The sequence below is a fragment of the Anaerovorax odorimutans DSM 5092 genome (assembly GCF_000426305.1).
GTDB lineage: Bacteria > Bacillota > Clostridia > Peptostreptococcales > Anaerovoracaceae > Anaerovorax > Anaerovorax odorimutans.
On sequence record NZ_KE384519.1, the window covers coordinates 57,672 to 102,445 of the forward strand.

The window sequence follows — 44,774 nt, forward strand, 5'->3', positions numbered from 1 at the left end:
AATGGACGTTTAGCATGTGATAAAGATGGTATGATTATTGCTGGAGAATTTGATTCAGGTCTTGATCACGGTTTTGACCCAGCACTAGGTGATGATAAATTAAGTAAAATTGTTCGTTTCATGTTCTTCCCATACTATGTACCAAATGCAGCTGGTCTAGCAAGAGCAGCAGTTACAAACCATGCTTTCGGTACAGCATATAGAGGTTACGGAGCTCCTCAGGCTTATACTTGCGGTGAAGCTTTAATCGATATGATGGCAGAAAAGATTGGAATGGATCCATTTGAATTTAGATACAAGAATATTGCAAGAAAAGGTCAGACTAACTTAAACAGCGCTGAATTCCTTCAATATCCAATGGAAGAAATGATGGATAAGATGAAACCTTTATATGAAAAAGCTGTTGCTGAAGCTAAGGCAAAAGATACACCAGAAGTTCGCAGAGGTGTAGGACTAGCTTGGGGTGGATATAATGTAGGTCTTGGTTCAGATGACTTTGCTGGTGTTGCCCTTGAACTTGTAGGCGATAGAAAGTTCATTAAATATGATACTTGGCAGGATCAAGGTCAAGGTGGTGACCAAGGTTCATTAATCTGTACGCTTGAAGCATTAAAACCTTATTTCCCTGATGTTCTTCCTGAAGATGTTAAATTAATACAGGATGACAGTAAATACTGTCCAAACACAGGTGAATCTGCAGGTTCAAGATCTCACTTTGCAAACGGAAAAGCTAGTATTCTTGCTGCTAAAAATCTTGCAGATGCTATGCGTAAGGAAGATGGTACTTACCGCACATATGATGAAATGATTGCGGAAGGTATTCCAACAAGATATGAAGGAAACTGGGAAGCTAAGAATGAATGGGAAGAATTCCAATTCTTAGATCCTAATACTGGAGTAGGAAGTCCAACTTATGCATATACTTATGCTTTATTTATGTCAGAAGTAGAAGTAGAAGTTGCTACAGGTAAAACAACAGTAATCGGAATGACATGTGTTGACTGGGTAGGAAAGATTGGTAACATTCAGGCAGTAGATGGTCAAGCTTATGGTGGTATTTCACATGCTATAGGTTTCGCATTAAGTGAAAATTACGAAGACGTTAAAAAGCATACTAATATGTATACTGCAGGGGTTCCTTATATTAAGGATGTTCCTGATGACATGACATTGATTCACCTTGACGGATATGATGAACGTGGACCTTTCGGTTCATCCGGAGCTTCTGAAGCATTCCAATCATCTGACCACGTTGCAGTAATCAATGCTATTAATAATGCTTGCGGAGTAAGAATTTATGAAATTCCAGCTACTCCTGCAAAAGTTAAGGCTGGTATCGATCTTCTAGCTGCCGGCGGTAAAATTGAGCCTCCTAAAAAGTATTTCTTAGGTTCAGATTTATATGATGAATTGGATAAGATTAAAGCAAATCCAGTTAGTTATTAGTAGATAAATATTCCGGCATATAATTATTATTTATATGCCGGATTACGGCATTAAACTTTATAATTTCTATGTAGACCACTATAGGCAGGTTCAACTACAAACGATTGAGTATTTCAATTATGAAGTGTAAAAAGGACGATGCTTATAGTGGTTTACATGTTTTAAAAGAAAAGATAAATTTTGATAATTTAGTAAATAATTAAAAAATTTAATAAAACGATAAAATAAGGATAAGAATATTTGTGACAATATAATTTTGAATATTCAATATCTTTTGATATAATATATTAGACTAGTATAGTTTTATAAATTAAGGATAGGAGTTCCGTATGGAAAAATATATAAAACAATTTGAAAATTGCCTGCAAGGAGAAAAGCCTTTCTGTACAAATATATGCCCTTTCCATGTGGATATTTTGGATTTTCAAGCAAAAATGAGCAGAAATAACTATAACTCTGCATATAAGACTTTTAGAAATGCGGTAGCTTTTCCAGATATTGTATCAGCCCTGTGTCCAGAATATTGCGCAGCTGCATGTCCAAGAGGAAAGATGGATAAGTCTGTGCAGATAAATCTTTTGGAAAAAACTTGTGTAGCTAAAGCAACAAAAAAAGACCCTACGGATTATAACCTGCCAATAAAAAATAAAAAAGTGGCAATTATAGGCGCTGGAATAAGTGGCCTTGCTTGTGCTCTACGTTTATCTTCAAAAAAATATGAGGTAACTATTTTTGAAAAAACAGATAGAATAGGTGGACAGCTATGGGATTTATTACCTTCAGAAGTGTTTTTAGAAGATATTCGCAGGCAATTTCAATTTGAAAATTATACTCTGAATTTAAATGCAGAGATTAAAAGTATAGAAGAAATAAGTAATCAAGGTTTTGATGCTGTTTATGTGGCTACTGGTAAAAATGGCCACGATTTTGGAGCTCTAAATCAAGAAAAAGGACATTGCGTTATTAAAAACAATATAGCTATTTTTGCAGGAGGCAGTTTAGCAGGAAAAGATCCTATGTATGCTCTGGCTGATGGACTTAACATGTCATGGTCCCTTGAGGTTTATTTTAAAACAGGGAAGTTAGAATATCCTGAAAAATGGGAACCTTGTAAAATTGTAGAAGATCCGGACAAATTAAAGAAAACAGAACCTGTAATACCTACAGACAATGGTATTTTTACAGATGAAGAAGTAGTAAAAGAGGCTAATCGATGTATTAGATGTCAATGTGATTTCTGCAAAAAATATTTTGACTTATCTGCATTTACAAATAAATGGCCATTAAAGATGAGAGATGAGATATTCGCTACTGTTACAGCATCTGAATCCATGCTTCATAAAAGTCCTGCGAAAAAGCTTATAAATTCATGTACACAGAGTACTCTTTTCGATGATGTATGTCCCGGAGGAATTAAACTTTCAGAAATGATACAGGAAGCACGATATATGCTTCATAAACAGGGAAAAATGCCGGGAGCGTATCATCAATTTTGGTTAAATGATATGAATTTTTCTAACAGTAAATTTGCGGCCTTAAGGAAAAATGCACCAGGTCAGGAAGAAAGTGAATATGCCTTTTTCCCTGGGTGTAATTTAGGTGCTGCTGATCCTCGTTATGTAAGCGAGCCTTATAAATGGCTTCTGTCCAAGAATCCTAAAACAGGTATTTTACTTCGCTGTTGCAGTATTCCAGTTCAATGGGCTGGAGATAAGGAACTCCATAAAAATGAATTAGATAACCTCGTTAAAGAATGGGAAATTTTGGGTAAACCAACTCTAATTATGGCATGTCCTTATTGCCAGAAACATTTAACAGAATTTCTGCCGGAAATAAAAACTATTTCATTATATGAAATTTTAGACAAATGGGGATCTGATTGGGATTCAGTTAAATTAGATCAAGTTTATTCAGTATTTGATCCTTGTTCTGCCAGAGATGTAAAACCAGTTCAAACGGCCGTAAGAAATCTGGCAGAGAATGTTGGTGTATCATTAGAAGAATTTCCAAAAGGTGATAAACACGGTTGCTGCGGTTTTGGAGGTCATGGATCAATAGCTAATCCGGAATTTGCAGAATATGTAGCCAAACAGAGAAGTGAGTTAAACGAAAACCCATATATTGCTTATTGTATCAATTGCAGAGATGTATTTTTAGGAGAAGAAAAGCCTGTTCTGCATATTTTAGATTTACTCTTTGATATAAATATGGAGAATAATAGCGGCCTTCCTACTGTAACAGAGCGTAGAGTGAACAGAGTAGATTTAAAAGAAACACTGTTAAAAGAAATTTGGGGTGAAAAAATGACAGATAAGCCGGAAGAATGTAAATTTGATCTTATTATAGGACCTGAAATAAAAGAAAAAATGAACGAACTAAAGATCCTTGAAGAAGACATATGTGAAGTACTTGAATTTGCTGAAAAATCAAAACGCCGAACTTATAAACCTGAAAAAGGTACGTATACCTGTTATAGAGAAATAGGCTACATTACTTATTGGCTGGAATATCGTATAAAGGGTGAAGCCTATGAAATTGTGAATGTTTATACTCACAGAATGAAAATTGAATTGGAGGGTATTTGGAATGGAAGAAAAACAGACGCTGATCTGCGATAAATGTAATGTTGGTATGGAAGATAAAGAAGTTCAGTTCAAATACTTAAATCGTTCTTTTCGGCATAAGGTAAAGCGATGTCCTAAATGCGGACAAGTATATATACCAGAAGATCTTGCTGAAGGTAGAATGAAAGAAGTTGAAGGCATATTAGAAGAAAAATAGATATTTTATTGACCTATAACTATAAAATGCAAAATATAAAATCCAATAATTTTAAACTTGAGGAGAAAATGAATGAGTATTTATAAACCGGGAGAATTTAGAATAACGGATCAAGCTATGGAAGTATGGAATCTTCCAAAGGGAGCAAAGGTATTAGATATAGGCTGCGGAGAAGGAGAAACCGTTGAATATCTTGAGAAAAAATATGAATTTAAGGCTAGTGGAATCGATCTTTCGATGAAAATGATAAAAGAAGGACGTGACAGAAATCCAAATTTAGATATACAATACGGAGATGGAGAATTTTTAGATGCTTTTTCTTCTTATTCATTCGACGGAGTTATGATGGAATGTGCTCTGTCCCTTATTAATCTGCCGGATGAGGCATTGCATGAAGCATTTTGTGTACTTAAAAAGGGTGGAAGACTTTTTCTCAGTGATTTATATATAAAAAATCCCGACAAAAAATTTGTAAAGGCTTTACAGCTTGAAGCAGACAAACAAGATAAGAAACCTAATATTGAAGATGTTTTTGGTTCTGAAAATAAAGGGGAAGAATGTCAAGACTGCGGAGAACATGAAGAAGAATGTGCAGAACATGATGATCACGATCATGATTTGCTTTCAGCTGATTTCGGAGATGCTCATAATAATAAAGTATTTAATTTTAGAAGCAGTGGAAGATTTCTTAAAGAGCCTTTTATAGCACAACTTAAAGAAATAGGATATACCAATATTGAATGGAAAGATTGTTCTATAGAACTTGACAACTATGTTGCAGAAAAAATTTTAAACGAAGGTAGTTTAGAAAGTTGTTTTTGTAAAGAAGGACTTAATCCAAAAGATAAATATAAAACCGGATATTTTATGCTAACAGCGGAAAAACCAATAAAATAATTAAAAGGTTATTTGATTGAGATGAATTGTTTGTCTCGTCAGCAGAAGGGAGCAAAGAAATGAAAGAAGATATTTTTGATCTAAAGCTGAAGGGTTACTGTTGCAGTCAAATTATTATGGAGCTGGGACTAAGAAAGTTAGATAAAGAAAATGCTGATTTAGTTGCAGCTATGGCAGGACTTTGTAATGGCATTTGGAATGGAAAAACTTGCGGTGTACTTTCTGCAGCTGTATGTTTGCTATATTTAGCAGATCCTTATAATGCAAGTCAAAACTATGTACAAGATATAAATGAGTGGTTTGAAGATACTTTTGAAGCTACAGATTGCCAAGTCCTATTAGAAGGAAATGAATTAAATAAAACTCAAAAGTGTCCTATGATGATAGAAGCAACTTTTACAAAGGTTTGTGAGATTTTAGAATGGGATTAAAGTATAAATATTTATTCTAAAGCTAATATTGAATATACGGGATATGATGCTATATTAAATAACAGTTAAAAAAATTATATCTAAGGAGAACAACTATATGAGAGAAGTAAATGTCAATGACGCAGTAGGTATGGTATTAGCCCATGACTTGACACAGATTATCCCCGGGAAATATAAAGGAAGCAGATTTAAAAAAGGTCATGTTATTGCAAAAGAAGATATAGAAGTATTGCTCAGTATGGGTAAACAGCACATTTATGCAGTTGATAAAAATGAAACAGACATACATGAGGATGAGGCTGCAATGAGAATTGCTTCGGCAGCAGCAGGTAAAGGAATAAAGCTTGTTGCACCTGGAGAAGGAAAAATAGAATTAATTGCTGAATATGATGGTTTATTAAAAATAAATACAGCTATGCTTAATCAGCTTATTGATCAAGATGAAATTATGTTTGCTACAATACACGAAAATCAAATTATAAAAGCAGGCAAGAAAGTAGCAGGTACAAGAGTAATTCCTCTATATGTAAATGAAAATATTGTATTGGGTGCGGAACATGTTTTAGAAAGCGGCCCTATGATAGAGGTTTTACCTTTAAAATCATTAAAAATAGGAGTTGTTACAACGGGAAGTGAAGTTTACTCCGGAAGAATAAAAGATGAATTTGGTCCTGTTTTACAGAGAAAATTCAGTGAATTAGGAAGTGTAGTCGTAAAGCAGCTTTTTGCTGACGATGATGAAAATATGATTGCAGACTGTATTAAACAGCTTATTGATGAAGGTGTGGATATGGTTGGAGTAACAGGAGGCATGTCTGTAGATCCTGATGATAAAACTCCTACAGGTATTAGAGTTGCAGGAGGACATATAATAACTTATGGCGCCCCTGTACTTCCGGGAGCCATGTTTATGCTTGCATATATAGGTAAAATACCGGTTGTTGGACTTCCGGGATGTGTTATGTACAGTGGTATAAGCATATTTGATTTGATTGTACCAAGAATATTGGCAGGGGAAGTACCTACAAGAACAGATATTAAAAAATTAGCACATGGAGGATTGTGCCAAAGCTGTGAAGTTTGTACTTATCCAAATTGTGAGTTTGGTAAGACGTATTAAAAATAGAATATAAAAAATAAAAAGAATAGAAGTCGAAATTTTGATTTTCGCTTCTATTCTTTTTTATATATTGAACTCCTTTTTTCAACTGTATAAGTTGGAAGGGTTGGAGGTGTTGTCACTTAAAAAATTATAACATGACACAAGCTTCCAAGAATGATTCAATGATCTCCATCTCTCAGCAAAGCTGTCTCAATTATAGAAATCATTATTTAATATTTTGTATCTTATAGATTAAATTTATTATAATAGAAAATAATGATAATAAGATGTTAAATACTTGTCATTATTGTGAAGGATGAACGAAAATAGAAAGTTTGTATGTTGTATATAAATAGTCAATATTTCATAGTCCTAGACCTTTCAAAGGATTAAATGTATAATAAAATAAAAAATAATAAATAAGGAGTCTTTGTATGGAAAGAAATATATACCTATCAAATACTGATATTGATGATGCCATAAAAATATATTTAAAAAAAATTAGTAGAAGCATTGATAATATAAAAACAGAATTAGTAGATATTAGAGAGGCTAATGGAAGGATAACAAGCAAACCTGTCTTTGCAAAAATCTCCTCACCAAATCATAATGCTGCTGCTATGGATGGTATTATGGTAATTGCTGAAAGAACTTATTCTGCAAATGAAGCCAATCCAATAGTATTAAAAAGAGGCAAAGATTTCGAATATATAAATACAGGGCATTTGATATTAGAACCTTATAATAGTGTTATTATGATTGAAGATGTAGTTCCTGTTGGAGATGAAAAAGGAAATGACGGACAATCTAATCAATTGAAAATCAGAGTACAGTCATCTCCTTGGCAGCATATAAGACCAATAGGTGAAGATATTGTTTCCGGGGAAATGATTTTACCTGAAAATCATCAAATAAGGGCTATGGATATAGGTGCTGTATTAAGTGGAGGACAGACAGAAGTAGAGGTATATGAAAAAATTCGCGTTGGAATTATGCCCACAGGGAATGAAATCACTGATTCCTATGAAAACTTAGAGAAAGGCATGTTGTTTGATACAAATTCCTGGACTTTTAAAGCAATAGTAGAAGATTTAGGTGGTGTTGCAGAGAGAATAAGTCCGGTAGAAGATGATTATGAAAATCTAAAGACAGCAATTTTAAATTTAATTGAAAAAAATCATATGGTCATTGTAAATGCAGGCTCGTCTGCAGGAAGTAAGGATTTCACTTCTGCAATTATTGAAGACTTAGGGGAACTTATTCTTCATGGTATTGCAATAAAACCGGGTAAACCTACTATTTTAGGTATTATAAACGATAAACCTGTAATAGGTGTTCCAGGATATCCAGGATCAGCCTTTTTAGTATTTGAAGAGGTTGTGACACCGGTGATTAGAAGGCTTCAAAGAACAAAGGCTGAAAGAAGCTCAAAAGTAACGGCTACAATTTCAAAACGTGTTGTATCTTCATTAAAATACAGAGAATATGTAAGGGTCAAGTTAGGTAAAGTAGGAGAAAAACTTATTGCTACTCCGTTAAAGCGGGGAGCAGGAGTGACAATGGCACTTGTAGAGGGTGATGGAATTATGATTATTCCAAAAAACAGTGAAGGATTTGAAGCAGGTGAAGAGGTTTCTGTGGAATTAATTAACGATATGAGTATAATTGAGAATACAATAGTTTCCATAGGAAGTCATGATTTAATAATGGACTATATAGGAAGTATCTTATCAAAGGATAATATACAAGAAGATGATGATATGGAACGACAAATACATCTTTCTTCTGCTCATGTTGGCAGCATGGGTGGTATATTAGCTTTAAAACGGGGAGAAGCACATTTAGCACCAATACATCTTTTAGATGAAAAAACGGGAGAATATAATACATCATATATTGCTAAATATCTAGGGTCAGACGTAGAATTAGTTAAAGGAGTAAAGCGGGTACAAGGATTTATGGTATCTAAAGGGAATCCTAAGAATATAAGAAATGTTGAAGACTTAATAAGAGAAGATGTTTCTTTTGTGAACAGACAAAAGGGATCTGGAACTCGTATTCTAACTGATTATTTGTTAAAGCAAAAAAATCTTCAAAGTGAGGAAATAAATGGATATGATAGAGATATGACAACACATATGGCAGTTGCGGCAGCTGTGGAAAGTGGTACTGCAGATGTTGGCGTTGGTGTTTATTCCGCTGCAAAAGCTATGAATCTTGATTTTATTCCTATTGGTAATGAAGAATATGATTTTGCAGTACCAAAAAAATATATGGAAACATATATGATAAAAAGCTTTATAAAAGTTTTACGAAGTGAAGAATTTAAAAAAATTCTTGTACAACTGGGAGGTTATGAAATTTAATATAAATGTCTCTAACTTTTCATAAGAACAGCAGTGCCATGTAAGTCACATAAAGGAACGATAAAAAGGTTATTTTCATTACAATAGGTTGAAACCGCTTCTTTGACCCCATTAAATCTAGTATTGTTATAATCGTGTATAATAATCATACCGCCCTGTGACATTCTAGGATAGAAAAATTTTAGACCTTCATATGTGGGTAAATATAAATCGGGATCAAGACTGACTAAGGCGAATTTTTCATCTAAATCTTTTGCGGTTTCAGGGAAATAACCCTTTCGTATAATTGCTTTATTAGGGAAAGGCAAAATTGATAAAACTAAATCAACTCCAGTTTGAGAGAAGTCTGAAATAGAGGCTTTAGAAAAATTATTTAAAGCTTCAGCAGTAATATCTCTTTCGTCAAAACCTTCAAAAGTATCATATAAGTACAAATTTCTATCAGGGAATAATCTATTTAGCTGAGAAGCAAAAGCTCCTTGGAATACACCTAATTCAGCAATTGCACCGGAAATTTTACGTTTTATAATTTCTTCGGATATAAGTTTGGTTGTTGCCAAACGAATGTCAAAATGAGTTCTATAGTCAGCAATAAGGATTTTTTCTTCCTCAACTTCCAAATCAATAAGTTGTTGTTTTATGTTTTTGCTTGCATCTAAATTATTAAGAGCAATAAAAAATAAATCTGGATTCATTTCCTTGGCATCTGATGCGGATAATATTTCTAAATCGTATAATTTTTTTGTATGTAATAATGGATTATTATCAGCAAATGCTAATATTTTATAACTAGCAGGATTCAGCAAACGAAAATACATCTGCCCAGCTTGACCTGATCCGAATATTATAGTATTTTTCATAAAATAAAACTTATCCTTTCATTTAAAATAGGTATGATTAATCATAGCATATTATATAAATTGATTAAAGTAAAAGTTATAAGAACAAAAAGGTTATAAACCTTAATATATAAAAAATAATGGAGATAGAGAAATGGAATTAAAAGATAGATATAACAGAAATTTAATGACTTTAAGTCCGGAAGAAAATTTACAGCTGAAAAATTTTAAAATTTGTGTAGTAGGATGCGGTGGACTTGGAGGATATATTATTGAACTGCTTGGGAGATTAGGTATTGGAAGTATTACAGCAATTGATGGCGATGTATTCGATGTTACAAATTTAAACAGACAGCTTTTATCAACGGAAAATTCCATTGGAAAAAGTAAAGCATATTCAGCTAGAGAAAGGATGAAAACTGTAAATTCAGAAGTGAAAGTAATAGCAGTAGACGAATTTTTGACAGATGAAAATTGCAATAATCTTATAAAAGGACATGATGTTGTGGTAGATGCTTTAGACAATATGCCTGCCAGAAAGATCTTAGAAAAGTATTGTGAAGAACTAAATATTCCTATGGTTCACGGAGCTATTGCCGGTTGGTATGGTCAAGTATGTACAATTATGCCGGGAGATAAAACCTTAGAGAAAATTTATTTAAGTGATGATGAAAAAGGGGATGAAGCAGAGTTGGGGAACCCATCTTTTATCCCTTCTTTAGTTGCGTCACTGCAAGTGGCAGAAGTCGTAAAATTACTTTTTAAAAAAGGAGAAGTTTTACAAGGTAAATTAATGACAATTGATTTACTGAACAATGAATATGAAATTTTCACAATATAATTAAAAAAATGTAGCAATATTGTTATAAATCTGATATAATAATAATTTTTATTGACAAACCATAATGAATACTGATAATATAATTATAAGATTCAGAAAATTAATATTTTTTCCAATTTTCTATTACATAAGGTAATAGTATTATGGGTTTATGCATAGAGGCATAAACTCACGTGCTTGAAAAGAAAACCTCAATTAGATTGATAAAGTTATTATCAGAGGCTTTTCACGTACGTTGAAAAGGCTGTATTATTTTAAGTTGTATTCATGATGGAGGTTATTTATGAAACTTAAAAAAATGACACTGAACATTAATGGTGCAGATCGAATGTTTATTTGTGATCCTGAGAAAGATACTCTGGCTACCGTTATAAGACGCTTAGGGTTGACAGGAACTAAGGTTGGCTGTGATAGAGGTGTATGCGGATCATGTTCTGTAATACTTAACGGTAAAGTGATACGTTCTTGTACAAAGAAAATTAAGAGCGTACAAGAGTATAGTGAAATTACTACAATTGAAGGTATTGGCACGCCAAATCACTTACATCCGCTGCAAGTAGCATTTATGAATTGCGGAGCTGTACAGTGCGGTTTTTGTTCACCTGGATTTATAGTATCTGCTTACGGTTTGCTTAAGGAAAATTTAAATCCTACAAGAGAAGATGTGCGTGATTGGTTCCAAAAGCATAGAAATATATGCCGATGTACAGGATATAAACAAATTGTAGATGCTGTTATGGCTGCTGCAAAGGTTATGCGTGGTGAATGTGATATAGAAGATATAAAAGTTAAACTTCCTGAAAATAAAGAATATTATGGATTGCCTTTGGTACGTCCTGCTGCCCTTGCAAAGGTCTGCGGTGTATGCGATTACGGAGATGATATTGAACTTAAAATGCCTGAGAATGTGCTTCATGTTGTAATGGTGCAGCCTAAAGTTGCACATCATGCGAAAATATTAAAGATAAATACAGAAGAAGCAGAACAGATGCCTGGAGTTTATAAAATTATAACTCACAAGGATGTAAAAGGATCAAACAGATTATGTTTCTTCTCATTTACGCCAAGAACATTGGCTACTGAACAGACACATATTCTTCTTGCCGAAGATAAGATTTTTAACTATGGAGATATTGTTGCCTTAGTTGCAGCTGATACGAAAGATCATGCAAGAGTAGCCGCAGCAAAGGTTACAATTGATTTTGAACAACTCCCTGAATATACAAATTATCTTGAAGCTGCAATGCCTGATGCTATGCGTATTCATGATGACCACCCGAATGTATGGTCTGAGCAGCCGACGATAAAAGGTGCAGGACATGATGTGCCAAAATTGTTTGAAGAAGCCTCTCATGTAGTAGAAGGAAGCTTTTATTCACAAAGAGAACCGCATATGCCTATTGAAGGAGATACAGTACAGGCTTATTGGGGTGATGATGGTATGCTTACAGTTCATTGTAAGGCAATGGCCATTTATGCAAATATAGGTGATATAGCAGAAGCTACAGGTGTCCCTGCGGAAAATGTCAGAGTTATTGAAAATCCCACAGGTGGAACTTTTGGTTGGGGAATTGCAGGTGCTACATATTCTCTTGCAGCTATTGCATGTATTGCGTGTGATGATATGCCTGTTGCATTTTCCATGACATATGAAGAATTTATGGCATTTTCCGGAAAGAGAGCACCGGCTTATACAAATGCACGGCTAGCTTGTGACGATGATGGTAAAATTATAGCAGCGGAATGGGATTGCGGACTTGACCATGGAGCATATAATGAGCTGGGAGATGACTTGACATGGAGACCGGCAAGGTTTATGTTTTTCCCGTATAATATACCAAATGTAATGGGACTGACAAGAGTAGCATGTACAAACCATTCTTATGGAACAGCTTACAGAGGATATGGCTCACCGCAGGCATATACTGCAGCTGAAGCTATAATGGATATGATGGCAGAAAAAATAGGAATAGATCCATTTGAAATTAGATGGAGAAATATTGCAAGACCGGGAGACCTAAATGTTAATAGTTATCCGTTTGTAAACTATCCAATGGAAAAAATAATGGAAACCATGAGACCGTACTATGAAAAAGCAGTGGAAAGAGCTAAAGCAGAAGATACTCCTGAGAAGAGAAGAGGAGTGGGAATTGTATGGGGTGGATATAATGTAACAGAAGGTACAGCAGATCAGTGTACTATAGCTATAGAGCTCAGAGAAGATGGCAAATTTGTAAAATATGATACATGGCAGGATCAGGGGCAGGGAGGAGACGTAGGATCTCTCCAATGTACTTTAGAAGCATTGAAACCTCTTGGTGTAAGCATTGACGATGTAGTTTTGATTCAGAACGACAGTAAATATTGTCCGGATTCCGGAGCAACGGCATCATCTCGTCAGCACTATATGAACGCAAAGACATCAAAAATGGCAGCAGATCAGCTTATTGAGGCAATGACAAAGCCGGATGGCACTTATAGGACATATGCTGAAATGACAGCAGAGGGAATACCAACCAAATATGAAGTACAATACCTCAATCCTAGTGACCCGGATTTATGCGACCTTGATCCAAATACTGGTGTTGGAAATCCTACACCTGATTATACTTATGCTATGTTTCTATCAGAAGTAGAAGTAGATACCAAAACAGGGAAAGCTACAGTAATAGGTTATACATGTGTAGATGATGTAGGTGTAATAGGAAATATTGCATCTGTAAATGGTCAGGCATATGGAGGACTTTCTCATTGTATTGGCTTTGCTCTTAGTGAAGACTATGATGATGTTAAGAAGCACAATAATGTATTTGGTGCAGGGATTCCTTCTATCAAGGATATCCCAGATGATTTTAACCTGATTCATTTGATAACACCAAGAGAAAAGAATCCGTTTGGATCTTCAGGGGCATCAGAAGCATTCCAGTCTGCAGGTCATATGGCAGTTATTAATGCTATTTATAATGCCTGCGGCGTAAGAGTCTATGAATTGCCCGCAACTCCTGATAAAATTAAAGCAGGGTTAGAGAAAGTTGCAAAAGGAGAAAAAACCATGCCACCTGAAAAATATTTCCTAGGATCTGATTTCTACGAAGAAATGGAATATATAAAGAATAATCCCGTATAAATAAATTAAATGTCAATCGGTCTGCTAAATTCATAGCAGACCGAAAATTTTATAGTTATGAAATTTGGTGAATTAATATGGAACAGTATATAAAAGATTTTAAAAGATGTATGCAGAATGAAATCCCTTTTTGCAGCGCAGAATGTCCTTTTCATATAGATATTTTGGATTTTATCGAGAAGATGAAAAGAGGAGACTTTAAAGCTGCATATAAAACATATAGAAATGCTGTAGGTTTTCCTCTTATTGCATCAACTTTATGCCATGAACCTTGCAGGCAAGTATGTCCAAAAAGAAATATTGATAGTGCTATAGACCTTTTGAAACTTGAAAAAGCCAGTATTTTATTTGCTAAAGATAAATCGGCCACGGTATATAATCTGCCTATGAAAAAAAAGAAAATTGCTGTTATAGGAGCGGGTATAAGCGGCCTTGCATGTGCTCTTCGTCTTTGTATGAAAAAATATGAAGTTGAGATTTTTGAGTCTAAGGACAGAGTTGGCGGAAGCTTATGGGATTTAATGCCATCAGATATTTTTTTAAAAGATATAAATGAGCAATTTAAACATGAAAAATATACTCTGCATTTGAATAAATATATTAAATCAGCGAAAGAATTGGAAGATAGAAATTTTGATGCTGTCTATGCAGCAACAGGTAAAAACGGAGAAGGTTTTGGCTTGCTTAATATTGATTCTGAAAATGGTGATAAATATTGCCGGCAGTTTGGAAAGACAGGATGGTTTGCAGGGGGAGAATTAATCGGAGAAAAACCAATTTATGCTTTAGCAGGTGGATTATTTATGGGGACGGTTATTGATAATTTTCTTAAGACAGGAAATTTATTATATCCAAGTAATGAACAAAGTACAGAGATGTATTTAAACCCTGCTAAACTAAAATATGAAGAACCTGTAATCGCAGAAAATGGTATAAATTTTAATGAAGCAGAGGCAAAACAAGAGGCAGAACGCTGTATTGAATGTCAGTGTGATTCTTGCAGAATATATTGCGATTTAACTGATTTTTACAATAAATGGCCTCTTAGAATAAAAGATGAAATAATTGCCACTACTTTACCGGGATCCGCAGAAGTAAAAGCAACACCGGCAAAAAGACTTCTCAGTACTTGTAATCAGTGCGGTCTTTGCAAAGAAGTTTGCCCTGAGAATATTGATTTAGGAGGACTTATTTTAGAAGGACGAAAAAGTATGCATGCACAAAAAAAAGCCGCATGGGTTTTTCATGACTTTTGGCTTAGGGATATGGAATTTTCCAATAGCGGTGTAGCCTCATTATCTAAAGCTCCAAAGAATGCCATGATAGATGAAAAAGAGGGTATTGCGAAGTGTTCATATGCTTTTTTCCCGGGATGCCAATTAGGAGCTAGTGATCCGCAGCTTGTGGAAAAATCTTATTCATATTTATTAAGTAAGAAGTCAGACACAGGGCTTATATTGCGATGCTGCGGTGTGCCTGCTGAATGGTCAGGTGATGAAAAAAAATATAAAGGGGAATTACTTGAAATTCGTAGATTATGGGAAAAGTTTGGAAAACCAACTTTAATTTTAGCATGTCCCACTTGTGAAAAGAAATTTAAAACATATATGAAAGATATACCGGTGATATCATTATATGAAATTATAGAGGATTGGGGGTTAGATAGCAATAATTCAGTAGATATGGTAGAATTAACAGATAAAAAATATTCCGTATTTGACGCATGTGCGGCAAGACATGAAGATGGAATGAAAGGGGCAGTTAGAAAGCTGGCAGATACCGCAGGATATAAATTAGAGTCTCTACCTGAAAATGAAGCTTTGCCCCGTTGCTGCAGTTATGGAGGACAACCGGCAATCGCTAATCCAAAATACTCTGAGTTTGTAGTACAAAAAAGGATTTCAGAAAGTGATAATACATATATTACTTATTGTATAAATTGCCGTGATGTTTTTATAGATGCAGGAAAAGATGCTATTCATATACTTGACATTATATTTGGTGAAGGCAGGATAATAAAAAATTTGCCAACAGTTAGTGAGAGAAGAGATAATCGAATAAATTTAAAGAAAACTTTATTAAAAAATCATTGGGATGAGGAGATGAAGGAATCAAAGAAGAAGTATAATTTTAAATTGCAGATTTCTTCTATCCTATTAAAAAAATTAAGTAATAATAGAATTTTAGAAGAAGATATAATGAATGTAATTGAATTTTGTGAACATACAGGAAGAAAAATATATAATACTGATAATAAGACTTATATTGGATATCATCAGGAAGGATATATGACATATTGGGTTGAATATAAGAAAATCTCTGAGATAGAATTTGAACTTATAAACTCATATTCTCATAGAATGAGTATTGAACTGGAGAATGTTTGGAACGGAAAGAAGATTGACACATTGTAATTTTCTCAATTTTCATATAATTTTAATTTATGTTGACAAAATATAATAATTGCTGATAATATGAAATTCGAAATGTAGAAAATTGTAGAAAATTGAATATTTTCTCCGATTTCTATTTCCTGTGGCATAATAATAAGCTATGGAAATAGAAACAATGGGTTTGTATGGAAACGTTCAAGCCTCCCACGTTTGGAAAGGAGAAGGCACTAAATGAATAGCGCATTTTTTGACCTATCCTTTTATATTGGGATAGGTTATTTTATTTTAGAGATACTTGCACAATTAGTGATGTAGTAAAAATGCTGGGAGAATAAATAATGATTAAAGATTTACATAGTGAAGCAATAAACAATATGGAAAAAATCTCATTCGATATAAATTGCAATTTAGGAGGGACTTTTACAGATTTTTTTGGTGCATGGGTGGAACTTCTTCCAGATGATTGTGTAGCTGTTCATAATAGTTGTAAGGATAAAGATAGAAATTTAAGCTTTTATTCTTTAAAATTAGCTCATGAATTATTAAAGCCCCTTGATATTCCTATTAATAAGATTAAATTAATTATAAATGATAATATATTTTTTAAGAAAAGTGATACTTCTGATGAAATAGATCAAGTTGTTTATAGTAATGCTATGAGGAGTGTTTGTGAAAAGCTGATAGAATCAATGAAAAAGCAAGATGGAAATTATATGACATATGATGAAATGGTAGCAGCTGATAAAGAAATTAGATATGTTGAGAGTATTAAAGCTGACTAGTTTTAATTATAAGAGAGATCAAATAAAATTTATTTCATATAAATGCAACCTTAAAAGCACAGTAAAAGCTACACTAAGTGTAGCTTTTACTATATAATTTAATTAAAATAATAAATTTGAATTAAATAAATCAGAAAGTATAATCAAGATATTAGTTAGTGATAATAAAACAGAAAGGAAGGGTATTATTTAAATGAAAATCTTAAACAAAACACAGAGCATCTGCAATTATTGTCATAAACCTGTGGATGCATATTATGTGGAAATAGATAAAAGAGTATATTTTCAGAAAGAATGTGAAGAACATGGAAAAACTAAAGCATTAGTTGCCGAAAATGTACAAGATTATCTTAAGTGGACAAGCAATCCTGTAATAAATATCCCCCCTAAAGAGGCTATTACAAAGGGAAAAGAAGGAGAATGTCCATTGCACTGTGGAGTTTGTGATAAACATTTACAAACGGCCTGTTGTGTTCTTCTTGATATAACTGAAAGATGTAATCAAAACTGTCCTTACTGTTTTGCTAAAGCAAACGAAGATGCAGATAAAGACCCATCTTTAGAAGAAATAGAAAGATGGTATGATAAGCTTGTGGAATTAGGAGAAGAAAGACCTTTTAACATACAACTTTCCGGAGGTGAACCAACGGTAAGAGATGATCTATTAGAGATTATAAAGATAGGTAGGGATAAAGGTTTTGAATATATTCAGATAAATACAAATGGAAGAAGAATTGCTCTTGAAGAAGGGTATGCAAAAAAATTAAAAGAAGCGGGAGCATCAGTAATTTTTCTGCAATTTGACGGAACAAAAGATGAAATTTATAAGGAATTAAGGGGAGAACCTCTTTTAAATCTTAAAAAGAAAGCAATAAAAAATTGCAGAAAGGCAGGCCTTCCAGTTACTTTAGTACCAATGGTTGTAAAACATGTAAATTTAGATAATATAGGCGAAATGTTGGAATTTTTACTTGAAAATGTTGATGTGGTAAAGGGAATTCACTTTCAGCCTGTCAGCTTTTTTGGCAGACATCCTGATGATGAAGATAATGGTGATTTTGAAAATCGAGTTACAATGTTTGAAACTATGCATGAAATTGAGAAGCAGACAGACGGCAGATTTAAATATAGTGATATTTATCCAATTTCCACAGGACATAGTTTATGTTGTTTCTGCGGAAGTTATTTAAAAGAAGATAAAGGGAATATAAAGAGCCTTATTGGTGAGAAAGCGGCCATTGACGGAATTGGATGCTGTGATGCAATGGATCCTCTGGAAATTATAAAGAAAGACAGAGATTATGTGTTGAATAAATGGGACATGCCACAGCAAAATGAGCCTGATCCTTATCCATGTTGTGGTTGGGAAACTGATTTAGATAATGATAAAGAATATCCTGGATGGGAAACTCAATCAGAAGTCTGCTGCTGCTTAGATGATGCTCAAAGTTTTGATGATGTATTGGCATATTTAAAACGAAATATGTTTACCATATCTGGTATGGCTTTTCAAGACGTAACTAATTTAGACGCTGAACGTGTTAAACGCTGCAGAGTACAGGTGCTTACCAAAGATGAAAGACTTATTCCATTTTGTGGATATAACAGTATCTACAGGGGTAATGTTTAATTAGATAAGGAGATTTTATGGGAACTAAAAATACAGAATGTTTAATTTGTGGTGATAAGATAATTTATAGTGATGAGGTACAGGATGTTGTCTGTCATATATGCGGAAATAAATTTAAATCTAATGCGATTTGTGAAAACGGGCATTTTGTTTGTGATAAATGTCATTCCAATGCAGCCTTAGATAAGATAATAGAATTTTGTTTAGAAACTAAAGAGAAAGATGCTACTATTATAGTACAAGATTTAATGAGATTAGAATTTGTACATATGCATGGACCGGAGCATCATTACTTAGTTGCGGCAGCATTGTTGACTGCGTATAATAATAATGGTTACGGTGATAAATTTTGGAATTTAAATAAAGCTTTAAAAGAAGCAAAAGTAAGAGCTTCAGTTGTACCGGGAGGAGTTTGTGCTTTTTGGGGTTGTTGTGGTGCTGCTATTAGCGCAGGTATTTTTGCAGCTATAATAGCTAAAGTAAACCCATTATCCAAGGAAGAAAGAGGTAATGTAAATTTGCTTACTTCTATTATTTTAGAACGAATTTCAAAAGATGAAGGACCTCGCTGCTGTAAACGTGAATGTTTTTCATCAGTTCTTATTACAATGGAATTTGCAAGTAAAACCTGGGATATAAATTTAGGAGATACACAGTCGATTAAATGTACTTTTTATCCTAATAATAATCAATGTAAAGGTAAAGCCTGCCAATACAGAAAATAATTAATTAGAGGAAAGGATATTCAATATATGATTAAAAGAATCTTAGATCCATGGTTTATAAAGAAAATAGGATTGAATGAAGATGTTCTTCTTACAAGAGAATTGATAGAAGAGTATCAATTAAAAAAATTAAGAGAAACTTTACTATGGGCAAAGAAAAATAGCAAATTTTACAAAGAAAGATTAAAAGACAGTAATATTGAATTACTTGAATTAAAAGATATGCAAAAACTTCCCTTCGTTACTTCTGACAATTTAAGAGAAGAAGGGACAAATATGCTCTGTGTTAAGCAAAATGATATCAGCCGTATTGTAACCTTAGATACAAGTGGAACCACAGATAAACCTAAACGAGTTTATTATACGGAAGAAGATCAAGAACTGACAGTTGATTTTTTTAATCATGGTATGAGAACAATGATAGATGAGAATGATGTATTTCTTATTTTACTTCCACATGAAAGACCTGGATCAGTTGGAGATTTACTTTCAAGAGGAATAGAAAAATTTGGAGCAAGAACAGTTCGTTATGGCTTAATTAAAGATTTTAAAGAAGTTGCAGATTTAGCATTAAAAGAAGACGTCACAGCTATGGTTGGAGCCCCATCTCAAATAGAAAAATTAGCCCAAAATTATAAACTTACAGGCATTAATACAGTCTTGCTGAGCGTTGAATATGTTTCAAAAAAAACAAGAGAAACTATAAAAAACTCATGGGACAGTAATATTTATGAACATTATGGAATGACAGAGATGGGTCTTGGAGGTGCAGTATCATGCTGGGCTTTAGAAGGTTATCACGTCAGAGAATGTGATTTATTTTTTGAAATAATAAATCCTGAAACAGGAGAAGTTCTGCCTGATGGAGAGTATGGAGAAGTTGTGTTTACCACACTTACGAGAAAAGCTATGCCGTTTATAAGATATCGTACAGGAGATATTAGCTGCTTTATTAAAGAACCATGTAAATGCGGAAGTGTTATAAAAAGACTGGCAAGAGTGGGAGATAGGGGAATGGAAAAAGGAATTTTTTAAAAACATATAATTTGTAACAATAAGTTCAAAAACAAGTAAAAGGTACCATATAATATTTTTAGATAAGTAAATTAAGTAATTACATAAAATAAATATTATATGGACCTTTTTATTTTGGTTAACTGATTTATTTTAATACCTTTACTGACATAGTTTTAAATATTGCATAAAGATAATCATCTTTCTTTATATCCATTTCAATCATAGATTGACGAGTAATGAGTGCAAGCAGAGGAATACCTATATCTAAAAGAATCTTGGCACTGTTGTTGTCATATATAATATCTGCTACCTTTCCTTTATGCATATTCCTTGCACTACAGTTTAAAATTCCTGTACTTAAGATAACATCTTCAGGTCTTACTGAGACTTTTACTGTTCCTTCTAAATCTGTAGAGACATTAATTTTTACCCCGTTAATTAGTGCATATTTAATATCATTCTCTTTTATGATTTCTCCTTGATACACGTTTTCTGCTTTTTTTGTAAGCATAAAATAAAGTTCAAGTTGAGTTTGAGATATTCTAATACTTCTTCCAATATGGTGAGCTTGAATATCACCACGTTTAATCATTTCGTAAATAGTATATTTTGAAAGCTTCAGTTTTGCAGCTAGCTCCTCTGGAGTATATAATATTTCTTCGGTCATGGATGCTCCTTCCTAATCATAAGCATACTTAGATTAATTATATTTCATTTAGTTAAATTATATTTGACATTTTATAAAATGTCAAATATAATAGTTCTAATAGCAATGAGTTTGTTTTAGTTTGCAACTAACGTATTTCATTTAAATTTAGCTAGAAATTCTCATTAAAAATAGCAAAAAAAGAAAAATCAAGACATAATTGGAGGAAACAAATTATGAAAAAATTAAGTTTAATTTTAATAATGCTTTTAGTATTTTCTTTTGGCTTGGCAGGATGTGGGCAACAAAATACAGATGATACAAATGAAGGCACTAAAAATGAGTCTAAGGCTGTAGAGGTTAATGTGTCAGCGGCAGCGAGTTTGACAGATGCTTTAAATGAAATTAAAGCAGAGTATGAAAAAGACAGCAATAATACTATAGTATTGAACTTTGCTTCATCAGGAACCCTTAGAAAGCAGATAGAAGAAGGCGCTCCATGTGATTTGTTTATTTCTGCATCAAAGGAACATATGGATACATTAGAAAACAGTAACCTTATAGATGCTGAGACAAGAAGCGATCTATTAAACAATTCTTTAACTTTAATTGCAGCAAAAGAAAAGAAAGATGTTGTTGTGGATGAAAATAGTATTTTGAATGCAGATGTAAAAAGTGTTTCTATTGGTACTCCGGAATCTGTTCCTGCAGGAAAATATGCACAGGAAGCCCTAGAAAATTTGGGTATGTGGGATGATGTGCAATCTAAATTAGTACTTGCAAAAGATGTAAGACAAGTACTTGAATATGTAGATACTGGTAATGTAGACTGTGGTCTTGTTTATAAATCTGATGCATTGCTTTTGACAAGTGGTGTAGTTGTATGTGATATGCCAGAGGACAGCCACTCAAAAATAGTATATCCTGCAGCAATAACTGCTGGTGCAACTCAAGCTGAAGCTGCAAAAGATTTTTACAAATTCCTGCAGTCTGATTATTCAAAAGGTGTTTTTGAGAAATATGGATTTACAGTTATATAATATATGTAGTTTAGTTTAATCTATTCAATCTAGTTAAAATAACCATATCAGGAGAACACAATGCTGACACCTATTATTCTATCTTTAAAAATTGCATTAATTGCCACCATGTTTTCATTTATATTGGGAATTACCTTCGCGTACTTTATAAATAAGAAAAAGGTTAGGGGCAAAAATATATGGGAGACTATTCTCATTCTGCCCATGATATTACCTCCATCAGTCATGGGTTACATATTATTAATTGCATTTGGTAAAAGAGGAATAATAGGTGGTTTTTTATTGGAACAATTTGGTATACAGATTGTATTTACATGGGTTGGTGCTGTAGTAGCGGCATGCATTGTATCACTGCCACTTATGTATCAAAATGTAAAAGCTGCCTTTGTAAGTGTACAACCTATATATGAACAAGCAGCCAGGACTTTAGGAAGTAGTGAATTAAAAATTTTCTTTACTGTAACAATACCACTTGCCTGGCCTGGAATTATAAGCGGCATTGCTTTAGCTTTTGCAAGAGCAATTGGAGAATTTGGAGCAACCTTGATGATTGCAGGTAATATTCCTGGGAAAACTCAGACAATACCTACAGCAATCTATTTTGCTGTAGAATCAGGAAACACAAAACTTGCTAATAATTTAGTTTTAATTATGACGGTCTTTAGTTTTATTTTAATCTTTCTACTAAATACCTGGTTAAAGAGAAAAAATTATTTAGGAAATTAAATCTGGGAAGGCAGCCATATGAGTATATATTTTAAAATCAAGAAAAAACTAGATCATTTTTCAATAGACATAGAATATGAGTTTGAAAAAGGTGTTTTGGTAATACAAGGAGAATCAGGCGCAGGAAAAACAACTGTGCTTAATTGTATTTCTGGACTTTTACAGCCAGATGATGGTAAAATGGTTATAGGTGAAAACACTATATTTCAAAGGGAAAATGGAAGAGCACAAGTTAACATACCTACTAGGAAAAGAAATATTGCATATTTATTTCAAAATTATGCCCTGTTTCCCAATCTAACTGTTGAAAAGAACATCTTATATGGCATTAAAAATAAAGCGGAATATAAAGATAAGAAGACACGCTTTCAGTTAATGGAGTATGCAGAATACATTATGCAAACCTTCTGTATTTCACATTTAAAGAAAAAATATCCTAAAAATATTTCCGGGGGTGAAAAACAAAGAGTTGCTCTCTCAAGGGCTATTGTTACTAAGCCTAGTCTATTGCTTTTAGATGAACCTTTTTCTGCATTAGATGCAGAAACAAAGAAAATAGTGTATAATGAATTTCTATTATTTAAGGAAAATTTTAATATTCCAACAATTTTAATAACACATAGCGCAAAAGAAGCTGAAATGTTTGCAGACAAGAGAATATTAATAAAAGAGGGAAAATTAAAAACCAGCTGAAATAGGAGGAGTTTATGAGTAAAATATCATATATAGGAAAAGATTTGATTGAAAAAGGTGAAGATTTTGTCCTTGCGAAAGTAGTTGATACTATTGGTTCTACTCCAAGAAAAAAAGGTGCATGCTTATTAATGAAAAAAGATGGCACCAGATTTGGAACTGTTGGAGGAGGAACTTTAGAAGCAGAAACAGAACGCATAGCTTTGGAGACTTTTAATACAAAAGAGTCAAAAATTTATCATTTCAGATTAAAACCTGAAGAGCAGCAGGGTCTTGATATGAGGTGCGGAGGAGATGCAGATGTTAGTATTGAATATATTGATGCTGGCAACCCTCAAAATTTTATTTTAGACTTTAATCTAGAGAGTAAGGTGTATATTTTCGGAGCAGGACACGTGGGACAAGCATTGGAACCTGTACTTCGTTATGTAGATTTTTCTACAGTTATAATTGATGACAGACCTGATTTTGCAAATAGGGAGAGGTTTAAAGATGCAGATAAAGTAATGGTAATAGATAGCTTTTTAGATGCATATAAAGGTATTGAAACTGATGAAAACAGTTATATTATTATTGTTACAAGAGGACATGAGGCTGATTATGATGTTTTAAAACAGACTTTAGATAGGAAAACAGCATATATTGGCATGATTGGAAGTAAGGGAAAAGTTGCAGACATTTATAAGAGATTAAAAGAGGATGGATTTACACAAGAACAACTAGACAGAGTATATTCTCCTATTGGTTTAAGCATTTATGCAGAAACACCAGAAGAGATCGCTATCAGTATAGTTGGTGAGATGATTAAGGTAAGGTCAGGACATGGAAAATAGCAGTACGGTTATATGTAAAAATAAAGATAATGAATATTATAATGATATTTCAGCAATTATTTTATCTGCAGGCTATTCCTCCAGAATGGGAGAATTCAAGCCACTTCTTAAAATTGGAGGTAAAACGGCCATTGAGCGAGAAATAATAACCTTAAAAGAAGTAGGTATTGAGCAAATTACCACAGTTATAGGTTATAAAAAGGAATTATTATATAGACTTCTTATTGATAATAGAGTAAGAGCAGTATTTAATCCCCGCTTTGAAGGGGGAATGTTTACGTCTATTCAAGCAGGGATAAGAGCAGCATTAGATACACATATTAAAGGATTTTTATTAATGCTTGTAGATTGTCCGCTAATTCCTGCTGAAGTGATTTATAAAATAATTGCTGAACATCGAAAACATCCTGATTCTTTTATTGTACCATGTTATAGAGGTAAAAAAGGTCATCCCTTGTTAATCCCTTCTATTTATGCAAAAGAAATCCTTGAATATGATGGACCAGGAGGTCTTAAAGCTGTAATAAGTAAATATGATGATAAAATGATAAAACTTGAAGTAAATAATGAAGCTGTTGTTTTAGATATGGATACACAGGAAGGTTATGAAGAAATTTTAGAATATTATAAAGAGAATAATCTTTCAATAGAAAATAACAAAAAGCATTTACCATTGGAAAGTGTTGCAGATTCATATTTACAAATTATTAAAGAAAAAGGAATTAAACGCCTATTTCTTATTCGTCATGGGCAAATAATGCAGCATAAAGATAAAATCTTTTTAGGACAAACTGACATAACTCTTAGTGAGCAGGGAAAGCGGGAAGCAAGTAACGCTGGAAAACAATTGCATCTTTTAGATGCCGCAGTAGATTTTATTTATACAAGTGATTTGTCGAGAACAAGAGAAACCGCTCAAATTATTTTAAATGAATTAAATGAAAGAGCAAAAAGTGAAGGAATTGAAAAAAATATAAAAATAATTGAAGATCCGTCTCTTAGAGAAATGAATTTAGGTCCGTGGGATGGTAAATATATTCATGAAATAAAACAACAATTTCCTAATGAATATGAAAAAAGAGGACAGGATATTTTAGCTTATAAATATGGTAATGATAGTGAAAATTTTTATGATTTGCAGTATAGAGTTGTAAAAGGATTTAAAAAGATTTTAAAAAATCATGAATCAGGTGATTTGGTTATAGTAACACATTCAGGCGTAATTAAAGTTATTTTAGCCAATCTGCATGACTATACTTTAGCAGAAGTGGTAAAGAAAAAATTATTTACAGGACAAATTATAAAGGTAAATTTTGCATAGATTTATATAATATAAAATATGATGAAAAAGTTCTCAACGCACAGTAAAAAATGTATGCCTTATCTGATAATTAAAATATTGTATCAGGTGAGGCATTTATACTATTAAGTTAAAAATTTTTGATTTCTAAAATCAGTGATTAACATATCTTTTATATTTAACCTTAATTTTTCCATTTTTTTACTAAGGATTTAATCACATTGTCAATCTCATTAAGAGGAATTTGATTATAATAAAATACCAAAGTTCTAAAAGAATCGGAAAGTTCCTCTGTATAAATTGTTATAGGTACGGTTATTATACCAAGTTCTTTAGCTTCTTTACATAGAATTTCAGATGTCTTTATACTTTTTACATTGATAAGCATATTAATGCCGGAAGAACTGTTTATTGGATTTATAAAATCTTTAGCATATTTACTTAAAGCTGTAATAACAGATTGTAGTTTTTGTGAATAAAGCGTTCTTAATTTTTTTATATTTGTCTGATACAAGCCTTTTTCCATGTAGATCGCAAGGGTTAATTGCTCAGTCTTTGAACATGTTTGAGAATAGCCACCGCTTACACTTTGAAATAAACCTGCCATTGTAGGAGGTAGTACCATATAACTTATTTTTATAGATGGAAATAAAGTTGAAGAAAAAGAGCCTAAATAAACAACACGTTCAGTATTATCAAGACCTTGAAGAGAGGGCACAGGTTTGCCGAAATATCTCAATTCGCTGTCATAATCATCTTCAATGATAATACTATCATTATCAGCTGCCCATTTTAAAATTTCATAACGTTTTCCAATGGGCATAACATAACCTGTGGGAAATTGATTTGATGGATTAACGTACACAGCAGATCTGATATTAGAAGGTAACTTGGAAATATTAATTCCTTTTTTAGTTACCGAAACAGGAGTAACTGCAAATTCTCTGTCTCTGAAAATATTTAGAACAGGTAAATACCCGGGGGCTTCCACAGCCACATGTTTTATCCCCATTTTTGTTAGTATAATTGTAAGCTGACTGGTAATTTGTTGTGTTCCAGCTCCAATTACTATTTGCTCAGGAGTACAAATAACACCTCGAGATTGATATACATATTTTGAAATTTCATGTCTAAGAGCAAGTTCTCCTTGTGGATCACTTTCATAAAGAAGTAAATCGGAATATTCAGTTAAAACTTTATTCATACATTTTTTCCACTTTATAAAATCAAAGCAAGAAGAGTCATGGTATGGTTTAATTTTATTTAAACTTTCGGTTTCACTGTTATTCGAGTATATATCGTCTAATGTAGATAGACTTTTTATTTGAATGTTTGCCATATTTGCTGGAACTGTACCCATGCCGGAGGAGATTTTATTTACGTAGTAACCGGACTGCGGCTTGCTGTATATGTAGCCTTCAACAAGAAGTTGATTATAGGCTAGTTCAATGGTTGTTACACTAAGACTTAAACTTTTTGAAAGTAATCGAAGAGAGGGAAGCTTTTCTCCCGCTTGAATATCCCCATCAAGGATTGACATTTTGATATAATCATACAATTCAAGGTAAAGAGCTCTTTTTGAGTTGTAATTAAAATTAGGAATAATGGGCTTCATTAAATATATCCCCCTTACAAATAAATAGTGTCACATTTAACTGTATATAGAAAATATATAAAAAAATTAAATACAATTAAATAAATCATATAAAAAATTATTAAAAATACTAAACTGTATATAAAAATATAAATAAAATTGCATATTCATTTATATACACGTTAATAGTATTATATTATATGTTAAATTATAGGTCAATGGTATCTATCTTATTTAACATATAAAAGGAGGAAATATAATGCATACAGAAAATAGAACACAAAAAATTATTTTAACAGGATTAATGACAGCTTTAGTTACTGTAGCTACAATGGTTATTGCAGTACCTGTTCCTTTTACAAGCGGATATGTTCATTTAGGAGATAGTATGATTTTTCTATCTGTATTTATATTAGGATGGAAATATGGAGCTTTTGCAGCAGGTATAGGTTCAGCCTTAGCAGATTTATTTTTAGGGTATGTCCATTGGGCACCTTGGACTTTATGTATAAAGGGTATTATGGCAATAATAATGGGTCTTATTATACAAAAATGTTTAAATAGTAAGAGAAATACTGTTATTGCTAGTTTAATAACGGCAGGAGTTTGGGTAATTTTTAATTTCGCAGTTAAACAGATCGTTATATATGAAGCGGCACATAATGCAGAAGCTTTACTTGAAGATGCAGGAGTAAACAGTGTATCTGATTTAGGATTATTTTTAAATGGAGTACAAAATAAATTAATGTTAGTTGCGTTAATAATTCCTATTATATTAATTATAATCTCTGTCTATATTCGTAAGAGAGAACATATGCTGATTCCGGTTTATCAGATTTTATCAATGACAATGGCAGGTCTTTGGATGGTATTTGGATATTATATTGCAGGGGGCTTAATTTATGGAAATTTTGCTGTTTCAGCATTCAGTATTCCCATGAATATGATTCAATTTGTTTGTGGATTCTTTATTGCTTCTATTATTTCCGCAGCGCTTTGCAAAACTCCGGCAAGAAAATTCTTTGCATATAGAACAATAACTTCTTTAAAATAAAATTTGAATTTTTATGGGAAAAAGGTTTTTTGACTAAGTCAGAAGGCCTTTTTTGAATTATAAAGACTTATATCGCAATTTTCCCCTATATAAAAAGTATTATTGCAAAATGCATTTACATATATGGTTATTTAGAGTATAATCTATTCCAAATATATTTATGCTTTTGAAAAGGAAGGGCACAACAAATGAAAAAGTTTAAAAGAATTTTAGTTGCGAATAGAGGAGAAATTGCAATTAGAGTATTCAGAGCTTGTAAAGAGCTGGGGATCAGATCTGTTGCGATTTATTCTGAAGAAGATAAGAATTCTTTGTTTAGAACTAAAGCAGATGAATCTTATCAGATAGGAAAAGGGAAATCCCCTGTAGATGCATATCTAGGGATGACAGAAATTATCGAATTGGCTAAATCCAAAGGTGTTGATGCCATCCATCCGGGATATGGGTTTTTATCGGAAAATGCAGAATTTGCAAGGCTTTGTAAAGAAGCTGGAATTGAGTTTATTGGACCAACAAGTGAAATGATGGACAGATTGGGAGATAAAATAAAATCTAAAATTGTTGCATCAGAAGTTGGTGTTCCTACAATACCGGGAGTAGAAGAAGCAATTCGCTCTGAAGAGGATGCAATAAAATTTGCTGATTTTTGCGGATATCCGGTTATGTTAAAAGCTTCTGCCGGCGGTGGAGGTAGAGGAATGAGAATTGTAAGAGAGAAAAAAGAGCTCATTCCTGAATTTAAAAATGCTCAAAATGAAGCGAGAAAGGCTTTTGGTATTGATGATATTTTTATTGAAAAATATTTAGAAAAACCAAAACATATAGAAATACAGGTTTTGGGTGATAAAAACGGTAACGTTATTCATCTGTTTGAAAGAGACTGTTCTATTCAAAGAAGACACCAGAAGGTAGTAGAATTTACACCTGCTATTTCCATTACACAACAACAGAGAGAAGCAATGTGTCAAGATGCTCTTAAAATTGCTAGAGCAGTATCTTATCAAAGTGCAGGAACAGTGGAATTTCTAGTAGATAAAGATGGAAAACATTATTTCATTGAAATGAACCCAAGAATACAAGTAGAACATACTGTAACAGAAATGGTTACAGGCATTGATATTGTGCAATCTCAAATATTTATTGCACAGGGTTATAGCTTAGACTCAGAAAAAATAGGAATAAAAAGTCAAGGAGATATAATTCCAAGAGGTTATTCTATTCAATGTCGTGTTACTACTGAGGATCCTAGCAATAGTTTTGCACCGGATACAGGGACTATTGATGTTTACAGAACAGGATCTGGTTTTGGTATTAGATTAGATGGCGGAAACGGTTTTACTGGATCTAAAATTACGCCGTACTATGACAGCTTACTGGTAAAGGTAACTTCATGGTCAAGAAAATTTGAAGATGCTATTCATAAATCTATAAGGGCACTTGATGAATTAAAAATAAAAGGTGTAAAGACAAATGTATCATTCTTAGTAAACGTATTAAATCATGAAACCTTTAAGGAGGGTAATTGTGATACAGGATTTATTGCAGAAAATCCTGAACTTTTAAATATTAAAGTTGGGGCAGATAAAGAATTAAAATTAATGACATTCTTAGGAAACAAGGTGGTTAATGAGATCAAGGGTAATAAGCCTCAATTTGACGTTCCTGTAGTTCCAAAAGTTACTCCGCAAAATTTATCTGGAACAAAACAGTTATTAGATAAGAAAGGTCCTGAGCAATTATCTAAGTGGGTAATGGAGCAAAAGGGATTGCTTTTAACAGATACAACTATGAGAGATGCACAGCAATCTCTTATGGCAACTAGAGTAAGAACAGTGGATATGACAAAAATCGCACCTGCTGTATCCGTTTACGGAAAAGATCTGTTCTCATTGGAAATGTGGGGAGGAGCTACGTTTGATGTTGCATATAGATTCTTAAGAGAATCACCTTGGGAAAGATTAAGACTTCTTAGAGAAAAGATTCCAAATATTCTATTCCAAATGCTAATAAGAGGTGCCAACGGAGTAGGATATAAAAATTATCCTGATAATGTTATTCGTAAATTTATTCAGGAATCAGCAAAATCAGGTATTGACGTATTTAGAATTTTCGATTCTTTAAACTGGATTGAAGGAATGACTGTTTCAATGGAAGAAGTACAAAAACAAGGTAAGGTTGTAGAAGCATGTATTTGTTATACAGGTGATATTTTAGATGAGACAAGAGACAAATATAATTTAAAATATTATGTTAATATGGCAAAAGAGTTGGAAAAGAGAGGCGCGCATATTTTAGCTATAAAGGATATGTCAAGCTTATTAAAACCTATGGCTGCACATAAATTAATACGTGCACTGAAGGATGAAATACAAATTCCAATTCACCTTCATACACATGATACCAGCGGTAATGGAGGAGCTACTGTGTTAATGGCAGCTATGGCAGGAGTAGACATTGTAGATGCAGCATTTAACAGTATGGCAGGATTAACAAGTCAGCCTGCATTAAATTCAATTGTTGCATCACTTGAAAATTCTAACCGTGCTACAAATTTACCATTAGATCAATTACAAGAAATTTCAACATATTGGAATGCAGTAAGACCTGTTTATCAACAATTTGAATCAGAACTTAAAACAGGTACAGCTGAAATATACAAATATGAAATTCCTGGAGGTCAGTATTCAAACTTGAGACCACAAGTAATCAGCTTTGGACTTGAGCATAAATTCCAAGAAGTAAAAGAAATGTTTAAAACAGTAAATAATATGCTTGGAGATATAGTAAAAGTAACACCATCTTCTAAGGCTGTAGGAGATATGGCTATATTCATGGTACAAAATGATTTGACACCTGAAAATATCTATGAGAAGGCCAAGGGTATGGATTTCCCTGATTCAATAGTTTCATATTTTGAAGGTATGATGGGACAGCCTGAAGGTGGATTCCCTGAAAAGCTACAAAAGCTTGTTTTAAAAGGAAAAGAGCCAATTACTTGTCGTCCGGGAGAGTTACTTGAAGATGAAGATTTTGCAAAAATTAAGAGTTATTTAGATGAAACATATCAAATAAATGCAACTGACAAAGAGGTACTAAGCTATGCATTATATCCGAAAGTATTTGAAGAATATTTAAAAGGAATAAGAACTGCAGGCGACTTTAGATATATGGGAAGTGACATTTTCTTCTATGGACTTACAGAAGGTGAAACTTGTGAGGTTAAGATTGAAGAAGGAAAAGTACTGGCAATAAAATTAGTGGAAATTAAGGGAGTAGATGATAATGGAGACAGAGAAGTAGTATTTCAGATTAATGGTAATACCCGTGCTGTTCTTATTAAAGATAAGGATGCCAATTCTAAAATCAGTAAAGATACTATTGCTTTTGCTGATCCTGAAGATCCAGGTGAAATCGGTGCTAATATACCAGGTACAATTTTCAAAATTCTTGTAAAGGAAGGGGAAAAAGTAACTGAAGGTCAATCCATAGGAATTATAGAGGCAATGAAAATGGAAACCAATATTATTGCCAGCATTAGTGGTGAGATTGATAAAATTTATGTTAAAGAAGGTCAATCGGTTAGTTCGGGAGAACTTATTGCAAAATTGAAGTAATCTTTATTGGATTGCAGGGGGGAATCATTCATGAAAGTCCTTATTTTAAGTATTTCAACGGGTCAAGGTCATCATGCAACAGGACAAGCAATACAAAATACCTTTCGTGAAATGGGGATACAATGTGAAACTTTGGATGCTTACGAATATATTAAACCTCTTTTATCAGAGCTTGTGTCAAAAGGATATTTAATTTCTACAGCATATGCACCCAAATTAGCATCTAAATTTTATGATATTGTTGTAAAGAAAAATGAACCTGTAGAAGAATATTCTATGACAAAGATTGCAAATAAAATATTGGCTAAAGAGTTGAAACAATATATAGAAGATTCTAAGGTTGATGTAATTATTTGTACGCATGTATTATCGGCTACTATGGTCAACATTATGATAGAAAAACATTGGATTGATATTATTACAGTAGGTATTATTACAGATTTTACAGTTCATCCTCTTTGGGAAGAATGTAGAAACTTAGATTATTATGTAACGTGTAGTGAATTATTGGAATATCAAATGAAGAAAAAAGGGCTTGATACAAATAAAATGCTTCCATTTGGAATACCTATAAGACCACAGTTTTATAATAAAACAGATAAAGAAGAAGCACGTAAGAAACTGGGAGTTGAAAAGGATAAACAGACCCTTCTTCTTATGAGTGGAAGCATGGGCTATGGTAAAATTGATGAGTCTATAAATTTGTTAGATAATCTGGACCTAGATTTCCAGACTATGGTTGTATGCGGCAATAATAAAAAAATGCTAAAAAAGGTTAACCATATAAAAACTAAGAAAAGATTTGATATTTACGGATATGTAGATAATGTTGATTTAATGATGGATGCAGCTTCTTGTATTATAACAAAGCCCGGAGGTATTACAACTTCGGAAACTTTAGCAAAAGGGCTTCCTATGATTATGGTAAATCCTATACCGGGTCATGAAATGAGAAATGCAGAATTTATGATGAACAATGGCTTAGCCATATATGCTACGAAAACATTTCCTTTAGATGAAGCAGTGTTCTCTTTATTTAGGCACCCAGACAGAGTGGAAAATTTAAGAGCTACAATTAAGCTTTATCGAAAGCAAAATGCAAGTAATAATTTATGTCAATTTTTAATAGAAAAAGTTTCTCAGAAAAACTTATAACTTACATGGAAAGTAAAAGATTTGAGAAAGATGACAAAAAATATTACTATTTTATAAAAAATAAGGAAGGGCTTAAATAAGCTCTTCCTTTACTATATAATTAGCAGCCAAAAGCTCATCTTTTAATAGTTTTATAGCAGGTTTTGTCAAAAATATATTTTTTTCATCTTCTTCTTTCTTCAAACTGTCAGCAATAGTTAAAGTAAGCCATTTCTGATTAAAAGTCGATTTGGCTTTTATGATATTATCCATTATTTTTTCAGTAAAAGATTCAGAAGATATATTTTTTGATTGGTTTTTAGTGTAGTTTTCTATATTAGATTTTAATTGCTTATTGAAAATAGACTTTAAATAAATTATTTCCATGTTTAAATCAAAGATTTTAGCTGCTAAATCTGCAGCTTTTAATGTTCTTTTATTAAATTCTCCTTTTACAAATGTATAATAATAACCATCATAAACACCGTATGATTTTAATGTTTCTAAAGAACCAAGGCGCATAATTTTATTAGAATTTTTAAGGTCAAATATAAGAACATTTCCTAAATCCCAAGGACTTTGTATTAATTTAATATTTTTTTTACCTTCAAAGTCTTTAGGCCTTTTTTTACCCATAGCATCCAAATCCACAGCAATAATATGAGTTGCACCTTTATCAACAGCCATTTTTATCGGAAGATTATCAAAATAACCTCCGTCTATATATTTTTTATGATCTATCTCATAGCTTTTAAATGCAGGAAAACAAGCAGCACTGGCTAAAATGTAATCTATCATTTTTCCATTTTTTATTTGATTCTTCATCATGTAATGTGGAGCCATAGAAGGTAATTCAACAGTTACAATACCATAATCAATACTTGATTCTCTGATAGCTTTTTCATCAACATACTTTTTTAAAATTTTTTTTAAACCAGTAGGATCAGCTCCGCCATTTGTTAAAAATTCTTTAACATAAGCAATAATATCATTTTCTTTTATATTTAAAACCATATCTGTTCTCAATTCTTTCCAAAGCGAAACAGTGAGATCGAAGGCATCTTGACAAATCATCGCTCCGTTAATAGCACCCACAGATGTTCCTACTACCATATCTATTCGAATTCCCAATTCTCTCAGCGCTTGCCATACTCCTATTTCATATGCGCCTCTTGCGCCGCCTCCACTCAGGACTAATGCTGTTTTTCTTTTTTCCATATTTTTTTTGTTCTCCTATGATTTTTTAGGTAATAATATTTTTAAAAAGCAGTAATTAAAACTATAATCATATATGATATGATTATAGTTAGTATTTTAATTATATCATAAAAATATTCGGTAAATACTTGAACGTTTGTTTGAAAGAAAGTATAATAAGAACATAAGTTTACGGAATTATATATATGAAAATATAAATATCAGGAGATAAAATGGATAATGTTTATGAAAAGCTAAAAATTTTAGCTGACAGTGCAAAATATGATGTATCTTGTTCCACAAGTGGTGTAGACAGAAAGAATACAGGAAAAAGAGGAAATGCAGTTGCAGCAGGTATCTGCCATTCCTGGTCATCAGATGGAAGATGTGTATCTTTGCTTAAAATATTATTTACAAATAAATGTGTTTATGATTGTCAATATTGTGTAAATAGACGTACAGAAGATGTACAAAGGGCTAGTTTTGAACCAGAAGAATTAGCAAAATTAACTATGGAATTTTACAGAAGAAATTATATAGAAGGACTTTTCTTGAGTTCTGCTGTGGAAATATCTCCTGATTATACTGCAGAAAGAATGTTAAAATGTTTGAAGTTATTGAGATTTGATTATGGATTTTCAGGATATATTCACACTAAAATTATACCCGGAGTTTCACAGGAAATTTTACATGAAATAGGACTAATATCTGATAGATTGAGTGTTAATATTGAACTGCCATCTAAGGAGAGTCTTGGTCTTTTAGCACCTCAGAAAAAGGTGGATGGAATTTTTTCTCCTATGAAACAAATTACAGAAACTTTAACGGAAAGAGGTTTTCTCCGTGGTCCTGGAACAATGTTTAATAATGAAGTTATGGTCAAAGAACAGGGAAGCGTTATTCCTTATAAAAGCAGAAGCAAGAATAAAGAGCTATTTGCACCGGCAGGACAGACAACTCAAATGATTATTGGTGCAAGTGCAGAGACTGACAGACAGATTGTAAAAATATCTCAAAGTTTATATCAAAGATTTAAGATGAAGAGAGTATATTTTTCTGCATATATTCCCGTATCGGATTCTCCTTTGCTTCCAAATCGTTTTACACAGCCGCCGTTAACTAGGGAACATAGATTATATCAAGCTGATTGGCTACTTAGATTCTATGGTTTTACAGCAGATGAAATAGCCGATGAAAAAAATCCTTTTCTGGATCTTGAACTTGATCCTAAAATTTCTTGGGCTCTTAGAAATATAGAAAAATTTCCGATAGAAATAAATACCGCTTCCTTAGAGGAGCTTCTTAGGATCCCAGGAATTGGAACAATATCGGCAAGACGAATTGTAAGACAAAGAAAATTTGCGGCCGTAAGATTTGATGACTTAAAAAAGATAGGTGTTGTTACTAAAAGAGCTAAATTTTTTATTACGTGTATTGGCAGATATTATGGAGGACGAGATATAGCACCTGATTATATAAAAAAGGAAATCTTATCAGCAGATAATATAAAAATGAATTTACTTCCAGCTGATAAAAATGTACAAATATCAATGTTTGATATAGCTAATCCTGCTTTAGAGAGCAAGAATGGCTATTTAATCCAATCTAATTTGGATATAGGAAATAATATAAATAACAATATAACAACCTTTTAAATATATGAGGTATATAATAATGGATTACTTATATGATGGTACTTTTGAAGGATTTTTAACTTGTGTATATTATCATTATTATAATGAAAGAGCCGCAGGTATATTTACAAAAGATAAATATCAAATGACTTTATTGGGAGATTATAAGGAAATAAAAACAGAAGAAGATAAAGCAGTAAAAGTATATAATGCAATTAAACAAAAAATATCTAATTATGATTTGAAGAGGATCTATAAAGTTTTTCTTTCAACAGTGGAAAACAAAGAAAATAAAATGTTAGAGTATATAGTATTAGGATTTAAGCTTGGCCCGAAAGTAAGCTCTCTGCATGGAAATGCCACTGTATTTGCAGTTCAGGATGCAGAAAAGAAAGTAGGTTTTGAAGTTCATAGGCTTACTGGTTTACTGCGTTTTTCAGTAATGGTTTCTCAATCAGGGCAGGAAATTTTATATTGTGAAGTTGAGCCTGACCATGATGTTTTAGAACTATTATCATCTCATTTTACAGATAGGTTTAAACACGATCCTTTTATTATTCATGATAAAAGAAGAAACAAAGCGCTAATAGCTAATGAAGGGAAATGGTATATTTCTGATTTTTCACAGGATGATGTGCTGGACTATTCATTAGAAGAACGTGAATACAGAGAATTATGGAGTAAATATTTTGAAACCATCGCTATAAAAGAACGTATTAATCCAAAATGCCAAAAGAGGTGTATGCCGGTAAGGTATTGGAAAAATCTCACAGAGTTTTTATATAATTAACCTTAGATCACTTGACATTAGTTATAAACAAATGAAATAATAATTGGAGAAGAATACGAGGAGTGAGTACCATGAATAAAGAATTAAAACAGATAATAGATAAAAGTAGTAATATGGTTTTTTTTGGTGGAGCAGGTGTTTCTACGGAAAGCGGTATCCCTGATTTCAGATCTGAAAATGGACTTTACAATGCACAGCGAAAATATGGACATTCTCCTGAAGAAATGTTGAGCCATTCATTTTTTGTGAGAAATAATGAAGAATTTTTTGATTATTATAAGAATAATCTTATTTATCCTGAGATTAAACCCAATAAAGCACACCTTGCATTGGCAAAGCTTGAAGAAATGGGTAAATTGAAAGCAGTTATTACTCAAAATATAGATGGCTTGCATCAACTGGCAGGAAGTAAAAACGTATATGAGCTTCATGGTTCAGTTTTACGAAATTATTGTATAGATTGTGGAAAGTTCTATGATCTTGAATATATTATGAATACCAATAACTGTTTAGATAAAAAAGGAATTAAATCATTGGTTCCTGTTTGTAATAAATGTGGAGGTATTGTAAAACCCGATGTAGTCTTATATGAGGAAGCATTAGATCAACAAGTAATAGAAGGAGCAGTAAAAGCTATCGAAGAAGCAGATACCCTTATTGTTGGAGGAACTTCTTTGGTTGTTTATCCTGCTGCAGGACTTATAACTTATTTTAGAGGTAGCAATCTCATATTGATTAATAGAGACCAAACAACTTTTGATAAAAGAGCGGATTTAGTAATACGTGAACCTATAGGAGAAGTCTTAGGGGATATATTGTCAATATAGGTTTGAAGATGAGAACGCCTTGGAATTATTCCAAGGCATCTTCATCAATTTCATCTAAATCGTTAAAATTATGAATAACTCCCGCAACATCACTTACAGGCAGTGAAAATGAAAGACCTTTTCCTTCTGTACTCAAACCGGCTGCTTCAATAATAGAATGTATAATTGTTTTTGTAGAAGAATGTTTTACCAGATTTAATATAATTTCCTTTTCCGGTTGTATTGATATGGAAAAAAATTTTTCTAATTCATGAATACCGGTACCCCTGGCATAAAAAACAGTACTTCCTTGTGCTCCTGCTTTTCTGGCAGCTTCAACAACTTGATCAGCAAAGCCACGATTTACAACGGTTATAATTAAATCATATTCTCTATCTGTATTCATTTTCTTAGCTCCTTTCTTGAAATTGTAGTCCCGATATATATTTTAGTGCCAAAGGGCCGCTCACTCCGCATATGGGAATAGCAAATACTATACCGTTACCCGGTCTATCTAAGTCAAAATAATATCGCGTTTTATTAATGGTTTCTGAGACTCTGTCTTCTGTTATAATACTTAAAATAATATCTTTTTCATAGTCAGTAAGACCTAAATAATGCATAACTTCAGGACCTGCAGTACCATAACCTGGAGAAACCATATTAAACGTAATACCATTTTTTCGATAAAATTTTATAACCCGATCACCCGAACCTCTCTCAACTATTGTAATAAGTAATTTTATTCTTTTTATATTATCTGTCTTTTCACTCATTTCTTACTTTCTCCTTCTTGTTCCTGATCCTGTTTTTCAAAATCAATAAAACTGTTATCAGCAGCAATTTCTTCAGCAAGCATTTCTTCTTTAAGTTCCTCTGCCCAGTCATAGTTTTCTACAAATTCCGTATCTTCTATCCAATCATAAGTATCTACAACATCACTACTTACGTTTGTTTTTGACCATTCGAATTCAGACTTATCCAAAATACTATCGGTTAATTCCTCGATAGCATACAGTTCTTCTTTTTCAGTATGAGAGATTTTAATTTTATATACAAGCCCCATAACTTGTATTGTAATGAGAGGTGTCATTGCAACCATGGCAACAATGCCAAAGGCATCTAAGAGCATATTACCTCCCAAAGCAAGACATGCACCCATAGCAAAAGGAAGTATAAAAGTTGCTGTCATAGGTCCGGATGTAACACCACCAGAGTCAAAAGCAATAGCGGTAAATATTTTAGGTGAAAAGAATGTTAATATAAGTGCAATAGTATATCCAGGAAGAAGAAAATACAAGATACTAATTTCAAAAATTATACGAATCATTGCTAATCCAAGTGATAGTGCAACACCGATGGATAGACTCCAGAGCATTGCTTTTTTAGATATAGCACCTCCTGTTAAATATTCTACCTGATCATTTAAAACATGTACAGCAGGTTCTGCGGAAACTACAAAGTAGCCCATAATCATACCTAAAGGAATCAAAATCCAGGAATATGAAAGACCACCGATGGAATGACCAATAAAATATCCTGCAGGCAAAAATCCTATATTTACACCAGTAAGAAATAGTACTAATCCTATATATGTATAAAAAAGACCAATTGAAATTTTTATCATTTGAACTTTTGGGAGTTTTAAAGCAAAGATTTGAAAAATAACAAAGAATATAATAATAGGTAAAAGTGCAATAATAATATCTAAAGAATACTTGGGTAAAGCTTCTTTCATAAGCTGAAAGATATCATGCATATTTTTCACATCTGTAGTAGTTAATATTTCATGACCGTTTGTAGCTGTTTGATTAAGAAATAGTCGTAATAGCATTATTGCGAAAAGGGGACCAATAGAGCAAAGAGCTACTAAACCAAAACTGTCATCATGAGAACTATTACCTCCTTTGACAGAAGATAATCCTACTCCTAGAGATAGAATAAAAGGAACAGTTATGGGACCTGTTGTGACCCCGCCCGAATCAAAAGCGACAGCTAGATAATCCTTTGGAATAAAAACAGATAATATAAATACTCCCGTATAAAGTCCTATTAAAATATAAGCTAATTTCCATTGGAATATAATGCGTAGTAATGCTACTACTAAAAAAATACCAACACCAACAGCAACTGTTAAAACAATAATTATGTTTGGCACGGAAGGAATTTGATTAGCGAGAACTTGTAAATCAGGTTCTGCCATAGTAATGATAATTCCCATAATTAAACTGCCTATAATTAACAAACTTATTTTTTTAGACTTTGTTAATTGCGCACCAATTTGTTCACCTATAGGCATCATTGCAATATCAGCACCTAATGTAAATAATCCCATGCCTAAAATAAGAAGTAATGTTCCAATTAAAAATAAAATACGTATACTAAAAGGCATTGGCGAAATTGTAAAATTAAGCATTAAAACAATTGTGGTAATAGGCAATACGGATGAAAGAGATTCTTTTGTTTTCAGAAATAATTTTTTGTTCATATGCTATCCTCAAATTATATTAAATCTACTGAAAAAAAACGGCTTATAAGATTATAATTGGGGAAACTTGTATATTATTAGAATTGTTTTGAAATGTTTGCTATATTAATAATTATAATATAAGTTAAGAGTTAATTGAATAATTTTTTTTAAAAATTTAGAATATATACTGAAAAATATATTCGAAGCTATAAATTTCAAGAAGCTATTTTTGAATTTATTTTGTATAAATTTACAGATTAAATTATAAAAATGGAAAAGCTAGTAAAAAGTTACGTACTATTTATAATGCTGATTTTGTGATATACTATTTAAGAATGAAAAAATGGAGGGGATTATGAATATATTAATAGCAAATGATGATGGAATAAAGGCAGAAGGAATAAAAGCATTAGTAAAGGCTCTCTCTTCAGTAGCCGATATTTATGTATGTGCACCACATACTCAAAGAAGTGCTTGTGGACATGGTATTACAATAGGAGCTCCGATTTTCATTACGGAAGTTTCTTTTCCCAATGCGACTATGGCATTGGAGATATCAGGAACTCCTGCAGATTGTGTAAAGTTAGGGTTAAAAGTGTTATCACAAAAGGGAATTGAAATAGATATGGTATATTCTGGGATTAATCATGGGGGAAATTTGGGGACAGATACTCTCTACTCCGGAACTGTTTCTGCTGCCATAGAAGGATGCATATGCGGACTACCCTCAGTGGCAGTATCTGTGAATGATCATAATCCTAATTATTTTGATACCGCTTGTGATTTGGCTGTTAAAGTTTGTAAAACAGCTTTTGAAAAGATGAATTCTAATACGGTTTTAAATATTAATGTACCCAATTTACCTAATTCAGAAATTAAAGGAGTCAAAATTACTAAGCTGGGTGCCAGGGAATATGATGAATGGTTTAAACCTAAAAAAGACGAAGAGGGTAATGTAACTTACTGGTATTCTGGAATTCCTGTGATATATGAAGGTTTACCTGATGATCTTGATGTTATCGCAATTCAGGATAATTATGCTTCTATAACGCCATTACATTATGATTTAACCAGTTATGAATTAGTTGATGAAGTAAAAAAATGGGGGATTCTTGAATAGAATTAAGGCAATACTATTTAATTGTAGGGGAGAAAGATATGAAAACATTAAAGATAAAAAAAGAAGATGCAGTATTTGTTGGTATTGATTTTCAGGATAGGATTATGCCTGCCATGAAAAATAATGAAGAACTTGAAGAAACAGTTATAAAACTGATTAAGGGCTGCCGTATTATGGGTATTCCGATTATAATGACACAGCAATATACAAAAGGTCTTGGAGATACAAAAGAGAAAATTATAGAAGCACTTACTGAGCCTATTGAGGAAAATTCAGAAAGACTTGAGTTTTTACCAATAGAAAAAACAAACTTCAGTGCAATGGGAGAGCCGGCTTTTGTTGAAGCTCTTGAAAAATTAAAAAGAAAAACTGTTATTATAGGAGGAATTGAAGCTCATGTGTGCGTGCAGCAGACGGTACTAGATTTAATTGAAAGTGGTTATTCCGTATTCTTGGTAAACGATTGTATATCATCAAGGAGCAATAATGATAAAAAATATGCACAACGAAGAATGGGAGAATCAGGTGCTATGGGAACTACTTATGAATCTGTATTATTTGAGCTTTGCCAAGGAGCTAAAGAACCTGGATTTAAACAGATATCAAAAATTGTTAAATAAGTAATAATAAAAATAATAGGAAAGGTAAAAATATAAGTGCTGATATTTGATAATGAAATAACTATAGAATCAAAATCTTTTTTAGAGGAATATTTGGGTAGCTTTGAATATAAAACTTCAGGACTTTCTTTTAGCTCTCTTTATATGTGGCGTGAGATTAATCAGATCAGTTATAAACTTATTGGTGATTATCTTTGTTTATCAGCCAGTAATAACTTAGAAGAAGGAGTAGAACAATATTTCTTGTTCCCACCTCTTACAAAGACCGGTTTTTATGAACCGGACAAGCTGGCAGTTACTATCCTAGAAGCAAAAAAAATATTTGAAGAAAAAGGCCAGAAGTTTACTATTATGTTAGTTCCGTTTCACATGATTGAACTATTTGAGAAAGCATTTCCCAATCAATTAAATCTTATTGCTGACAGACCTAATTTTGATTATGTGTACAGAACGCAAGATTTAATTGAGCTGAAAGGAAGAGAATATCATAGCAAAAGAAATCATTTAAACTACTTTTTAAATCATTATAAGTATGAATATGTTAAACTGACATCTAAAATGGCAAAAGAAGCTATGCAGTTTATCAGAGAGTTTAATATTAGGAAGAATCTTCAAGATAATCATGAAAGAGAGCTTCTTGAAATGGAAGAGCATGCAATGAAAGATGTTTTTGAAAATATCGAAACGTTAGGCTATTTAGCAGGAGCGATATTGATAGATAATAAAATTGAAGCACTCAGCATTGGTGGATATCTTGGGAAAAAGACTGTTACTGTTCATGTAGAAAAGGCAAATACTGAATATAGGGGACTTTATCAAGCAATAAACAATGAATTTTGTAAAAATGTTGCGTCTCATGTAAAATTGATAAATCGTGAAGAGGACATGGGTATAAAAGGGTTAAGAAAAGCAAAATTATCGTATAAGCCTGTAAAATTAATAGAAAAATATATTGTTGATTTTTCTTGATATAATCAATTGAATTTTGTGAAAATTAATTTTATACTTGTCTTTTTATAAAAAAATGATATTATAAATATAATGCATGATAATTTGAAAAATCAATAGTGATTTTTCTATAATAAATAGGAGGATAATATATGAAAGAAGTGGTAATTGTAAGTGCTGTAAGAACTCCAATAGGAAGTTTTGGTGGGACTTTAAAAGGTACACCTGCTGTAACTCTTGGGACAGTTTCAGTAAAAGAAGCAATAAAAAGAGCTGGCATTGATGCATCAATAATTGATGAAGTAGTTTTAGGATGCGTTCTTCAAGGTGGCTTAGGTCAGAATGTTGCTAGACAAGTTGCTATTCATGCGGGAATTCCAAAGGAAGTTCCAGCATTTACTTTAAATAAGGTTTGTGGTTCTGGATTGAGAGCTGTTGGTCTTGCTGCACAAATGATCAAAGCAGGAGATGCTGATTGTGTACTTGCAGGAGGAACAGAATGCATGAGTCAGGCTGGATATCTAATGAATGAAGCTAGATGGGGCGCAAGAATGAACGACGCTAAGATGGTTGACATTATGGTGCACGATGGATTATGGGACGCTTTCAACGACTATCACATGGGTATCACAGCAGAAAATATTGCTGAACAATGGGGACTTACAAGAGAAGAATTAGACGCATTTTCAGCAGCTTCTCAGCAAAAAGCTGAAGCTGCAATTAAAGCAGGAAGATTCAAGGATGAAATTGTTCCTGTAGAAGTTCCACAAAGAAAAGGCGATCCTATCGTGTTTGATACAGACGAACATCCTAAGTTTGGTACAACAGCAGAAGGAATAGCTAAATTAAGACCAGCATTCAAAAAAGACGGAGTGGTAACAGCTGCTAACGCATCCGGTATTAATGATAGTAGTGCTGCATTTATTGTAATGTCAAAGGAAAAGGCTGATGAACTCGGATTAAAGTATCTTTGCAAGATCGTATCATATGCATCTGCAGGAGTAGATCCATCAATCATGGGTATCGGACCAGTTCCATCTTCTAAAAAAGCTCTTGAAAAAGCTGGTTTGAAAATTGATGATATGGATCTTATTGAAGCAAACGAAGCTTTCGCTGCTCAGTCAGTAGCAGTAGGTAAAGAATTAGGATTTGATCCTGAAAAATTAAATGTAAACGGAGGAGCAATAGCTCTTGGACATCCAATCGGAGCATCTGGTGCTAGAATTCTTGTTACATTGATTCATGAAATGATTAAGAGAGATTCTAAAAAAGGTCTTGCTACTCTTTGTATCGGTGGTGGACAAGGAACTGCACTTATCGTAGAAAGATAGTAAAATATAAATATTTAGTATTTTCATGTTGGGGTGACGAAAAATCGTTACTCCAACATTTTTGTTTCTTTTTAAGAGGGCTTTAAGTTAATAATAATAAAATCCCCAAGACAGCTTTTTCTTTGGGGATTTTATTAATTTATTCATTTAATGGTGATACGCTGTGAAGATGTTTTACACTTGATAATATTACATTAGTTTGTGTTCTCTTAATTCCGGGAAGGCTTTTTATTCTATTCATAAGGGCTTCCAAAGTGGCGGTATTTTTTGTAGTAATTTTTAATAGATAATCGTATTCCCCTGTTACATAATGACATTCCAAAATTTCATGTTCTTTTTTTACAGTTTCAAGGAATGTATTTGTGTGAGTAGGACACTCTAGACTTATATTCATCATTACTGAAAGGTCTTGTCCAAGTGTATTTCTGTTTAAAATAACAGTATATTTTTCGATAATATTTGAGTGCTCTAATTTCTTTAGTCTTTCGCTGACTGCTGAAAGAGAAAGATCAACAGCCTTACTTAGCTCAGAAATGGATGCTCGTGAATTATCTTGAAGGATAGCTAAAATTTTAGCATCAATAATATCCACAAAAGTTCCTCCTTAGGTTATAAATAATAATAAATCTTTTATAATTTTACCAATATAAAAATATAAAAGCAATTAAAAATATGTTTTAATATTATAAAAAATATATATTAGGGCATAATTGAGCATATTATAATAATTTATTCAGTCTAGTCTTGTAAATTAGATTGTGTTATAATGGTTCCAATGATTGAGACAGCGTTGCTGCAAGGAAGGAACCATTGAAACATGTATGGAAGTTCGTGTCATGTTATAATG

General features: G+C 32.6%; 37 protein-coding genes and 1 riboswitch (1 of these 38 only partly in view). Of the genes, 29 read left to right on the forward strand and 8 right to left on the reverse strand.

What is annotated here, in order from left to right; translation table 11 throughout:
• The 7 genes from K292_RS0114300 to K292_RS0114330 all read left to right on the forward strand — a co-directional run.
• Positions 1-1,446, forward strand: partial view of a molybdopterin-dependent oxidoreductase gene (locus tag K292_RS0114300; RefSeq protein WP_027400407.1) — the 3' portion only. The gene continues 1,413 nt to the left of window position 1, outside the view; 1,446 of the gene's 2,859 nt are visible here — the last part of the coding sequence; its start codon lies off the left edge, out of view; the stop codon is at positions 1,444-1,446.
• 329 nt (positions 1,447-1,775) lie between these two features.
• Positions 1,776-4,064 carry a pyridine nucleotide-disulfide oxidoreductase/dicluster-binding protein gene (locus K292_RS0114305; protein ID WP_027400408.1) on the forward strand — a complete coding sequence of 763 codons (2,289 nt, stop codon included), beginning with the start codon at positions 1,776-1,778 and terminating at the stop codon, positions 4,062-4,064.
• Positions 4,033-4,227, forward strand: a complete 195-nt coding sequence (locus tag K292_RS0114310; protein ID WP_027400409.1) for a DVU_1557 family redox protein — start codon at positions 4,033-4,035, stop codon at positions 4,225-4,227. The genes K292_RS0114305 and K292_RS0114310 overlap by 32 nt, the downstream gene beginning before the upstream one ends.
• A 72-nt stretch (positions 4,228-4,299) precedes the next feature.
• Positions 4,300-5,124, forward strand: a complete 825-nt coding sequence (gene trsM / locus K292_RS18095; protein WP_051280813.1) for a DVU_1556 family methyltransferase — start codon at positions 4,300-4,302, stop codon at positions 5,122-5,124.
• A gap of 59 nt (positions 5,125-5,183) precedes the next feature.
• Positions 5,184-5,555: a C-GCAxxG-C-C family protein gene (locus K292_RS0114320; protein ID WP_027400410.1), complete on the forward strand. Its 372-nt coding sequence runs from the start codon at positions 5,184-5,186 to the stop codon at positions 5,553-5,555.
• A 97-nt stretch (positions 5,556-5,652) separates the two neighbouring features.
• The gene (locus tag K292_RS0114325) at positions 5,653-6,675 is read left to right on the forward strand and encodes a molybdopterin-binding protein (protein WP_027400411.1); all 1,023 of its coding nucleotides are present in this window, start codon (positions 5,653-5,655) and stop codon (positions 6,673-6,675) included.
• A gap of 416 nt (positions 6,676-7,091) precedes the next feature.
• Positions 7,092-9,023, forward strand: a complete 1,932-nt coding sequence (locus tag K292_RS0114330; RefSeq protein WP_027400412.1) for a molybdopterin biosynthesis protein — start codon at positions 7,092-7,094, stop codon at positions 9,021-9,023.
• Positions 9,024-9,034: 11 nt separating this feature from the next.
• On the opposite strand, the gene K292_RS0114335 is transcribed toward K292_RS0114330, so the two are convergent.
• Complete coding sequence (locus K292_RS0114335; RefSeq protein WP_027400413.1) at positions 9,035-9,883, reverse strand: TylF/MycF/NovP-related O-methyltransferase; 849 nt, start codon at positions 9,881-9,883, stop codon at positions 9,035-9,037.
• 133 nt (positions 9,884-10,016) lie between these two features.
• Between K292_RS0114335 and K292_RS0114340 the strand changes: the two genes are divergently transcribed.
• From K292_RS0114340 to K292_RS17395, 7 genes are all read left to right on the forward strand, one after another.
• On the forward strand, positions 10,017-10,703 hold the full coding sequence (locus K292_RS0114340) for a HesA/MoeB/ThiF family protein (protein WP_027400414.1): 687 nt from the start codon (positions 10,017-10,019) through the stop codon (positions 10,701-10,703).
• A 283-nt stretch (positions 10,704-10,986) separates the two neighbouring features.
• Positions 10,987-13,830: a molybdopterin-dependent oxidoreductase gene (locus tag K292_RS0114345; protein WP_027400415.1), complete on the forward strand. Its 2,844-nt coding sequence runs from the start codon at positions 10,987-10,989 to the stop codon at positions 13,828-13,830.
• A 77-nt stretch (positions 13,831-13,907) separates the two neighbouring features.
• Positions 13,908-16,244, forward strand: a complete 2,337-nt coding sequence (locus tag K292_RS0114350; RefSeq protein ID WP_027400416.1) for a pyridine nucleotide-disulfide oxidoreductase/dicluster-binding protein — start codon at positions 13,908-13,910, stop codon at positions 16,242-16,244.
• Between the two features lie 91 nt (positions 16,245-16,335).
• A riboswitch (molybdenum cofactor riboswitch) is annotated at positions 16,336-16,460 on the forward strand.
• 101 nt (positions 16,461-16,561) lie between these two features.
• Positions 16,562-17,005 carry a hypothetical protein gene (locus K292_RS0114360; RefSeq protein ID WP_027400417.1) on the forward strand — a complete coding sequence of 148 codons (444 nt, stop codon included), beginning with the start codon at positions 16,562-16,564 and terminating at the stop codon, positions 17,003-17,005.
• A 193-nt stretch (positions 17,006-17,198) separates the two neighbouring features.
• Positions 17,199-18,635: a radical SAM (seleno)protein TrsS gene (gene trsS / locus K292_RS0114365; RefSeq protein WP_027400418.1), complete on the forward strand. Its 1,437-nt coding sequence runs from the start codon at positions 17,199-17,201 to the stop codon at positions 18,633-18,635.
• Between the two features lie 17 nt (positions 18,636-18,652).
• Positions 18,653-19,360 carry a DUF5714 domain-containing protein gene (locus K292_RS0114370; RefSeq protein WP_027400419.1) on the forward strand — a complete coding sequence of 236 codons (708 nt, stop codon included), beginning with the start codon at positions 18,653-18,655 and terminating at the stop codon, positions 19,358-19,360.
• Positions 19,361-19,387: 27 nt separating this feature from the next.
• Positions 19,388-20,395, forward strand: a complete 1,008-nt coding sequence (locus K292_RS17395) for a DVU_1553 family AMP-dependent CoA ligase (protein WP_051280815.1) — start codon at positions 19,388-19,390, stop codon at positions 20,393-20,395.
• Between the two features lie 127 nt (positions 20,396-20,522).
• On the opposite strand, the gene K292_RS0114380 is transcribed toward K292_RS17395, so the two are convergent.
• Positions 20,523-21,044 carry a helix-turn-helix domain-containing protein gene (locus K292_RS0114380; protein WP_027400420.1) on the reverse strand — a complete coding sequence of 174 codons (522 nt, stop codon included), beginning with the start codon at positions 21,042-21,044 and terminating at the stop codon, positions 20,523-20,525.
• A gap of 215 nt (positions 21,045-21,259) precedes the next feature.
• Between K292_RS0114380 and modA the strand changes: the two genes are divergently transcribed.
• From modA to K292_RS18100, 5 genes are read left to right on the forward strand one after another with little or no spacing between them, the layout of a single operon-like run.
• Positions 21,260-22,063, forward strand: coding sequence for a molybdate ABC transporter substrate-binding protein (gene modA, locus K292_RS0114385; protein ID WP_027400421.1), 804 nt, complete (start codon positions 21,260-21,262; stop codon positions 22,061-22,063).
• Between the two features lie 60 nt (positions 22,064-22,123).
• Positions 22,124-22,789, forward strand: coding sequence for a molybdate ABC transporter permease subunit (gene modB / locus K292_RS0114390; protein WP_027400422.1), 666 nt, complete (start codon positions 22,124-22,126; stop codon positions 22,787-22,789).
• Positions 22,790-22,807: 18 nt separating this feature from the next.
• Complete coding sequence (locus K292_RS0114395) at positions 22,808-23,482, forward strand: ATP-binding cassette domain-containing protein (protein WP_027400423.1); 675 nt, start codon at positions 22,808-22,810, stop codon at positions 23,480-23,482.
• 14 nt (positions 23,483-23,496) lie between these two features.
• A complete protein-coding gene (locus K292_RS0114400; RefSeq protein ID WP_027400424.1) occupies positions 23,497-24,315 on the forward strand; it encodes an XdhC family protein in 819 nt (272 codons plus the stop codon).
• Positions 24,305-25,636, forward strand: coding sequence for a histidine phosphatase family protein (locus tag K292_RS18100; RefSeq protein ID WP_051280817.1), 1,332 nt, complete (start codon positions 24,305-24,307; stop codon positions 25,634-25,636). Before K292_RS0114400 ends, K292_RS18100 begins: the two co-directional genes overlap by 11 nt.
• Before the next feature lie 163 nt (positions 25,637-25,799).
• On the opposite strand, the gene pdxR is transcribed toward K292_RS18100, so the two are convergent.
• On the reverse strand, positions 25,800-27,230 hold the full coding sequence (pdxR, locus tag K292_RS17405; RefSeq protein ID WP_051280819.1) for a MocR-like pyridoxine biosynthesis transcription factor PdxR: 1,431 nt from the start codon (positions 27,228-27,230) through the stop codon (positions 25,800-25,802).
• Positions 27,231-27,468: 238 nt separating this feature from the next.
• On the opposite strand from pdxR, the gene K292_RS18105 reads away from it, so the two are divergent.
• From K292_RS18105 to K292_RS0114425, 3 genes are all read left to right on the forward strand, one after another.
• Positions 27,469-28,263, forward strand: a complete 795-nt coding sequence (locus tag K292_RS18105; RefSeq protein WP_051280821.1) for an ECF transporter S component — start codon at positions 27,469-27,471, stop codon at positions 28,261-28,263.
• A 188-nt stretch (positions 28,264-28,451) separates the two neighbouring features.
• On the forward strand, positions 28,452-31,877 hold the full coding sequence (locus K292_RS0114420) for a pyruvate carboxylase (protein ID WP_027400425.1): 3,426 nt from the start codon (positions 28,452-28,454) through the stop codon (positions 31,875-31,877).
• A 30-nt stretch (positions 31,878-31,907) separates the two neighbouring features.
• Positions 31,908-33,032, forward strand: a complete 1,125-nt coding sequence (locus K292_RS0114425) for an MGDG synthase family glycosyltransferase (RefSeq protein WP_027400426.1) — start codon at positions 31,908-31,910, stop codon at positions 33,030-33,032.
• A gap of 72 nt (positions 33,033-33,104) precedes the next feature.
• Here K292_RS0114425 and K292_RS17415 read toward each other — a convergent pair whose 3' ends face one another.
• Positions 33,105-34,229 (reverse strand): patatin-like phospholipase family protein, encoded by a 1,125-nt coding sequence (locus K292_RS17415; RefSeq protein WP_051280823.1) that lies wholly within the window; start codon positions 34,227-34,229, stop codon positions 33,105-33,107.
• Between the two features lie 212 nt (positions 34,230-34,441).
• Here K292_RS17415 and K292_RS17420 point away from each other — a divergent pair, with 212 nt between their 5' ends.
• From K292_RS17420 to K292_RS0114445, 3 genes are all read left to right on the forward strand, one after another.
• Complete coding sequence (locus K292_RS17420; RefSeq protein WP_084146031.1) at positions 34,442-35,863, forward strand: putative DNA modification/repair radical SAM protein; 1,422 nt, start codon at positions 34,442-34,444, stop codon at positions 35,861-35,863.
• Positions 35,864-35,882: 19 nt separating this feature from the next.
• Positions 35,883-36,632, forward strand: coding sequence for a TIGR03915 family putative DNA repair protein (locus K292_RS0114440; protein ID WP_027400427.1), 750 nt, complete (start codon positions 35,883-35,885; stop codon positions 36,630-36,632).
• Between the two features lie 71 nt (positions 36,633-36,703).
• A complete protein-coding gene (locus tag K292_RS0114445) occupies positions 36,704-37,459 on the forward strand; it encodes an NAD-dependent protein deacylase (RefSeq protein WP_027400428.1) in 756 nt (251 codons plus the stop codon).
• 25 nt (positions 37,460-37,484) lie between these two features.
• Here K292_RS0114445 and K292_RS17425 read toward each other — a convergent pair whose 3' ends face one another.
• Genes K292_RS17425 through K292_RS17430 form a run of 3 tightly spaced genes read right to left on the reverse strand, consistent with a single transcriptional unit; the run spans position 37,485 to position 39,926 of the window.
• Positions 37,485-37,844 carry a P-II family nitrogen regulator gene (locus K292_RS17425; protein ID WP_051280825.1) on the reverse strand — a complete coding sequence of 120 codons (360 nt, stop codon included), beginning with the start codon at positions 37,842-37,844 and terminating at the stop codon, positions 37,485-37,487.
• Between the two features lie 4 nt (positions 37,845-37,848).
• On the reverse strand, positions 37,849-38,214 hold the full coding sequence (locus K292_RS0114455; protein ID WP_027400429.1) for a hypothetical protein: 366 nt from the start codon (positions 38,212-38,214) through the stop codon (positions 37,849-37,851).
• The gene (locus K292_RS17430; RefSeq protein ID WP_084146033.1) at positions 38,211-39,926 is read right to left on the reverse strand and encodes a DUF1538 domain-containing protein; all 1,716 of its coding nucleotides are present in this window, start codon (positions 39,924-39,926) and stop codon (positions 38,211-38,213) included. The genes K292_RS0114455 and K292_RS17430 overlap by 4 nt, the downstream gene beginning before the upstream one ends.
• Positions 39,927-40,263: 337 nt before the next feature.
• Between K292_RS17430 and surE the strand changes: the two genes are divergently transcribed.
• From surE to K292_RS0114480, 4 genes are all read left to right on the forward strand, one after another.
• Positions 40,264-41,028: a 5'/3'-nucleotidase SurE gene (gene surE / locus K292_RS0114465; RefSeq protein WP_027400430.1), complete on the forward strand. Its 765-nt coding sequence runs from the start codon at positions 40,264-40,266 to the stop codon at positions 41,026-41,028.
• Between the two features lie 38 nt (positions 41,029-41,066).
• Positions 41,067-41,648, forward strand: a complete 582-nt coding sequence (locus tag K292_RS0114470; protein WP_037373323.1) for a hydrolase — start codon at positions 41,067-41,069, stop codon at positions 41,646-41,648.
• A 36-nt stretch (positions 41,649-41,684) separates the two neighbouring features.
• The gene (locus K292_RS0114475; protein ID WP_051280827.1) at positions 41,685-42,617 is read left to right on the forward strand and encodes a DUF2156 domain-containing protein; all 933 of its coding nucleotides are present in this window, start codon (positions 41,685-41,687) and stop codon (positions 42,615-42,617) included.
• Positions 42,618-42,748: 131 nt separating this feature from the next.
• Positions 42,749-43,927, forward strand: coding sequence for an acetyl-CoA C-acetyltransferase (locus K292_RS0114480; RefSeq protein ID WP_027400433.1), 1,179 nt, complete (start codon positions 42,749-42,751; stop codon positions 43,925-43,927).
• 139 nt (positions 43,928-44,066) lie between these two features.
• On the opposite strand, the gene K292_RS0114485 is transcribed toward K292_RS0114480, so the two are convergent.
• Positions 44,067-44,519: an Lrp/AsnC family transcriptional regulator gene (locus K292_RS0114485; protein WP_027400434.1), complete on the reverse strand. Its 453-nt coding sequence runs from the start codon at positions 44,517-44,519 to the stop codon at positions 44,067-44,069.
• Between the last annotated feature and the right edge of the window lie 255 nt (positions 44,520-44,774).

Coding starts and splice junctions, on each gene's coding strand:
- K292_RS0114305 (WP_027400408.1), top strand. CDS start 1,776: ATGGAAAAATATATAAAACAATTTGAAAATTGCCTGCAAGGAGAAAAG.
- K292_RS0114310 (WP_027400409.1), top strand. CDS start 4,033: ATGGAAGAAAAACAGACGCTGATCTGCGATAAATGTAATGTTGGTATG.
- trsM (WP_051280813.1), top strand. CDS start 4,300: ATGAGTATTTATAAACCGGGAGAATTTAGAATAACGGATCAAGCTATG.
- K292_RS0114320 (WP_027400410.1), top strand. CDS start 5,184: ATGAAAGAAGATATTTTTGATCTAAAGCTGAAGGGTTACTGTTGCAGT.
- K292_RS0114325 (WP_027400411.1), top strand. CDS start 5,653: ATGAGAGAAGTAAATGTCAATGACGCAGTAGGTATGGTATTAGCCCAT.
- K292_RS0114330 (WP_027400412.1), top strand. CDS start 7,092: ATGGAAAGAAATATATACCTATCAAATACTGATATTGATGATGCCATA.
- K292_RS0114335 (WP_027400413.1), bottom strand. CDS start 9,883: ATGAAAAATACTATAATATTCGGATCAGGTCAAGCTGGGCAGATGTAT.
- K292_RS0114340 (WP_027400414.1), top strand. CDS start 10,017: ATGGAATTAAAAGATAGATATAACAGAAATTTAATGACTTTAAGTCCG.
- K292_RS0114345 (WP_027400415.1), top strand. CDS start 10,987: ATGAAACTTAAAAAAATGACACTGAACATTAATGGTGCAGATCGAATG.
- K292_RS0114350 (WP_027400416.1), top strand. CDS start 13,908: ATGGAACAGTATATAAAAGATTTTAAAAGATGTATGCAGAATGAAATC.
- K292_RS0114360 (WP_027400417.1), top strand. CDS start 16,562: ATGATTAAAGATTTACATAGTGAAGCAATAAACAATATGGAAAAAATC.
- trsS (WP_027400418.1), top strand. CDS start 17,199: ATGAAAATCTTAAACAAAACACAGAGCATCTGCAATTATTGTCATAAA.
- K292_RS0114370 (WP_027400419.1), top strand. CDS start 18,653: ATGGGAACTAAAAATACAGAATGTTTAATTTGTGGTGATAAGATAATT.
- K292_RS17395 (WP_051280815.1), top strand. CDS start 19,388: ATGATTAAAAGAATCTTAGATCCATGGTTTATAAAGAAAATAGGATTG.
- K292_RS0114380 (WP_027400420.1), bottom strand. CDS start 21,044: ATGACCGAAGAAATATTATATACTCCAGAGGAGCTAGCTGCAAAACTG.
- modA (WP_027400421.1), top strand. CDS start 21,260: ATGAAAAAATTAAGTTTAATTTTAATAATGCTTTTAGTATTTTCTTTT.
- modB (WP_027400422.1), top strand. CDS start 22,124: ATGCTGACACCTATTATTCTATCTTTAAAAATTGCATTAATTGCCACC.
- K292_RS0114395 (WP_027400423.1), top strand. CDS start 22,808: ATGAGTATATATTTTAAAATCAAGAAAAAACTAGATCATTTTTCAATA.
- K292_RS0114400 (WP_027400424.1), top strand. CDS start 23,497: ATGAGTAAAATATCATATATAGGAAAAGATTTGATTGAAAAAGGTGAA.
- K292_RS18100 (WP_051280817.1), top strand. CDS start 24,305: ATGGAAAATAGCAGTACGGTTATATGTAAAAATAAAGATAATGAATAT.
- pdxR (WP_051280819.1), bottom strand. CDS start 27,230: ATGAAGCCCATTATTCCTAATTTTAATTACAACTCAAAAAGAGCTCTT.
- K292_RS18105 (WP_051280821.1), top strand. CDS start 27,469: ATGCATACAGAAAATAGAACACAAAAAATTATTTTAACAGGATTAATG.
- K292_RS0114420 (WP_027400425.1), top strand. CDS start 28,452: ATGAAAAAGTTTAAAAGAATTTTAGTTGCGAATAGAGGAGAAATTGCA.
- K292_RS0114425 (WP_027400426.1), top strand. CDS start 31,908: ATGAAAGTCCTTATTTTAAGTATTTCAACGGGTCAAGGTCATCATGCA.
- K292_RS17415 (WP_051280823.1), bottom strand. CDS start 34,229: ATGGAAAAAAGAAAAACAGCATTAGTCCTGAGTGGAGGCGGCGCAAGA.
- K292_RS17420 (WP_084146031.1), top strand. CDS start 34,442: ATGGATAATGTTTATGAAAAGCTAAAAATTTTAGCTGACAGTGCAAAA.
- K292_RS0114440 (WP_027400427.1), top strand. CDS start 35,883: ATGGATTACTTATATGATGGTACTTTTGAAGGATTTTTAACTTGTGTA.
- K292_RS0114445 (WP_027400428.1), top strand. CDS start 36,704: ATGAATAAAGAATTAAAACAGATAATAGATAAAAGTAGTAATATGGTT.
- K292_RS17425 (WP_051280825.1), bottom strand. CDS start 37,844: ATGAATACAGATAGAGAATATGATTTAATTATAACCGTTGTAAATCGT.
- K292_RS0114455 (WP_027400429.1), bottom strand. CDS start 38,214: ATGAGTGAAAAGACAGATAATATAAAAAGAATAAAATTACTTATTACA.
- K292_RS17430 (WP_084146033.1), bottom strand. CDS start 39,926: ATGAACAAAAAATTATTTCTGAAAACAAAAGAATCTCTTTCATCCGTA.
- surE (WP_027400430.1), top strand. CDS start 40,264: ATGAATATATTAATAGCAAATGATGATGGAATAAAGGCAGAAGGAATA.
- K292_RS0114470 (WP_037373323.1), top strand. CDS start 41,067: ATGAAAACATTAAAGATAAAAAAAGAAGATGCAGTATTTGTTGGTATT.
- K292_RS0114480 (WP_027400433.1), top strand. CDS start 42,749: ATGAAAGAAGTGGTAATTGTAAGTGCTGTAAGAACTCCAATAGGAAGT.